The sequence below is a fragment of the Leptospira barantonii genome, assembly GCF_002811925.1.
In the GTDB taxonomy this organism is placed as follows: Bacteria; Spirochaetota; Leptospiria; order Leptospirales; family Leptospiraceae; genus Leptospira; species Leptospira barantonii.
Map to the genome: position 1 here is coordinate 755686 of NZ_NPDS01000001.1, position 57671 is coordinate 813356.

Consider the following 57671-nt stretch of genomic DNA (forward strand, 5'->3'; position numbering starts at 1 on the left):
ATAGAATCATAGAAATCGACGGAAAGAACACACACGATCTCGCTCTTTCCGATTCCATCAAATTGATGAGAGGAAAGGTCGGAACATCGGTTTCGATCAAACTCGAACGCAAAAATCAAAAGGAACCGATTCAATTGACTCTGGTTCGTGAAATGATCAAGATCCGATATGTGCGTTCTTCCTTTATGGAAAAGGAAAAACTCGGATACATCAAACTCAATCAGTTCATGGGAAAGGACAGCACACTTTCCGAATTTAAAAAGGAACTGAATTCTCTCAAAGAAAAAGGCGCCGAAGGTTTGATCGTGGATCTTAGGATGAATCCCGGCGGACTTCTGGATCTCGCCATCGCACTTTCCGACTTATTCTTAAAACCGGATTTGGACATCGTGTCCGTGCGCGGAAGAGGAGGAGAACTCGTTCGAGTTTTCAAGTCCACCGCCGCGAACGATAAGTTCACCAATCTGCCCTTGGTAGTTCTCATCAACGAAGGTTCTGCGAGCGCGTCCGAAATTTTTGCGGGTGCGATGCAGGATCACGGAAGAGGAAAAATTCTCGGGACGGTTTCGTTCGGAAAAGGTTCCGTTCAGAATATCTATTCTCTATCGCATAACACCGGTATTGCGCTTACGATTCAGAAGTATTATACTCCGAGCGGGAAGTCGATTCACGGAAAGGGAATTCAACCCGATGTGATCGTAAAATCTGTGGAGCCTACCGAAGACGATCGATTCTACATCCGCAAGATGGCGGAAAAGAAAATGCTCGAAGGCTTTCTTGCAAAGAATCCGAATTATACGGAAGCGAACTTCTCTCTTTTCGAAAAGTATCTCGCTGAAAAAGGAATCAAACTTTCCACAGACGTCGCGCGATTTTTATACAAAAGTAGAGCCCGTCCCGAAGGTCAGAGTGCGATTCCGGATTTGGAACTCGATCCTCAACTTCGGAAAGCGATCGAAATTCTCAGCCCTTCCAAAGAGGGAGAAAAGAAATCATAAATCCATGATCGGAATGGGAATCGAAACCAGTTGCGACGAGACCTCGATCGGGATCGTCCGTGACGGGAAAGAATTACTCAGTCTAAGAATCTTCAGTCAGATCGATCTTCACAAACCGTACGGTGGAATCGTCCCCGAGATCGCGTCCCGTGCGCATTTGGAAAAGATCAATCTCCTACTCGAAGAAGCGATGGAAGAAGCCAAGATCGGGTTCGAGGATCTTTCTTACGTGGCTGTGACTTCTTCACCGGGGCTTACCGGGTCCCTGATGGTCGGGGCTCAGATGGCCCGTTGCATTCACATGGTTTACGGCACGCCGATTTTACCGGTTTGTCATCTTCAATCGCACTTCGCCGTGTTACACCTGGAAGGAGTTCCCACAGAATTCCCGGTTCTCGGTTTATTGCTTTCCGGGGGAAATTCCGCCATTTACACTCTCCAAGAATTTGGTAGAATGGAACTTGTCGGAGATACAATGGACGACGCTTTGGGAGAAGCCTTCGATAAGGTCGCGGGCCTTTTGAATCTACCGTATCCGGGCGGTCCCTACATAGAAGCGAAAGCGAACGCGTATGTTCCGACGCCGGACGAAAAGCCGATTCTACCGCCCCTCTTGAGAAATCTTCCTCAGGATCAGGTTTCGTTTTCGTTCAGCGGGCTCAAAACCGCGGTGATGGTTTTGATGGAAAAACAAAAAGAAATTTCCCAGGAAAGAATCTGCTGGAACTTTCAAAATTCGGCCTTCGATCTTGTGGAAAGGAATCTCAAACGGGCAGTGGCGAAAACGGGGATTAAACGGATCTTTGCGGCGGGCGGGGTTCTGGCGAATTCCACCCTTCAGAAACGATTGCAGGCCTGGGCGGAAAAGAATTCCGTGGAACTTTTCACTCCGAAGAAAAAAATTTATTGTACCGATAACGGTGCGATGGTAGCGTCTCTGGGATACTATTTGTTTCGGAAAGGCTACAAAAGAGATATCGATTTTACGGTCAGTCCATCCAGACAGGAGATCTTTTCATGAAACTCAAACTCAGTTGGGTTCCTAACACGCTTACACTCGGAAATCTCACGATGGGATTCAGCGCTATGCTCGTCGCATCGGAAGCAGGTTCCAGAGGCGGGAGCGAATTACAAGCGTATACACTTGCAGGATTCTTTATATTGTTGGCGGCTCTTTGTGATGGACTCGACGGAATGGCCGCGAGAGCGCTCAATGCGACCTCGGAACTCGGGGCCGATCTGGACAGTCTCGCGGATTTGACCGCGTTCGGAATCGCTCCGGGATATTTGATGTATCAGATGGTTCTCTGCGAATACAAGATCGACGTTTTCGGAAAAGAAGATATGTTTCCGATCGGAATGCTCGTCGCCGCAATCTTCCCGATCTGCGCCGCGTATCGACTCGCGAGATTCAACGTCGCTCACGATCCGAAGTCGTTCACGGGATTGCCTTCTCCGGTAGCGGGCGTAACCGTGGGATTTTTTCCGATCTTTTTAAACGTGAACTCCGCTCCGCATTGGCTTACGATCACTGGATTCGTTTTGATCGCGGTTCTTATGGTTTCCAACATACGTTATTCGAAACCGCAAGCGGCGATCCGTTCCAAACTCAGTCCTACGAGATTGTTTCTTCTCGTGGCGGGAATTACGATCTTACTCGCTCTGATCGGACTCAATCGTTGGCCTTGGTTGATCTACGGATTGATCTTTTTCTACATCTTCTCCGGAATTATGACCTTTCTCATTCATTTGATCCAGGAGTTCCGGGTAAAACTGGATTGATCCAAAAGAATTTTAGAATATTCTAAAATTCTCAAAAAGGGAACTGAATCTGGAGATTGATCCAGATCCCGTCGGTTTTGTGCTCCTTTCTCCGGGAATGGCTGACCGACAAAGCGACGTAAGGCGAAAGTAAACGCAAACGAAACGAGGAAGAACGATCGGTAAAGATCAAACTCGTTTCGTCCCTCGCCGTCCTCGCCTCAAAAAGAGAATCGGTTCGATTTCCTTCTTTTTGAAATAAGAACGCTCCTTCCAAATTCCAAACCTCGTTCAAACGAAACGACCATTTTCCTTCGGTAATCGCGTCTCCGTTGATTCTCCATTCTTGCCCGGCTTCAATCGTGAAACGTTTTTGATGAAGACCGTAGTAAAGCCCGCGACCCAGGGTCTCGTTTGTGTAATTTCGAAGAGAAAAAAGAATTCCTCCGATGATCGGATCGTAAACGATCGGAGCCTTGCCCGCGACGATTTCCCAACGTTTCAAAGGAGTGGGAGAATTTTCTGAATTTAGAATATTCGAAATATCGTATGGATCCGCCGCCGCGTTCCGCGGCGGCTCCTGACGATTCCAAGCTCGAATCCATTCGATTGAAAAAACGGAATGCGAAGTGATCGCAAAACGTGCAAGTTCTGCCTTTCCCTTGAACTCATTTCGATTCGGATCGAGCGCAAACAGATCCCCGCTCTTCCCACGATAACCAGTGATTCTAAACTCGGAATCCAATCTTTCCGAAACCAGAGAAGAATAAAACGTTCCGTCGAATTCCTTCTTTTCTCCGAGGGTTTGGATTCTGGAAACGATCTTCGGGCCGGGAAGACGAAAGTTCTCGGATTGAAAGTTTAAAGAAACGTAATGTTTTTTAGATTCGGGCGAAACCGCGAGTTCGAACAACTTCCAAGGAGATAAAAGATAAAATCCAGGTCTGCGTTTCGCTTCCTGTTCGGAATAATACGTTCCTAGGGACCAATCTCCGTGTTTGAAACCGAAAAATCCCGCCTTATGGGTTGCCTGATCGATTTCAGGAAGGGCCGTATAAAAATCGTTGTCCCTCAAAAAGTAAAAGTTCTCCAAAGGACGGAAACGATTACCAAAACTCGCTCTGAAAAAACGATGATCGATTTTTGCGGATAACAAAGGCGTTCCGTTTCTGGTTTCGATAAAACCGCTTCCACAAAACCGGTTCGGGGCCACGGGAATTGTATTCGTTGTGATCGGCAAAAAATTTCCATCCGCTGAACGGATTTGTCGCGGCTTATCGCAGTTCGAAGTTTTAAAAAACCAATTCTCCTTGGCCGTGTGAGAATATCTGGATTCGTAGGTTTCCATCGTAAAACCAATTCGAGATTCGACTGCAGACAAAGACATTTCCGGAGCTGAAACCAAATACAGAACAAAAACTGCATATACGACAAACGCGCGCCAATATACAAACGCAACGAACCCGCGTGTTACGATGAACCTCATCGTACACTCTTTGAAAAACGAGAAGAATTTCGAACCCGTTTGCGATCCGGATCGGCTCCGCGTTTTCGTAGATCCGGATTCTTCTTTCTCAAAAGAAAAAGAATTTTAGATCGATTCTTTTCATCGAGGGAGTTTATAAAAACCGAATATTCTTCCCTGGAACGGGAACTTTCTTGGGAGATCTTCAAGGCGGAAGAAAGAGGAAACCCGGCCGACAACAATTCCTGAACGGAAAGAAAAACGACCGCATAACGTGCGATCGGCGAAAACGCGGAAGTATCTTTTCGGAAATTAGAACCGGATCTTTGCGAACGATAACTTTGGGAATCGTCTTGGTCGGACGATCCGTTCTTACGTTCTTCTCCAAGTCGCGCCGGTTCTTGCGCGTGCTCCGGTTCGCGCTCAACAAAACCGAACTTCCAGCTCAAAGAAGAATTTTCATTCTGAAAATTCTCCATTGGACCTGTCCGCGCTTGATCCGCAGAACCCACCAAGTCCGTTTGATTTCCGAAAAACGAAGAGAAAAAATTCTCCAGAGAACAACCGATTCCCAACGTGAACCGATCTTCGGTGCGAGCGTCGCTCCAAGTTCTCGAAACTCCCAAAAACAAACGAAGCTCGTCGTTTAACGGAGAATAAAACCACGCGGAAACATTTTTGAAGTCAGAGCCGGTCTTACCGAAGAGTTGAATCGATTGTCGTTTTGGAATTTCGAGATGGATTCCGAACACAACGAGGTCCTTTTCGCTTTTTTCCCAACCCGCAAACACGGAAGGAGAGGGAGAATTCTCCCCCGCAAAAAAAGAATACTGAAGCCCCGCATAACTTTGATGAAGAACCGAATGTTCTCGCGGTAAACCGCGATGGTTCTCGTATAAAAACGAGGTTTTCCAAAGATGATTCTTACTCGGATTCCAAATCGGAAACTCGAACCAAGCTCCGAACGAAGGTGGAAATTTCTTTCGGCTTTGTCCCAGACTTCCGAACGCGAAACCGGAGTTTCTCTGGATCAAAAAAAAGGAAGAATCTAAACTCGATTCAAAAACGGATGATTTTTCCGCGACGTTCTGTGCGGCTAACGGCGCATAGACGATGAAACATAGAAAAACGAATGGATAGAATTTTGTTTTTCCCACTCTTGGAGCGGTTTGAAAACCGATTCATGCGGAAGAAAGAATGGAAAAAATTGAAATTCTTTCGAAAAAAAAATCCAAATGCAAACGTTTTGTCCGGGGGAAAAGTTAAGATATCTTTCAGAAACGGAAGGAAACCGAGGATTTCAAAACTCAAAAAGGCTTTTCATTCTAAAATCGACGATTTTCGAAAAAAAGAAGCGTTTTGAGTTGACATTTACTACTATTTTGATTAGTATATACATATCCGTTTAGTGGATTATCCTGTGGTTTTATCTGTTTATGTCGTCTAATTTATTAAGAATGGAGAGAAGACTATGATCATTCGATCTCTGCAAGAATCAGCAAATTACCAGAGAAAACGTGGTGGTCTCGCCGGAGCAGGTCCGAACTGGAAAGAACGGACTCGTGCCGGAGAGTCGAATCTAAAATCCTTCGCGGATTATCTGGAAGAAGCGTTTGAAGGGGAAGTAGTTCAAAAAGGAACCTGGTTTGCAGATTCACTTTCTGAGCTCAGTAAAAACAACCTGAAGCGGATTTGAAATCTAGCGGAAAACTCTCTGAAAGGTTGAGTCCTTTTCCCGATCCTAGAACGCGAATCGCGTATGAAGCCGAGTCCCTGGAAGATTGGGAAATCTTGGCGGTACTTTTAGGAAAAGGGAATCGGGCTCAACCGATCGAGGAACTGAGTCGCTCGATCTTGTATCAGAGCAAAGGGCTCGGCGGTCTTCTGCAAAAACAGATTACCGATCTTCGCAAAATTTCAGGCATCGGAAATGCCAAAGCGGCTACCTTACTTGCGGCTATCGAGTTCGCAAGACGTCTCAAATGGGAGGCGTTGAAAGGAAAACGTTATTCCACTCATCAACTTCTCAATTTTCTCGCGACCAGTTTGATTCCTAAAAACCGAGAATGTTTTGTTCTCATTACTCTTTCTCCCGAAGGGGCGGTGCTCCGCGCCGAGATCGTTGCCATCGGAAGTTTGGAGGAAGTGGGGGTTCAAACCAGGGATCTTTTAAAGATCATTCTCAACGACGCGGCTTCCGCGGTCATCATCGCACACAATCATCCCGAATCCGCTTCGAAACCGAGCGAAGAAGACCTATTTATCTACGAAAATTTCGGAGGACTTCTGGATGCGATCGGCTTGGAGCTGTTAGACCAATGGATTTTTGGAATTGACGGGATCTATTCCTGTAAAGAAGGTAAGGTTCTTCAGGCCCGAACGAAGTGTTGAAAAGTTTACCGATTCTCTGGATTTTAGTGAGGCGAGATTACGCCTTACAATTCGCAGGAAGTTCTCTCGGTATCTCTTGGATGCTCGTTCAAAATCTAAGCATCATTCTCATTTATACGATCGTCTTTTTATTTCTCAATTTAAAAGGAAATCCCGAATCCACTTCGGATTTTATAGGCTACGCGTTCAGCGGGCTTTTGTTCTGGGTTCCTCTTCAGGAATACATGATCCGAGGAACTTCGATTCTCACCGAAAACCGTCAACTGATCAAAAGATCCCCTTTGGGTCCGGAGATTTTTCTTTGGATTCCGTTCGTTCAGATGTTCGTTCACTTCGCGGTCACCGCGGTTCCGGTCCTGATCGTTTTGAGCGTTTTAGGAAAATTGAATGTGGTTTTGTTTCCGCTTTCGATTTTTGTAATGTTCGGGGTCGGTTATCTTTTGTCTTTTGTGGAAGGTTATTTGGCGCGGGCGAACGTAATTCTGCGGGACATCACACCTCTGATCCGTCTGATCTCCCAATTCTTCTTTTGGTCCCTGCCGATTTTGTATTTATCCTCCGGTTTTTTACATTCGATCAACGTTTGGAATCCGTTGAATTTTCCTCTCGAGTTGTTTCGTTTCGTTTTGTTAAACGACTTCGTTCCCGTGTTTCATTGGAAAGAATTTCTTCCCTGGGCCGTTTTTTTCCCTTTGATCGGAATTTTAAGCCGATCCAAATTTCATTCCGTCATCTTGGATCATCTTTGAATCTCAAAGTAGAAAATCTAAACAAGGTTTATACCGGATTCAGCGGACCGGGGCAAAGGATTCTGAACGTTCTTACTCTCGGCTTTTTGGGAAACGACGTACGATACGACGCGCTGAAGAATATAAACTTCGAGGTTTCTCCGGGTGAAATCGTGGGTTTGATCGGGAGAAACGGAGCGGGCAAGTCCACACTCTTAAAGGTTCTTACCGGTGTTTCGTCTTACGCGTCCGGAAAAATTCTCAAAACGGGAACGTTACGATCGATCCTCGAACTCGGAGTCGGATTCAATCCCGAACTTTCGGGACAGGAGAATCTTTACTACAACGGTCTTGTCTGGGGACTCAGTCCGAAAGAAATCGCAGAGTCGATGGACGAGATTTTCGAATTCTCCGGTTTAAAAGAATTTAAGAATATTCCAATCAAACAATATTCTTCCGGGATGGTGATGCGTCTCGGATTCGCGCTCGCTACGTTTTCAAGACCGGACATTCTCATCGTGGACGAGGCGCTCGCCGTGGGCGATGCGAGTTTTCAACAAAAATGTCTACAACGTTTCCGTTCTTTTCAAGAACAAGGAACCATGACATTAATCGTAAGTCACGATCTCGAACTTTTAAAATCGGTTTGTTCCCGCGTTTTGATTTTGGAAAAAGGAAAACTGGTTTTCGACGGAGATCCGGTCGAAGGTTTTCGGGAATATATGCAGATCATCGCGGACGCGGGAACGGAACAAGAATCGGTTCTTCCGTTTCAAAACGATTCTCCTTTGGAAAACGTTTCCGTCGGTTTAAAATATAAGGGCCAGACGAATCCGAAAATTCTCCCCGTGAGCGCCGAGGTGGAAATCCAAGTCCGGGTGAAATTCAAAAAAGAAATTCCGGATCTCACCGTGGGATTTCACATAGACGACGCGCGCGGGATTCGAGCGTTCGGAACGAACACGTATCATCTCGGGAATTCCCTCAAAAATATCCGTGCGGGCGAATCGGTCTGTGCCGAGTTCCGACTTCCACTCAACTTTTCGGCGGGTAAGTATTCTCTGGGGATCGCCCTACACGAAGGCGACAATCACGTCGGAAACAGTTATCTTTGGAAGGACGGAATTCTTTCCTTCGAGCTGGAACGTCTGGATCTGCCGAAATTCGAAGGCGCGGCCTGGCTTCCGGTCCAAAGCAGTCTCAAAAAAGACATCTAACCCCCATTTATTTTTCTTTCTCGGTCGGGAAAGAACGGAATTCTGGTTCTCAATATGAAAGTTTGTGTGATTGGAAGCGGGTATGTAGGTCTTGTCGCGGGCGCTTGTTTCGCGGAATACGGAAATCAAGTGATTTGCGTCGATAAAGACGAAACGAAAATCGCAAATCTTAAAAAAGGAATCATTCCTATCTACGAACCGGGTCTTTCCGAACTCGTCCTTACCAATTGGAAGGAAAAGAGACTCGAGTTTACCACTTCTCTCAAAGAGGGTGTGGAAAAATCGGAAATCATTTTTATCGCTGTGGGAACTCCCACTTTACCGGACGGTTCTTCCGATCTTTCGGCTGTTTTCGCGGTCGCGAAAGAAATCGGTAAGTCCGTAAACGGATACAAGGTGATCGTGGACAAGTCCACGGTTCCGGTCGGAACTGCGGCCCAGGTCAAGGCGATCATTTCCAACGAAACCAAACTCGAATTCGACGTCGTTTCCAACCCCGAATTCTTGAAAGAAGGCGCGGCCATCGACGACTTTATGCGTCCCGAAAGAGTTGTCATCGGAGCGGAAACTCAAAAAGCCGGAGACTTGATCGCTCAACTCTATGCTCCGTTTGTTCTCAACGGAAATCCTATCTTAAGAATGGGAGTCGTGTCGGCGGAACTTACGAAATACGCGTGTAACGCGTTTCTCGCTACAAAGATCTCTTTTGCGAACGAGATCGCAAATCTTTGCGAAGTCGTCGGAGGAAATTACGAAGACGTCCGCAAAGGAATGGGAACCGATTCCAGAATCGGAAGACAGTTTTTATACGCGGGAATCGGTTACGGCGGTTCTTGTTTTCCGAAAGACGTTCGCGCTTTGATCAAAACATCCGAAGACGAGGGCGCTCCTTTACAGATCATCCGCAAAGTGGAAGAGGTCAACGAGGCGCAAAAGATCAGACTCTATGAGAAAATCGTAAAGTTCTATGGAGAATCGAACCTAAGCGGCAAAACATTCGCGGTCTGGGGACTTTCCTTTAAACCCGGAACGGACGATATGAGAGAGGCTCCTTCGATTCCGTTGATTCTAAAATTACATGATAAAAACGTAAAGTTGCAGGTTTACGATCCGGTTTCCAAGGAGACTTCCGGCGTTTACTTCGAAGGAAAAGTGGATTACGCTCCCGACGCTTATTCTGCATTGAAAGGCGCGGACGCTTTGCTTCTTTTAACCGAATGGAGAGAGTTTAGAGAACCCGATTTCGCAAAGATCAAGGGCCTTTTAAAAAGTTCGGTGATCTTCGACGGAAGAAATCAGTATTCTCCGGAGTTGATGAAGAAGGAAGGATTTCAATACTTCTCGATCGGTAAACCGAACGTTTAAAATCGGCGGTTTTGTCGACTCGATACGCGAACGTTTTAAATACTCGATTTATTTTCGTAGCGGGAACGGCGACGTTCCCCGCATCCCTTTGATTCCGTTTTCGAAAAATTCTCCATAAGAATAACCGAATATACTCGATTCTTCATGTTCAAAAGGGGAGAATGCGATCGAGTTTCCGAGGGACATTCCCAGGGAATACATCAACGTTGCAGTGGCGACGCCTCCGGTTCTCAGGTCTATGTTTACCGATCCGGTTGTCGCGGAGCTTTGAAAATAATACACTTTTCCTTTTCCGACCTGCGAAAGTCCGCTGGCAATCGGGTCCATAGCCGCAACGAGGATATCCGATAAACCGTCCCCGTTGACATCCTGCATGTTCGCGAACGAACCGAAACCCAAACCAGCACCCGCGCCCGTAATGGTGGAATCTGCGCTTCCACCCGTGCTTAAATTGACGCTCTGAATCCCGGAACTTCCGGAACTTTGAAACAGATAAACGTTTCCGTAATTGTTCGTTGCTTGATTCGCTGTGACCAGAAGATCCGCGAATCCGTCCCCGTTCGTATCACCCGAAGTAACAAAGTTTCCGAAAGAACAATTGTTTCCTCCGTTGCACGTGGAAGTCAAAGGACCGATGAACGTTGCGTTCGGAGTCGAAGAAAAAGGCGCGGTGGAGCCGCAGTTGGAAAGATATACGAACGCCGCTCCCTGATTTCCGTTGTAGCTCGAAGCGCCCACTCCGAGATCCGCGCAGGAATCTCCGTTGAAGTCGGCTAACGTTATGGCGCTACCGAAGCTACAGGTTCCGGAACAGGTCGGCGTCGGAGCGAGAAGATACTGAGATGTTACGGGTAACGTGGTTCCGTTGGAGATATAAACGTAGACCCTTCCTTGACTGGAGCTGTAAGACGGAGCGCCCACGGCCATGTCCGTATAACCGTCTTTGTTGATATCTCCGAAAGCGGTGAATCCGTAGTTATCCGGCGTCGCGATTGAAAAAGTGATATCTGCGATTCCACCCGTGCTCAAATCCTTGGATGAAACTCCGTTGTTTCCGGCGCTGTAAAAAGTATAACCCTTGCAGTTGTTCCAAGGTGAGGTGAGAATCGCGTCGTCGTAACCGTCTCCGTTTACATCCGCGCCGTTGACAAAAGAACCGAGACGGTCTCCGCCGTTCTGACCTTTTAGAAACGTACTATAATTTCCTCCCGAAGCCAAGTTCTGATTCGCGATTCCGGTCTGACCGGCACTGTGAAAGATAAACGCGTGTCCGATGGTGGAAAAAGAAGGAGCCGCCTGACTTCCCACGAGCATATCTGCGTAACCGTCTCCGTTAAAATCTCCGACCCCGACTCGATCTCCGAAAAAGGAACTTCCGACCAATCCGTCCGTAATGATCGTATCGGGTGAAGTCGAAGGTATACCCGTATCGGCATGTGTTAAAAATACGAGAGAATAACCTTGCACGGAATTGCCCGGAGAAACAGAAAGAATCACATCGGGATAACCGTCTCCGTTGGTGTCACGGTTGACTCCCTTCACGACTTCGATTACCTTCTCCGCAAAAACTTGTCCGAGTGCGTTGTAGATTCTTACGGAAATCTTATGTTTGCTTCCCAAGGCCCAATGAGTTCCCGTAACGGCTTGTGCGGGCAACGCGTATCTCCAAGTGGAATTGACCACGGCCACGGCGGTCGGAGGACCGTCATCGATGGAAACGGAAACGTTATCGTAACCGAAAGCAGTCTTACCGACTAAGAAGCCGGATTGAATCGCGGATTTATCCACGACATTTGAAATCGAAATCGCGTTCTGAGAATTGAAGTTTAAGATCGAAAGCCCTTGAAAAAAAACGTTCAAAGAATGATCGGGACAAAGATGATTGTGCCCCCCGCTCAAACATTCGATCGGAGGTTGATAGAACGGGTTGGACCAACAGTGCACGAAAAAACAAACGCATGAGGAAATTAGAATACGTTTTAGAAACAGGAATTTGTATTCGGATTTCGATAAAGCCTCGGGTTTCATGGTCGATCGCTCTAACGACCATCTGAGGCCGAAAAACGGAATTTAGCCAAGGAAAAATCCTAGCTGAATCAAAAAATTATTTTCAAGAGGAAAGATCGACTTCGCATTAAACGGAAGCGCAAAATGCGCGTTATACTCGATCGCTGGTTCGAGGGATCAGGTCCAATCGGAGAATGCGGATTCCGGATTCGGACCCGAGTAATTCCAATGTCCCATCTTTCTGCCGTTGCGGACTTCGGTTTTACCGTATAAATGAAGATGAAAATAAGGATTTTCTAATGCTGAATTCCAAAGATCGGAGCCGGGTTTGTAATCTTCTCCCAGGATATTCTTCATCGTAACGGAAGTCGACGGAATCGAATCGGGGGAAGGAATATTACAAAGTGTTCTCAATTGAAGTTCAAACTGAGAAAGTGTTCCGCAGTCCTGGCTGAAATGTCCCGAGTTATGAGGTCTTGGTGCGAATTCGTTACAAAGAATTTCCTCGCCTTTGATGAAGAATTCCACTCCGAAAACTCCGATGTAACCGATCGTTTCCGCGAGTTTTTTCGCAGAGTCCACAAGTCTCGTTTCCACTTCCTTTGAAAAGTTACCCGGATGAAAGGTAAGATCCAGGATATGATTCTTATGAACGTTTTCGGAAGGTCTGAAATTTAGAATCTTACCGTCCTCGAACCTCGCTAAAATTACGGAAGCCTCCGAGTGAAACGGAAAGAATTCTTCCACGATATGATTGAGTTCCTTTAGATCGGAAAGCGCCGAAGAAAGTTCTTCTTTCGTTTTACATTTAACTTGGCCCTTGCCGTCGTAACCCATCGTATTCGTTTTTAAAATACACGGGAAATTTGTTTTGGAAAGAACGGAAATTTTATCCTCTTCCGTAAAAACCGGATGAAAATTTACGGTCGGAATTCCGGCCTTTCGAAAAGAATTTTTTTCCTTCCATCGATTCTGTGCGATTCGGATACAATCGGGGGAGGGGTGAACTCTAAGCCCGTTTTCTTTCGAGAATTTTTCGATCGTAGAAAGTGCAATTTCCGGAATATTCTCAAATTCGAATGTAAGAGCGTCTATATTCTTTAAAAATTCTATGAGAGCGGTTTCGTCCTCGTAAGCGGCGACGTATTCTTTGGCTCCTGCTCCGGCCGCCGGAGAATTCTTTTCCGGAGAATAAACGGAAATATCGTAACCGAAAGGAAGCGCTTCGAGGCAGAACATTCTCGCCAATTGTCCTGCTCCCATAACTCCGAGTTTGGAACCGGGAGGAAGAGTGGTTTTCGATTTCAAAGAAGATCCTTGTTTTTGGAAAGTGCGTCTTCTCGAATTTTATCCCTGTATCGTTCCAGCTTTTCGGAAAGTTCCGCGTCTTGCAGGGAAAGAATTCGAATCGCAAGAAGACCCGCGTTCTTAGCACCCGCGGTTCCGATCGCAAGAGTTCCCACAGGAACTCCGCCGGGCATTTGAACGATGGAAAGAAGGCTGTCCATGCCGCTTAACGCTTTGCTCTGAACGGGGACGCCTAACACGGGAAGTGTGGTCATCGACGCGACCATACCCGGAAGATGCGCGGCTCCGCCGGCCCCCGCGATGATGACCGAGTAACCGGCCTTCTTCGCTGTTTTAGAAAATTCTAACATAAGCTCGGGGGATCTATGCGCGGAAACGATTTCCTTGTGAACGGAAACACCGAATTCTTTTAGAACGGTTTCGGCTTCCTTCATCGTTTCCCAGTCCGAATGACTGCCCATTATGATTGCAACTTTCGCGCTCAAGTCCTTTCTCCTGTTGAAGATGTTTCTTTCGATCCGAACGTTTGCAAGTACTAAACCTGAAGAGAATCCACGAAGCGTTCCAATTGAATTCCTCTCGAAGCCTTCGCCAAAACGACCGAACCTTCGGGAACCGAATTCAAAAACGATTGAACGAGTTGTTTCAATCCGTCTTCCGTGTTCTCGAAGTGTTCCGAAAATTTGGGAGAGGATGTTCGCTTAACAAATTCCTCGCCGATCCAACGAGAATCGGTTCCGAAAGTGAAAAGTCCTTTTAGATTTTGAAAACCGGCGCAGTGTTTTCCGAGTTTTTTATGGAATTCGGAAGAATGTTTTCCGAGTTCTTTCATATCGCCGAGAACCGCGTAAAATTCCTTACCGTCCGCGAGTTGATCCGCGACTTCCAAAGAGGAAAGCATGGATTCGTAGTTCGCGTTATACGTATCGTTGATTACGGAGAATTTTCCTCGTTGCAGATCCAGTCTTTTGTTTCCGGATTTAAAGGAAGAGATTCCGTCTCGGATCCAATCTTTAGGAGTTCCGATCGTTTCCAAACAAGCGACTGCGACGGCTAAGTTTCCGAGAAGTTTATCGCCGGGTAAGTTCCATTCGATTTCTTCGTCTTTGTATTTTAAGGAAAATCCGGACGGGTTTTTGCGGAGAATGGAAAACGTCTGCTCCGGTTTTACCAAAACAAACTTGCTTCCGTATTTGCGGGTTTTCTTTTTTAGTATTTTAGAATATTCACCTATACTTGGATAGAAGAGAATTCCTCCCTTGGAAAGACCCTCGGCGACCTCCGCTTTCGCTTTCGCGATGTTTTTTTGGCTTCCCAAAAATTCTATATGAGCCGTTCCGATCGTTGTGATGATCGCGTAGTCCGGTTTTGCGATTTCGGTAAGTCTTGAAATTTCCCCTTTGTGATTCATTCCGAGTTCGCAGACCGCGATTTTGGTTTGATCCGAAATTCGAAAGAGCGTAAACGGAAGCCCGATCTCGTTGTTGTAATTCTTTTCCGTAACGACCAACGCGTCTTCGTCAAGATTTTTGAGGCAGTTGCCGAGAAGTTCCTTCGTAGTCGTTTTTCCGCTCGAACCCGTGACGGCGATCACGATCGGGTTGAATCTGGATCTGTGAAATGCGGCGAGCTTACCAAGAGCGACTAACGTATCTTTGACGGGAATCGCTTTTTTACATTGTTCGTCGTCGAGTTCCTTGAGAATCGGATGATTCTCCTCGACTAAAAAATAAGAGGCTCCTCTGGAAAGAGCATCCTGGATGAATTCATGCCCGTCCCGATTCCCGCGAAGTGGGACGAACAAGGAACCGGCCTCCGCTTCGGTCGAAGCGGTCGTTATGTTTGTGATCGAGGTTTCTTTCTGAAACCAGGTTGTCGACTCGGAACCCAACGCTTTGCGGATCGTTTCCGGGTCGTAGGAGAAGGTTGCCTTCATGAATCCAAGTTGTAGGGAGAGAATGTTTTGAAAATTCTAAAATTTGTCCTCCCGTGTTCGTCATAGGGCGAGTAAAGCAACCGGTAAAGAGGATCGAAAGAATTCTTCCTTGCGGGAATTAGTAAAAAAATTATTTCTAACTTGTTCCGAGTCTCGCTCGAATCCAATTTTGATTGATTTATTCGAAATTGTGAGCCAGTTTATGGTATGGGAAAAAAGAGCCTTGTTCTGTCTCGATTCGGAAGTGCGCTGATTCTTCTCATACTCTTTACGATCGATTGCTCTCGGTATGGGGCCGATTGTTCAACATCCGATTGGATCTGTTCGGGCGCCGGGCTTGCTCTTGTCGGACGCAATGGTGTCGTGAATCCGACTCAGCCGGTTTCCGGCGCAAGAGTTTGGTTTCGCTCCGATCGAACGTCAACGGATGGAACTTCTCTTTTTCTACAAGATCTTGCAGGCACGGGTTATAGCGGGGCAGGTAACGCGACGTTGGTCGAAGATACGTTCAATCATTTTCCCGCGATTCACTTTGGAGGAAGTTCGACTTCTTCCTCGATGGGAACCGCGCCGTTTCCCTTGGGTGCGTTTACGCTCTACTTTGTTTTTAAAGCGGGAGGTCCTGCGGGAACTCATATCATTTACGAGTTGGGACCGGATGCTTCGGCGGGAAACGGGATTTACTTATCGGACAGCAATACGGGAACGATTCGCGCCACGCGTGCGGCTTCATCAGAAAAAGCTTATACTCCGGATTGGGCCAAGACCGGTTCGACCCTTATAAGCGTTCATTCTTTTGACGGAACCAATGCGGGTCATCTTCTCTTTTTAAACGGAACTCAAGTTTCCTTTGTTTCGAATGTGTTTGTCGGAGATCCGGGCACGACGAACGCGAGCTTATCCCTTTTTATAGGCAGTCGTGGCGGAGTCGGTTTTTTTGCAACGATGGATGTCGCAGAAGTTTTAATATATCCAACGGCTCATACCACATCCGAACAAAACACGGTTCAATGTTATTTAGGCACGCGTTACGGGGTCGGAGTTTCCGGTTGTTGAGTTGAATCTTTGTATATTAAGAATTTATAACGTTCAAGGTATGAGAATTTTTTTACTTTCGATACAATCCATTCTTTTGAATGTAATCCAAGATTGATTTTGAAATTCGATTTTGGAATTGCGAAACGGGATATTCACTTGCATCCGAACCGGAATCGATTTCCGAAAAAGAATTTCTCAGATCCGTAGAACTTACAGGAATCAAAGGATTCTTTAAAAAACGAAACTCGGTCCGCGCTAAAAGACGCGGATTGATTGGAATGATTTCCGAAAATCTTCGAAAGACAAAAACGTTCCGAACCTCGTTTAAAATTCCTTCCCAATCGTTCCATTCGTGAAAGTTCGCATAATTGTCTTCGCCGATCAGAAGAACGAATTCGCGATCGGAATATAGATTTTTCAGTTCTTTGACGGTTTGGATCGTGAAACTCGGGCCATTTCGTTTCAGTTCCAAGTCCAAAATTCGAATCGGAGCATCGAGCTCGGACGCAAATAGATTCAACATTTCGAATATATCGGGTGAGGGCGAAAGTTTTTCGCCCTTGAGGGGATTTTGTCGGTTCGGAATCAGGAACACTTCCTTACAATCCGGAACTTCCTTAAAAAAAGACTTTAGAATTCCTGAATGTCCTTCGTGCGGAGGATCGAAACTTCCGCCGAAAATTCCGGTAAGAATCGAAGATTCCTCGGACAAAGGATCAACCCCGGATCTGTCCGTTCCCGGTAACGTAAGTGGTCGTGGTCGTAAGATGAACCAAACCCATCGGACCACGCACGTGAAGTTTTCCCGTTGAAATACCGACTTCGGCGCCTAAACCGAATTCTCCCCCGTCATGAAAACGTGTGGAACAATTTACGAACAATGCCGCCGAATCCAATGAGTTCGTAAAGATTTTCGACGTGCTTAAATCTTCCGTAACGATCGCTTCGGTATGCCCCGAGGAAGTTTTTTCGATAAAGGACAAAGCCTCTTCCAAAGTGGAAACCGTTTTCACCGAAAGACGAAGATCTAAAAATTCTTCCTTATAATCTTCTTCTTTAACGGGTTTGCCTTTCGGATAAAGAGCGAGAGAAGGAGGGTCGAGTAAAAGTTCCACGCCTTCTTTAGCGAGCGCTTCGAGCAATTCCTTGCGAAACGGATAACCGTTGTGAAGAATCAAATTCTCCGTAGCGTTGCAAACTCCGGGTCTTTGTACCTTAGAATTGATTACGATCGGAATCACCTTCTCGGGATCGGCGTCTTCGTCGATATAAAGATTACAAACACCTTTGTCGTGTTTGACGACCGGGATTTTAGAATGTTCGGAGACGAACTGGATCAAACCTTCGCCGCCTCTCGGAACGACGATATCGATCGAAGCGGTCTGTTGAAAGAACGGAAGCATAAACGAACGATCCGTTTTATCGACGAAGGTGACCGCACCCGTGTCGATTCCTTCTTTCATTAGAATTTCATGAAATAGTTTTACGAGAATCGCGTTGGAATGAAACGCTTCGCTTCCGCCCCGAAGAATACAAGAGTTTCCCGATTTGAAGGAAAGTGCGCCCACGTCGATCGTAACGTTCGGACGAGATTCGTATATCACCATCACAACACCGAGAGGAACCCTTCTTGTAACGAGTTCAAGACCGTTCGGAAGAGTCAAACCTCTCGTAACCTCTCCGACCGGATCGGGAAGGGAAACGATTTCGCGTAAAGCGTCGGCCATCGCAGAGATTCGTTTGTCGTTTAACAAAAGACGATCCATCAAAGCGGAGGAAAGATTTTTTTCCTTACCGTTTTTCAGATCCGCTTCGTTCGCGGAAAGAATATCCGCTTTGCGTTTTTCCAATAGATCCGCGAGTTCCGAAAGAACCTTGTTCTTTTTTGCGGAGGAAACGGACTTAAGAGTTCGGGACGCTTTTTTGGCTCGAGAACAGAGATCTTCAACGTATTCGATTTCTTTCATGTATGATTTCCCCCGTTGCCGTTCGCGTTTCGATTTTTACGGATGATTTCTTTGACGTCCTCTTCGGAAAAAATTCGATTTCCCGACGGAGCGATCAATGTTCCGACTTCATTCTTATCCATAAAGTCTCGGATTACATGCATTTTTTTGCCGTTTAAAATTGCTGTGGGAACTCCCGCTTCCGATAACAAACCCGCGGATTTGAGTTTCGTGAACATTCCTCCGGTTCCGGGACCGCTCGGGCCGCCCGCGAGATTCAGATCCTCTTTGGAAATTCTTTCCATAAAAGGTACAACTCTTTCCTCTTTTAAAAAACCGTCCACTCCCGTGAGAATAACAAGAAGATCCGCGCCTACGATCAAACTTACGAGTGCGGAAAGCATATCGTTGTCGCCGAACTTCACTTCCTCGGTGGCGACCGAATCGTTTTCGTTCACGACGGGAAGAATTCCCCATTCCAAAAGTTGAGTGAACGTGTTCTTTAGATTTTTATAACCTTCTTTGGATTCGAGATCCAAAACGCCGAAAAGAATCTGAGCGATGCTTAGGTTCACCTTGGAAAAGAAACTATCATAGAGATTGACGAGTCTGTTCTGACCCATCGCGGCTAACGCTTGTTTTTCGGAAAGGGAATCTCCCGAGGAAATCGAAGAGGGGAGTTCGCTTAACAAAAGTCTTCCTCTTGCGATCGCGCCCGACGAAACGAGAATCACTTTTTTGCCGAGATCGTGGAGATGGCGTACGTCGCTTACCAATTGAAACAGAAAATCGTTCACTTCCGATTCGGGACCGGATAAACGCGCGGAACCGATCTTGATGACGATCATTTCCGCCGAACGGATCTTATCGGAAAGGGAAGAACGCGTTAAAACGGATGAGTTCATTCTCGATCCTCGGAATTTCGGGAAGAATCGCCTAACGTGTCTTGATGTTCGGAATGTTCGGATTCATTCTCCGTATGAGAGGCAGATTTAGATTCTTTTACCGGATTCAAAACCTTTTCGATTTCGTCTTTGAAAAAGGTTTCATCCATGTTGACTAAAAGTTCTTCTAAGTTCGTTTCCATCGCCGCGGAGATTGCAATGACCTTGCCGAGATGGGAAACCTTTTCGATCACATCCTTCGTAAAGTCGGGATCGTCCCAAATGTCGATCTTATTCAACACGATCAGATAGGGTCTGTTTAAAAGTTCGGGATTGTAAGTCGCGAGTTCGTTACGGAGCATCTTAAGATCCTCTTCGATATCCAAAGAAGAAGCGTCGAATAGATAAAGAATTCCCTTTACCCTTTCGATATGACGCAGAAACGAAAGACCGAGACCGATTCCCATACTCGCGCCTTCGATGATACCCGGAATATCCGCAATCGTAAAACGGAATATATCACCTCTTCGCTTAACAACGCCGAGGTTCGGAGAAAGAGTGGTGAACGCATAACCCGCGATCTTCGGATGCGCGTCCGTGATTTTGGAAATCAAAGTGGACTTGCCCGCGTTCGGAAGACCTACGATACCGACGTCCGCTAAAAGTTTTAAGGAAAGGCGTAAGAATTTATATTCTCCGTCTTCACCGGGTTGTGCAAAACGCGGAGTTTGATTTGTGGAAGATTTAAAATGAGTGTTTCCTTTTCCGCCGCGTCCGCCTCGAACGACTACGAATTCCTGAGTATCGCTCACGAAGTCGAAAAGAAGATCTCCAGTTTCCTCGTCGTAGATTTGAGTTCCGAGAGGAACGAATAGAATTAAGTCCTCACCTTTTTTACCGGAACAATTGTCTCCGACTCCGGGAAAACCCGCCTCGGCTTTGAACTTTCTTTTGGAAAGATATTTGTCCAAGGTATACATGGAAAGGTTGGGGCGAATGATTACGTTACCGCCGATTCCACCGTCCCCGCCGTCGGGTCCGCCGAATTCGACGTATTTCTCCCTTCGGAAATGAACCGACCCGGCCCCGCCGTGACCGGCGAAAACTTCGATGGCGACTTCGTCTACAAAGGATTCCATACTATTTGAATATTCTAAATTCTTAAATTGATCGTAAAAACAAAAAACCGCAGAGTCCGGACCCAGAAACGGGCAGGAGACTGCGGTTCATCCGGTTTGAGATTGAATATGAAGGGTTATTCCGGGTAAACGGAAACCTGCATTTTCAATTTGGAAACCATCTCGAACTTCACTTTTCCGTGAACGAGAGCAAAGAGAGTGTGATCTTTGCCGAGTCCTACGTTGTTACCAGGACGGAATTTAGTTCCTCTTTGGCGAACGAGAATGTTTCCCGCGAGAACGGATTCTCCTCCGAAACGTTTTACTCCGAGTCTCTGGGAATTTGAATCCCGGCCGTTCTTAGAGGATCCACCACCTTTCTTATGTGCCATTTTCTGGTACTCCTATCAGTTCAATTTCTTTCGGATATTGACTCTTCAGATTTTTTAATCCCGAAAGAATCAAATCAAAGCTATTTTGTATCAATGCGTCTTGCCCGAGAACCTCGAACCGAAGATATCCGTCGCGGATTTCAGCCGGTTTTGCTTTGCCAGATTGTAAGAGGTGCAGATAAAGAGTCTGAACCAAAACCGAGACGGCAGAGCAGAGAAGATTCTCGCCTTTTGTTCCCAGAGAAGCGGGGGAGTGTCCCTCACTTTCCAAGGAAGAATAAAATTCTCTTAAACGAGTTATCCGAATTCGGATCAAACTGCGGAAAGAGAAACCACTTTCACTTTTTGGAGCTGTTGTCTGTGGCCCCAAGCTTTTTGATAGTTCTTTCTTCTTTTGTAAACGTAAGCGTGAATCTTGTCACCTTTTACGTCTTCGAGAACTTTCAAAGAAACACGAGCGGTTTTCAGCTCGGGTTGTCCAATATGAACCTTATTGCTGGATTCCGCGAAAAGAAGAACTTTTGCGTCAAAGGATTCGCCCGCGTTTTTGCCGGTTTTTTCGGTCAGGAATTCCTGATCCTGGGTTACCTTAAATTGTCTGTTTCCAACTGAAATAATAGCGTACATATCGATCCGGCCTGTTTTAAAGTCGTTTTCAACCAATCTGGTCGACCTTGCTTGTCGGTCAAGGGGAAAATGGAAAAACGCTTGTACCGGAGGGGCTGTTTCGAAAGCGCGGTTTTGCGGGAACTCTTGCAAAGAAGGGGACTCGATTCGAAATCCTGGGCCACAGTGTGGGAACTCCTTCGCATTTGAAAAAATCGTTCTGAACGCCCCTATATCCGCTTCGTTCATCCCTGATTTTGGGAAGAATGTAGGAACTCCTGCAAATTTATCGTTTCCATTCTCGTGGGTAGAAAAATCGACCAAGTCAAAGGTGAAATTTTAAACCGACGACTTCTTGGGATGGACGGATCTTACAAGTTACTGGCGATCCGCGAACAATGGCTCATTCTAATTCGATCGATGGCTTGCTCTTCGATTCAACAGAGATAAAATTTTTACCATGAACTCAAAAACAAAAACGGAATCGAAATCACGAATTTAAAATATGAAATGTCAAAAGCGAAAACGAAGCGCAACGATTTCATTCACTGCAATTTTCGAATCACCAAAAATCCAAGAGCATCAATTCAGTAAACTCACATGGCAAAACCATATATTTAAAATTATATATAATTAATCATATTATAATTCCATTAGATAACTTGAATGAATTTTGCCGCAAAAGCCTGAGATTTTCTTTTTAAGAACAAGTTGCTTGTGATGCACAATGCGCAACATCTTGATTTCGATGAACAAGAGTTATATGAATTTTTTATAAAATAAGTATCAAAAAGCAAAAAGCGAGCAAAAAATCACTTCCCAAAGAGTTGCTCGATCTGTAGATACATACAATCTTTATGGAAAATACAAACCTGTAAAGATATGCATCTAATTTAATTTCAACAGGAGATACTAATGGTATCAGGAATTACACTCATCGTGCTCAGCATTCTTGCTGTGCCATCTCTGCTTTTAGCAAAAAAACCGGACGCAAAAGAGTTGCTTGCGAAGATTTCACCTTATCAAGGTTGGATCGGTCTGGTTTTCTGCTTCTGGGGAATCTACGGAATCGTTTTCCAAGGACTTCTTGGTCTTGGATGGCTTCCAACTTGGCCGATTTACTGGGTGACTGCACTTGCGGGAAACATCGTTCAAGCGGTTCTTGGTTTCATTCTCGGTTTCGGAACGATCTCTACTTATGTTCTTTCCAAAAACGAAGAAGCAAAGAAAAAAGGAGCTGAACTTTTAGCTAAGCTTGCTCCAATCCAAGGTAAATTGGGAATTTTTGGAATTGCAGTAGGGGTTTGGACCATCGTAGCGTCTTTTCTTTTCTACGGAGTATAATTCCATTTTCCGGGTGAATCTTTCACCCGGAACACACCTTCCTTCCCCGATTTAAGATTGCATTCCTATAAAAAAACGACTTCCTTTGTCGTTTAGAATGCAGGTCCTCACAGATTCCCAAAAAATTTTAGAACTCAAGGCCGGTCGATTTCCGAATCCGATCGAATTCCCGAAACATTTTCGAGACGAACGATTCGCGTTCGATTCGACAAGTTCGTATACGATCACCGATCCGTTTCAAATCCGGGGAACTTCCACCTTGGAAAATAAACCTTCCGAAATTACAGTGAAACCGGCGACGGGACGTTATTCGCGCTTTTCCCATTCGGGGAAGAATTACGAGCTAAACCCGTCTCTTTGTATAAAAGGAAATCATAATATTCAATTGGGGGATGTGAAGATCATAGAACATCCTTTGGCCGTGATGTCCGCGTTCGGTTTTTATATGGATTTCGAGTTGGAACAATCCAGTTTCCCGACCTTCGATTTTTGCGATCAAGTATATCTGGACGGAATTCAAAACAACTTTCATAAGATCGGAGAAGTTTCTCGAATCACCGTTGCAAAACCGTTTGCCGCTGTTTGGGAAAAAGGATATTGTATCTTGGAACCAGACGAGCAAGGAATGTCTTTGTTCTTGGATCATCAAGTAAGTTATCCGGGACAAACGGTGGGTAACGTAAGAATTCAAACCGAACTTACGCCGGAGTTTTTTTCATACATCGCGTCCGCGAGAACGACTGCGTTTCGACCGGGGATCGAAGCGGAGAAGTTTTATCAGATCGGACTTGGGGGCGGGCTCAAGGATTATCCGTTCACATTGGAAAACGTGATTTTGTTAAACGAAGACAAAATTTTTAACCCGAGGGAAAAGTTCGAATCGAACGGAATGAACTACGAATTCCTAGCACACGAGTTGATCGATATTCTCGCTTGGATTCGTTTTGTGGAAGAGGAGTATCAGGGAAGATTTTTCGGAAAGATGACCACGTTTCTTTTCGATCATCACAGACAGATCGATATCGCCCAATTGGTATGCGATCGAAAAAGATTCTCCGAGATCGGAATCCGAGTTCTCTGATCCCGGAGAATTAAGAGTCGAATGAGTCCTTTAAAAACCGATCATCATTCCTCCGTCGACACGAAGGGTCGCACCGGTGATCCAATCCGCTTCGTCCGAAGCAAGAAAATGAATCGCGGAAGAAATCGCTTCTTCCGGATTTCTTGAAATCTTCAGAGGAATCGTATCCAAAACCCGTTCGCGAACTTCTTTCGGAACCCCGGCCGCAAAGTCGTTGTCTATAAAACCGGAAGCCACGCAGTTTACGGTGATGTTTCTGGACGCGAGTTCTCTTGCGGAGGATTTGGTAAGGGCCATAAGACCCGCCTTTGCGGAAGAATAGTTACTCTGTCCCCCGTTTCCGTAAAACCCGGATACGGAACCGATGTTTATGATTCTACCATATTCTTTTTTCATCATATACTTGGCGGCGGCTTGTGTGCCTAAGAAAGCGCCTTTTAGATTCACGTTGAAAACATCGTCCCATTTTTCTTCGCTCATTCTCAAAAGAAGATCGTCTTTGATGATCCCCGCGTTGTTCACCCAAACGTCTATCTTTCCGGTTTCCTTAAACGCGTATTCGGCGAGTTCTTTCACCTGAATCTTGTCCTTTACGTCGCAGACTTTTCCGAGGACTTTTCCTTTGTGGAACGATTTCAATTCTTCGATCGTTCTTTCGATTTGAGCGGAATCCAAATCCGATACGACTACGGTTGCGTTCTTCAATAGGAAATTTTTCGCGCTTATCTTTCCGATTCCTCTTGCGGAGCCGGTGATCACTATCGTTTTTTCAGAAAACATAAATTCCTCCATTTATTTCGATATCGAAATAATAGCCAAAAATCAAAAATTTCTACTTTTCAAAATTAGAATGAATTCTTTCCAAAAGACGGATAAAGGTTTCTTTTTCCTCGGGAAGAAGCCCCTTATAGAGTTTTTGATTGGTGGTATTCGAAGCACGAATGACCGCCTCGCGTGTTGTCTTTCCTTTTGCGGTAAGAACGGCGTTAAAAACCCTTTCGTCATCTGGCGATTGAATTCTTTTTACGTATTTCAATTCCTCCATCTTGTCCAATAAGGCGGTGATCGTCGAATTGGTTCGGTCCAACGTGTTTGCCAGTTCGCTCATCGTCATTTCCCCCGAAACACCTAAGGCGTACAATACACCCCCGTGTGCGGGCACCAAGTCCTTGATTCCTTCCTTTTCGAATTCTTTACTTAAGAACTTTTGGATTCTGTCTCTGGTTCTGGATAAAAGATGGATCGCAAATTCTTGTTTCATTTATTTCGATATCGAAATAAATAGAATTTTTGTCAATCTAAAAATTTCTTCACGTTTCCCGTTTTTTATCGTCCGTTCAAATTCTTTTGTTATGCGACAGAACAAATTATCGGATCATAAAGTCCATATTACAAATCGGAGTTCTCGGTTGAAATCGATTCTGTTCGAATAAGATTGCCGTAATACCGTCTTGACAGCCTTCATTCTAATATTTTTGATTCCATTAAAGCCCGAAGAGTTATGACCGCTAAAAAACAGACTTCCAAAAAGAAATCATCCAATCAAATCGACAAGTGGTGGCAAAAGACCACGATTTATCAGATATATCCTCGTTCCTTTGCGGACAGCAACGAGGACGGGATCGGCGATATTCCCGGAATCATTTCCAAGTTGGATTACCTTCGGGATCTCGGGTTCGAAACGCTTTGGATTTCGCCTTTATATAAAGGTCCTCAGATGGATCACGGATATGACGTTAGTGACTATTACTCCATCGCTCCCGAATACGGTACACTCAAGGATGCAGAAAAGCTAATAAAAGAAGTCCACAAACGCGGAATGAAAATCGTTTTCGATATGGTGATGAATCATACTTCCGATGAACACGATTGGTTCAAACAATCCCGTTCCAGCCGTGAAAATCCGAAACGAGATTGGTATATCTGGAGAGACGGAAAAGGGAAGAATAAACCTCCCAATAACTGGAGTTCCTTCGTAACTCCGAAGGCTTGGAACTACGACGCGCATACGGATCAGTGGTATCTCGCGAGCTTTCTTGATTTTCAACCCGATTTGAATTACTATAATCCCGAAGTCAAAAAAGCGATGTTCGACGTTTTACGTTTTTGGCTGAAGAAGGGCGTGGACGGTTTTCGTTTGGATATCTTTCACGCGATTTATAAGGACAGATATTTCAGGGACAATCCGTTCCGTTTTAAATACATCGTTTCTGAAAACGATCACGACGGTTATTTTCAAAGTAGGGTTCATACCGTAAATCATCCGAATAACTTCGAATTTGCGAAAGAACTCAGATCCGTTCTCGAAGAATTCGACGGGGATCGATTCTCCGTCGGAGAAGTTGCGGGAGACGATCATATCATCAAACGTTACTTAGGCGAAAAAAGAGACGGCCTTAATCTTATCTTTTTGTTCGAGACTCTTCTTCTTAAATTCAAGATGACCTTCTTCAAAGGAATCATCAAGAAGATGGAAGAGGTTTATCCTTATCCTTACATTCCTACCTACGTTTTCGGAAACCACGATCAAAGACGTTACATGCGTAAGATCAACAATAACTTGGAAAAAGGAAAGCTCGTGGCCCTTTTTCAGTTCACTGCGCGCGGAGTTCCGGTCACGTATTACGGTGAAGAGATCGGAATGACGAACGAAACGATCAAACTGACCGAAGCTCAGGATCCTTTGGCGAGAATTTATCGTTGGTTAGGCGATACTCTTTCCGAATTTTTAGGTCTTGCAGACATCATCATTCGAGATCGCGCGAGATCTCCTATGCAATGGGACGATTCGCCAAACGCTGGTTTTACGACTAAAAAGGGAAAACCTTGGATCCGCGTTCACGGTAACTATAAGGAACGAAACGTTTCCGTGGAATCGGAAGATCGTGATTCGCTTTTAAACACTTATAAAAGTGCGATTCACTTGAGAAACGAAAGTCCAGCGTTGAAAGAAGGAACTCTTCAATTGATCGAAGAAGGAGTTCCCAAGGATATGCTTGTGTATTTACGGGAATCCGGAAATGAACGCAAGCTGATCGTTCTTAATTTCGGTAAAAAAACCAGGTTCTTTATCAATTCGACGGATTGTAGAAAATATTTCTATTCCACCGTTTTATTCGATCACAACGAGTTTGATCAGTTTAAGATTCCGCCTTGTTCCGGGGTTATATTAGGAAACGAGTATATTCCAAAAAAAGTGAATAAGAAATAGGCGGAATCGTTTTACGCTTTAGTTTATGGCGGATTCCGTAGACCTTCTTCGATTCGAAGAGTAGTCTACGGAATTGGATCGTCGATCCGCATTAGAATATTCGATTGTTGGAAAGTTTAATCCCTCGATTTCGGAAACACTTCCCTAAAAAAGGACAACAATTCGTCCCAAGAACGTCTGTCCGCCTTTGCATTGTAAGCCGCTCCTTTAGAATTATCGTTTCCTGCGTCCTTGATCGTAAAGGAATGAACCGCGCCTCCGTAAGAAATAAACTGCCAATCGACTCCGGCCTTTCTCATTTCGTCTTGAAACGTCTCGACTTCTTCCTTTTTAACGAATGGATCGTCGGCCCCGTGAAGCGCTAAAACTTTTCCTTTGATGTTTTTTGCGTCTTCGACGTTGGGCGTTGCCAAACCTCCGTGAAAACTAACGGTTCCTTGAACGGGAGCTCCGCTTCGTGCAAGTTCCAAGGCAACGGTTCCCCCGAAACAATAGCCGATCGCCGCAATCAAATTCGTATCGACTTCGGGTTGCGACTTTAAGGTTTCAAGCGCGGCTAAAATGCGGGCGCGCATCAGTTTACGATCTTGTTTATAAGAATTCGCTAATTTAGCGGCTTCCTCCATCGCCTTCGGTCTTACACCTTTTCCGTATATGTCCACGGCTAAAGCCACGTAACCCAATCCCGCGAGTTTGTCCGCGCGCATTTTCGAGTTTTCGCTGAGTCCCATCCAATCGTGAACGACTAATACGCCGGGAACTTTCTTTTTGGAATCAAGAGCCGGATAAGCGATATAACCCTCTAAAGTGGTTTCCCCTTCCTGATACACGATCGTCTTGGACGCGGGTTTTGCCCAAATGGAAGAGACTGCAATAAGATTGAATAACGCAAAAAAAAGGAACATTCGTTTCATGAAGAATACCTCGCTCCCGGAATATAACGTTTCCTTAAAAAAACAAGTATTTACCTAAGTTCCGTTTAAACTTGTAAAATTTAAGACGAAATCTGAATCGTTCTACTGATAAAATCTTGAAAATTTATATGATTTTATCAGGATACGTTGTTTCTATCGTCCCGGATCCCGACTTCAAACAAAGGTAATATATGAAAAAGAAAACCTCGTTCTATTTTACATTCGGAACCCTTTTATTTTTTAGCCTTTTCATATCTTGTTCCAATTCCGTTTCTTCCAAGATCGCTCCTCGCGCAGAAAAAGGGGTTTTGGATTTAAGGGAATGGGATTTTAATTCGGACGGAATCGTGAAGTTGGATGGTGAATGGTCTTTTGTCTGGAAACAACTGAGTCTTTCGAAACCGGATCCGAACGCGACGGAAGCGAAATCATACAACGTTTTTGTTCCCGGCAATTGGAATTCTTATTCTGAAATTCCGGATATGGATTCCGCGAACGCCTATGGTTACGGGACGTTTACTCTGAAAGTATTGTTGAACGAAAATCAAAATCCGCTCGCGATTCGGTTTCAGGACGTAGGCACCGCAGGAGCGGTTTGGGTGGACGGAGTTAAATTAATCCGAAGCGGCGTTGTGGGCACGGATGAAAACACTTCAAGACCGCAGTATCTTCCACGTTATGCGGAATTTCCGACATCCGGAAATGAAATTCTAATTCAAGTCGAAGTATCCAATTTCCATCATTTTAAGGGAGGAATCTGGGAGACGATTCGTCTTGGAAGTAAAAAAAGCATATCCGATTACAGAGAGGACCGATGGACGACCGAGATGTTCCTATTCGGAAGTATTGCCGTTATGGCTCTGTATCATTTCGGTTTGTTTTCTTTGAGAAGAAAGGACAAGTCAAGTTTATACTTCGGACTTTTCTGTTTTGTGATAGTGGTTCGTTTGTTGATGACCGGGGAACGATTTATCCTTCAAAAGTTTCCGGAGATTCAGTGGGAGTTTGGAAGTAAGGTGGAATATCTTTCTTTTTATCTGGCCTGGCCGATCTTTCAGAAATACATGGATACGATCTTTCCGGAAGATATGCCAAAGTTCGTTTGGAAGATCAGCGTAGCGGTGGTTGGCGTTTTTTCACTCGTGATTCTTTTCTTTCCGACGAAGATATTCGCGCTCACTCTCATTCCGTATCAACTTTTTCTTCTGGTTTATACTCTGCTCTTTTTCTTTTGGCTCGGAAGATTCATCTATCGCAAAAGAGACGGGGCGATCATCGCAAGTTTGGGAGCGCTCGCATTGATCGCGACCGCTATCAACGATATTCTTCAAAGTCAAACCGTAGTCAGCACGGGATATTATCTCCCGCTCGGATTGTTTACGTTTATCTTCGCGCAGTCGTATATGCTTTCTTTGAAATTTTCGGCGGCTTTCGTCGCAATCGAAAATCTTTCGGCGGACTTAAAGGCCACGAACCAATCCTACAGCCGTTTTGTTCCTTTGGAATTCTTGAAGTTTTTAGGAAAACAGAATATTACGGAAATTGAATTAGGAGATCAGACTCAAAAAGAAATGACGATTCTTTTTTCGGATATCCGTTCTTTTACCGAACTTTCCGAAAAGATGACCCCTAAGGATAACTTCGATTTTTTGAATTCGTATATGGGAAAGATGGGACCCATAATCCGCAAACACGGAGGTTTTGTGGATAAATATCTCGGGGACGGAATTATGGCGTTGTTTCCGGATTCTCCCGATGACGCGCTTGAAGCCGCTCTCGAAATGAAACTGGAATTGGATCGACACAATCAAAGTCGATTGGAAAGAAATTATGAACCGATTCGAATCGGGATCGGTATTCATACCGGAGTTTTAATGTTGGGTACGATCGGAGAAGTGGAAAGAATGGACGGAACCGTTATTTCGGACGCGGTCAATCTCGCTTCACGAATCGAAGGGCTTACCAAAAAATACGGCGTCGACATTCTTCTTTCGGACGACAGCTTCCGCAAAATCAGAAATCGAATCAAACATTCCTTCAAAGAGTTGGGTAAGGTCGCCGTTAAGGGGAAGGAGAACTTGGTCGGCGTGTATCAGGTGGAATAAGAACCTGCGATTTTTTCGATTGCGATCAATAGATCCGTTTTTAGTTCTTTCGGTTCGATAAGAATCGCGGAATCGCCCAAACCGAGAACGTGATGCAGGGCCCATTCTTTCGTTTCGAGATCGACTTTCATTTCGATCCATTCGGTATCTATTTTAGAATATTCTAATATTCTTCCGTATGAGATCATTTTAAAAAAATCGAAACGTTCCGCTTTGATTCTGAGGAGGACCTGATAAGAAGGGAGTTTTGAGAAAAAGTTTTTCGTACTTTCTTGCCAGTATTTTTCCAGATCGAATTTTTTCGGTCTTTCAAACGAATCTCCGAGTTTCGCATCGATGATTCTGGAGATTCGGAAGGTTCTGAATTCTTTTCCGTACTTAGCGGCCAGATACCAGGTTTTTCCTTTTGCGACAAGACCCAAGGGAAGAATGATTCTTTTTTTGGATTCTTCATCGGATCGATAACGAAGAATGATTTTCTTTTCCTGCCACACCGCTTCCTGTATCAAAGGCAAGAACGGAAACTCCTCTTCGGAACAACCCCAACCGGCTCCGTCTATATGAATTCTTTGTCGAACCATCTCCGCTTCTTCTTGATAAGCCGGAGGAAGTGACGCCATAAATTTCATAAAGGCCGAGTCGAAATCTTTTTTCTTACCGAGATCGGAAGCGATTCGTGTCGAACTCGTAAGGATCATCGAAAAAATTTCTTCCTTTTTCATTCCAGTGAGATTGGTTCTGTAACCTTCCGAAAGTTCCCAGCCGCCTTTGGAACCTCGTTCCGCATATACGGGAACACCGGAAGCGCTTAAGGCTTCCATATCTCGATGAATCGTTCTTTCGGAAACCTCTAGTTTTTTGGCAAGGTCCCGAGAGGAGATTCTCCCTTTGGCCTGAAGTTGTAAAAGAATGGAGAGTAACCGATCCGCGCGCATGTTTCAATCATATTCCAAATACATGACAGTAATTGACATATATAATTTCTTAAACTGTAACTGAAATCAATTTTTTTCGATGGTAAAAAACATTCTTTTGGATATATGACAGAGTTTGTCATGCTAACCGATGTAAGATGGGAGTATGAAAAACAGAAATTTGGAAGGTAAGGTAGCGTTGGTAGCGGGCGCAACCAGAGGAGCCGGAAGGGGAATTGCGATCGAGTTGGGTGAAGCGGGTGCGACCGTTTACGTTACGGGAAGGAGTGTCCGTGGAAATTCTTCGGAGATGAATCGTAAAGAGACGATCGAAGAAACCGCGGAACTGATCCAATCTTCGGGCGGGAAGGCGATCTGGGTTCAAGTCGATCATACAAAGCCGGAAGAGGTAAAGTCCCTTCTTTCCAAAATTAAAAGAGAACAGGGAAAACTTGATATTCTAATCAACGATATTTGGGGCGGAGATCCTTACATCGATTGGTCTCAGAAATTTTGGGAACATTCTTTGGAGAACGGACTCAAGGTGCAAAGAACCTGTTTGGATTCTCATTTGATTACGAATTATTTTGCGGCGCCCTTGATGATCGAAACCGGTTCGGGTCTTGTGATAGAGATTACGGACGGGATCGACGGCAGATATAGAGGGAATTTATATTATTCTTTGATCAAGTCCTCCATTATAAATCTTGCAAGTTATTTATCGGAGGAATTGAAACCCCACGGAATATCGGTGCTCGCGGTAACTCCCGGATTTTTGAGATCCGAGGCGATGCTCGATCATTTCGGAGTTGAGGAAAAAAATTGGAGGGACGGGGCCTTAAAAGAACCCCATTTTATCGCATCGGAAACTCCCGCTTATGTAGGACGAGCGGTTGCGGCCTTAGCGATGGATCCGAACGTTTTTTCAAAAACGGGAACCGCTACGAGTTCTTGGAGACTTTCGGACGAATACGATTTTATGGATTTGGACGGAAATAGACCCCATTGGGGAAGATACTTTAAGGAAAAATTCGGAGAAGATATATGAAAACGAAACTGTTAAGCGAATTCGATTCGAATCAAACTCAAGTGTCGACGGGAACGTTGAGTATGATTTCCAGAATTTTATACCCTGCCTCCTTGTTGAATGTTCAGGAGCCGGAGACCGATATCGACTTTCAAAAAGCGGCGAATGAAGAATCGGAATCCGATCCGGATTGATGCCGAGGGAATGAATCCGCGCGCGATACGCAAAAGAACGCATATTTTTTAAATACATTAGGAGTTTATGATGAAGCAACATTTGGTTCGAATTTTCGGTTACGGTTTTTTAGTTTGGTTGATTCCGTTTCTTGTGGCGATTCCGTTCTATACGCGGGACGGGAAGTTGTTGACGGATATTTTTCTGTTTAAATCCGTGATGTTGATTACGGGAAGTCTTACGGGTTGTCTTTTGTTCGTTTCACTTGCGCTCAAGATTTCGGGTAAAAAGTTCGGGATTCTTCTGAGCGCTGGATTCATCTGGCTTATAATCAATTGGGGATTAGACTTTTTGATCTTACTTCCTATGTCTAAGATGAGTCCCGCGGATTATTTCATCCAAATCGGATTGGGATATATCGCGATGGTATTCGTATCTTTTGCGATCGGTTGGGTTGCGGATAGATCAGCTAATTCTAATTAGGTGAAATGAGATTCTGAACTAAAGTTGAATTCGGATCAGGACGAATGAAGAATTCTTTGGATGTAAAGAATTTAACTTTAGTTGTTCCGACAAAGCATCGACGGCAAAAAGAATTTGAAATTCGATAAATCTATGACCGGCGCAGAAAGGTATAAAATCCTATCTTTTTCGTAATTCTCCCCTGTGGAATGGATTGCTGAGGACCAAAGCGCTCGGAAATAGGATTTGAAGCCGAATATACGGTTCATTGGAAGGGAACTTGTAGTTCCCTTTTTTTACGTCGTGAACTTCGTTTAAAACTCTTCCTTGTTTTCCGATAAACTCGACTCGAATCGCTTTTTCCCCAAATTCAAAAAAAATTTCATCTCTCTGAGTGAGGCCGATTTCGATCAGTTCCGGATCTTCCAGAATACGATCGTGTTTTCTTACGCATACGTAGTTTCCGGATTTTAAGGATTTTAGAATATCATTGGATTCTAATGTGTTTACGTTTAAAAGAACGTAACGCATGAGTGATTGTCCTTCGGGTCTATACAAGAGTGCGACCATATCCCGCAGTGTGAATCGATCTTTTTTTCGGACGTTTTCGTATTCGTCTCGGGGAAGGTAATGCAAATCGTCGGACGCCATACAATGTGGGAATTTGTCTTCGCTTAATATTTCATCCCACGTGGATATCTCGTCGCCGAACGGGCTGAAGACCTCAATGGAATCGTAATCTTTGAGGCCTAATAGCATACTTTGAGAGAAACTGTGATTTAGTTTGGGATGGTTGATCGTAACGAAGGCTCCTTGTTCGTGAAAACGATCGATCGCCCATTGTATGTTCGAAACGTCTGCATACAACGGAAACGGATCGAACTCGGGTTGTTTTCCGCCGAGAACCAAGATATGTCTTTTTCTAAGATTGGTTCCCCATTCGAACGCTGGGATTGTGGATAGATTCTTATCTTTGGGACGGGTTATTCTTCCATAATCGCTAAAGGAAAGAATTCGGTATCCGTTTTTTGAATATACTTTTTCGATTTCTTCGACGCTGTTTCGTCCGGGTGTATACCAGACCTCGTTCGTATGATTGTGGAAGGAGGATTTGACCCATTTTAGGTTTGTTCTGTGTCGATAGGGGTTTTCTATTTCCTTGTTGTTTGTATTTCGGTTTTCGTGGCTGGCCTCGGATCGAAAGGCAAAACTCGTATAAAGATTAAAAAGTATAAGAACGCTCAGGATAAAAATGCACAAGAATAGGAAGCGTGTTTTCGCTTTTTTCATTGTCGCATTAAAAAATATACTTTGTGCGAACGAGAAGTCTAAAACGAATTCGGTTTGTTTACTTTTGATTACAACGGATTCGTAAAATGTAATATGGAAATTCCGAAAATTCCATTGATTGAAATCGTATGAATTCTTCCGATAGTTCCGAAACATATTTCGATTGAAATCGAATTTGAAAAACTATTTGGAAAGTTCATGGCTTCAGAAAAAAATATTACGGTTTTATTACCCGCTTATAACGAAGAATTGACGATCGCCGATACGATTCTTTCCTTTTTTAAGGAATTGCCAAAGGCAGAGTTCATCGTCATAGACAATAACTCCAAGGATCGTACGAACGAGATCGCGAAAGCCACTCTGAAAAAGCATAAGATCAGGGGCAAAGTGGTTTCCGAGTTCAAACAAGGAAAGGCAAACGCGATTCGAAAGGGTTTCGCCTCTTCTTACGCCGAATGTTACGTGATGGTCGATGCGGACATGACTTATCCCGCCGAAGAAGTTCATAGATTGATCGAAGCGAGAGAGGAAGGCGGCTACGATATGGTCGTAGGCGATCGTCTCAGCGGGGGAGGTTATAAAAAAGAAAACAAAAGAACGTTTCATTCCTTTGGAAATAACTTGGTGATTCGTCTGATCAATTTTCTTTTTGCGGTTAAGCTCAGAGACGCCATGAGCGGTTACAGGATTTTTTCGAATCGTTTCGTTCGTCATTATCCGATTCTTTCCAAAGGGTTCGAGTTGGAGATAGAGATGACCTTGCACGTTTTGGATAAACGTCTTTCGTATTTGGAAGTTCCGGTTCGTTATTTGGATCGTCCTAAGGGAAGTTCTTCTAAGTTGAATACGATCCGAGACGGTTATTCGGTTGTTAAGAATATTCTCTGGATTTTTAAAGATTATAAGCCGATGCACTTTTTCGGTTTTATATCGGGAGCCGCGTTCCTTGCGTCCTTATGTGTGGGCTTTCCGGCTATTTTGGATTATATCCGATACCGCTATGTCTATCACGTTCCTTTGGCGATTCTTGCGACCGGGTTGATGATCGGTTCCATGATTAATTTTTCGATCGGGCTCATTCTTCATACCGTTTCCAAAATTCAACGATTCAATTTCGAGCTCGAGATCATAAAATGGAAAGGATGAGCTTGAGCTAACTTTTGACTTTTATTAGAGTTTCTTTTTTTCCGTTCGGATTAAAAATAGATCCCCTTCGTTTGCGATCGGAGTAAAGATCAACTTCGGATAAAGAAAATTCAATTCCACTAAACTGTTCCGATTGGCCACTAAGAATAGTTTTTGATTCTCCGGTTCGGTCAGTAGTTTTTCTTCGTCTTTAAACTTATAACTTCCGATGATATGGATTTTATTTTCACGATAGAACATCGGATAGAACGAAAGATATTTATAAAATACTAATTTTCCTTTTTCCGCTTCGGCGATGTCCGAGAATTTTAAGATTCTTCCCTGCAGAACGTCCATTACCTTCGGCGCCAAGGTAAAGGATAGGGTTCCGATCCAAGTTAACATTCCGATCCAAAGAACGCTAAAGAAGCCCAAATTATTCTCCTTCTTAGGAACGAAACTCACAAGAAGATAGATCGACATCAATACGGAACCTAAGATCAAAAGTCCCGGTAAATAATCGAGAATGGAAATTCGAAAATCGATTCCGTCCCCGATGTTCATTCTAAAATCGGAAGAATGAATCGCAAGTTGAGCTATCCAAGGAAATAATAGAAAGGCGAATGCGATTATCCCTCCGTAACCGGCCACCCATCCTAAAAGTCGACTTCGCTTATCATTTTGAATCGCGTAAGCCGCAAAGAAAGAGAGCGGAAAGTAAATCGAAGAGGAGTAATGCGGAAGTTTTGTCTGAACGATCGAGAAAATTATCAAAACAATACCGGCCCATACGAAAAGAATCTTAGAGAACGTTTTCGTGTTCTCGTTTTCGAATGCGGAGGTTTTTGGTTTTAAGGCGTATCCGAATAACAAAGGCGTCCAAGGAAAAAAACCGATCAAAACGACGAGGCCGTGATAAAACCAAGGTCCGGTATGCGATTCCAGAGATTTGGTTAAAAGTTTTTTCTGGAACTCGACGAAACCCGCGATAAAACCTTCTCCGTGGATCAGATAATCGGTTAGGTAATAGGAAGACACAACTCCCGAAGTCAGAGCGATACATAATAAAAGATGCATGAACGAAAATCGAAATCGTTTTTCGAAGATTCGAACGGCCGCAAAGGAAAACGCAGGGATCGCTATTCCGAGAGGTCCTTTGGTAAGCGTTCCGATTCCCATGCTGAACGACGCGAGAATCAACCACTTCAAAGCGCCGAAACGATTCTTTGCTTTTTGTTCCACATCGTATAAGAACAAACAAAGGACGGAACATAAAAGAAACGTATTGAATAGATGATCGATGTAAGCGGTTCTGGAAAGCAATAAGGGCAATAAGGAAGAGGAATAGATAAGCGCCCAGAGTAGACCGAACTTTTCCGAGACAACACGTTTACCGAAAAAGTAAAGAACGCCGAAAGAAAACAATCCGGATAAAACCGAAGGAAGTCTTGTCGCAAATTCTCCGATTCCGAAAATCGAGTAGAATAAACTCGCGAGCCAAAAGTAAAACGGGGGTTTTTCGGTGAACAACTGACCGTTTACTACAATTCGAAGATAATCTCCCGAAGTGAACATGTTCTTGGAAGCGGCTCCGTAGATATTTTCATCCCAGTCTATCAAGGGGAACGACCCGAGACCGACGCACAATAATACGAAATATGCTAAGAGGAAAAGCCAAAAGGGTCTGTTTTCGATTTTCATAAAAGTAATTTCAAAATTTTGAATATTCTTTTACGATTCTATGAACAAAATATTACAATCGAAGAACAATTGTATAAGAAGAAAAACTTTTAGAAATGGTCAGGTTTTATCCGAACTTTTTGATACTGCGAGATTGTATGTAAAAACGGTTCTTGGATGAATCGGTTTTCCCGATGTGATCAAATCTTCCATCGTATTTTTTGCCTTACAGAGAACGCCGAGATAAATATTTTTTCGCGCTTGTTCTCTCCAGTCCGCATAAAGCGGATTTTTTTCCGCATATTCCGATCCTAAAAAGTCGGCCGCGTATAAGATAAGATCCAAAGGTCCGGGTGTTTCCGCTCCGAGTGTATGATTTCGAACCGCGGACAATACGTTTTCGTGTTCGAGTTTATATTCGGATCTGAGATAGATCGCGGCGGAATACGCGTGCCAAGCCGCCGAAGGAAGTTTTTCCAGATCGTGTTGACCCGATTCTTTGAATAACATTAAGTGAAATTCCGACGTCTTTTGTTTTGTGATGTCGTGAACGATTCCCGCGAGATACGCGAGTTCCGCTTCGTCTTTGGAATGGATGAGCGCGAGTTCTTTGGCGATTTCGGCGACTCGAAGAGAATGTTCCCAACGAGTGATCGTAATTTCATTGGGAACGATCTTTTTGAATTCTCGGGTTTTTGTTTCCAGCTCTTTCGGAGTCATAGTTTTCCTAATACATCTAACTTTCGCAAAGGATCGACGATGTCCAGAAAGTTTCGATCGGATTCAATTCTTCCCATTCTGAAGAAAGTTTTGTATTCTTTGGGAAACATTCTCTCGAATATCCTTATAAAAAATTCCGTAATCAAGAACGTGATAATTTTGTCCGACCCATCTTGAGAATCCCGGCGCCTGGGGTTCCGAAATTCGAAGTACACCGGATACACACTGCGCACTGCATAGTTTCGGACGGATCGTTTTGAACTTTCCGTTAACTCCGCCTAAATGTTGTTCTGCGCTTGCAATCAGTTCGTCGTCTTTCCAACTGATCGGATTGACGCATACGACCGGTCCTAGGGGGTCATGTACCATTTTTGGAATTTCGGCCTTTTCACCGAAGGTTCTCCAGCTAATCACACAACCGGTTTGTGTCGATGATTTACAAACAGGAATCGTTTTGTAGAAGTTTACGGGAACCGCGCCTCCGATCAAATAAGCGGCGATCATCTTTCCGGAAAGGGGAGAATCGTCGATTCTATCCTTCAATAAGCGAATCGCGTGGTGCGTTCCCTGGCTATGGGACGCTATGATGAAAGGTCTTCCTCCGTTCCATTGTTTCATGTAGTAGTCGAAGGATTTAAGTATATCTTGATATGCTAAATCTAAAGAAAGTTTTCCGTTCGATTTATCCAGAAAAGAATAAAGAGTTGCCTGTCTGTAACGAGGAGCGTAAATCTTCGCGCAACAGTTGAATGCGCTCGCTTGTTGTTTGATGGTACCGTCATCGGTTCGGTTGTTTACTTTTTCGTTTAAAAGCTCCGCGTTCCATTCTCTCCCGTAAAACGTGGTGGGATGGACGAAGAATACGTCGACCAAGGCCTTGTCTTGTTCGTCTTTTAGATTCGATTCCAAAGGGACTTGATCCGCGTCGTCTTTCTTTTGAGGAAGAGCGGCCCAGGAATTCTGATCGGCGTAATTCGGTTCTTGAGGAGGTTTGAATTCTTCGAAATTTCCGGAAGGACGGATCAGCCAAAGACAGGAAACATAAAACGGTAAACATAAGATCGGAATGAGACGAATTGTTAAACGCATGATCGTAAGTCCTTTTAATTCAATTCGATAAAATGAGAATTCTGGATTCTTTCTTTAGTATCCTTGCCCGATTCAAAATGTCAATGCGGTTTGTTATGGATAAGCTTTTTCGTTTCGATGGTTGACAGAGACTCTTTCGATTTTAAGATCGGCCTTATGAAAATCACAGAAGACGTTTTTAAAAACGCGCTTTCGCACTTTCCCTCCGGTGTAACGGTCATCACGTATTCTCATCTCGGAAAAAATAGCGGCCTTACCGTGAGTAGTTTTAGTTCTCTTTCTCTCAATCCTCCCTTGGTCCTTTTTTGTCTTCAAAAGAACATAACGAGTCACGATCCGATTCGGAGTTCCGGAAAATTCGTAGTGAACATTTTGGCGCAGGGTCAGGATTCCATTTCGAATCAATTCGCTTCGGGTAAAACCGATAAACACGTTCTGATCGATGAACTCGGTTCTAAAACGGGAGAACTTGGCGTTCCGATTCTTCCGGGTACACTTTCGCATATCGAATGTGAAGTGGACCAGTTTGTGGACGGGGGAGATCATTCGATCGTAATCGGACGCGTGGTTTCGGCGGGCGCGGAAGATAGTTTAAGGCCGTTGTTGTATTATAGAAGAGGTTATTACTCGATCTAAAAGATTCAAAAAGTTTTTGATTCGTTAAAACGACATGGATCTTCGCTCTTCACGTTGAAGAATAGGAATATAAGAATAGTTCAATGTTCTTTTTCGCTTTTTAGGATCGCGGATTTTTTCGAAGGAATCCGCGAGCGTTGCGATTTTTTTGGCGCGATGCGATTGGACTCACGTATGTAAACGTAGAGCTTATTGCCGACAAGGGAAACTCGTCGGAAGATTATGGGGTCCATACATCAGAATGCGTGCCGCGTTAGGAATATTCCTTTTTGTCGTTATTGTTTGTTGCGGTCGGATCTCTTCGGCTCGGGATCAAATTTCAAATTTTTTACAACCGATTTTAAATTCTTCTTCCGCATCTCCCGTCCGATCGGATTTAAAAGAAATCTGCGATTTGTCGCCCCTTGAAATCGGAGACGGCGAATGGATGACAAACTCCGAGCGAACGGAGGTCCGACCTATGCTTCTGGATTTTCTCTGGAAACATTGCTGGGATCGGTTCCATTCTCCATAAGAACTGAAAATGTAGGAACTCCTTCGATTCTTACGGGCGAGTTCGCCTCAAAACGCGGGAACTCTTCTTATTCGTTTCGAGAATTGCCAGGTCGGAACTACAATCACCCGAATTTTACGGGAATATTTGATTTTCAGAGCGCGACTTGGAAAAAATACTGACAATCGATGGAAAAAGAAGCCGTCTCCCTACAAGACGCCCTGGAACACGGGCTTACCTCAGAAGAATTTCAGAAGATCCAGGAAATCCTGGGCAGAATCCCGAACTCGACCGAACTCGGAATTTTTTCCGCGATGTGGTCGGAACATTGTTCTTATAAAAACTCGATTCTAAAATTAAAAACTCTTCCGACATCTTCGGATAAACTGCTTGCAAAAGCGGGCGAAGAGAACGCGGGCGCGATGGATATCGGCGACGGTCTCGCGGTCGTTTTTAAAATCGAAAGTCACAACCACCCGACAGCGGTGGAACCGTATCAAGGAGCGGCCACGGGTGTCGGTGGAATTATGAGAGATATCTTTACGATGGGCGCGCGTCCGATCGTATCTCTCAATTCTCTTCGATTCGGAAATCCCGACGAACCAAGAAATAAATATCTTCTTTCCAGAGCGGTGAAAGGAATCGGCGACTACGGAAATTCTCTCGGGATCGCGGTTTCGGGCGGAGAACTTTTTATCGACGAGTGTTTTTCCAAGAATCCATTGGTGAACGCGATGACAGTCGGAATCGTTCGTCACGATCAAATGGCGAGCGCGACCACCGGCGGACAAATCGGAAACGCGGTTTATATCGTCGGAGCAACGACCGGAAGAGACGGAATTCACGGAGCTTCTTTCGCGTCGAAAGATCTTTCCAAAGAATCGGAATCGAAACGTTCCGCGGTTCAAGTCGGCGATCCGTTTATGGAAAAGCTGTTGATGGAAGCGAGTCTCGAAGCGATTCAAAAAGGACTTTTGATCGGAATTCAGGACATGGGCGCGGCGGGAATTTCCTGCGCGACTTCCGAGATGAGCGCAAAAGGTCAGACCGGGATGAGAATCGATCTTGACCTCGTTCCTTTTCGTGAAACCGGAATGAACGCTTATGAAGCGATGCTTTCCGAATCTCAGGAAAGAATGCTCGTAGTTCCTAAAAAAGGAAAAGAAAACGAACTCGTATCTATATTCGAAAAATGGAATTTAAACGCCGTCAAAATCGGAGAAGTGACTTCGGACGGAATGATCGAAATTCACATGGATGGAAAGCTGAAGGCGAAAATCCCCGCCGAATCACTCGTGTTAGGCGGCGGAGCTCCCCGTTACGAAAGGGAAACCAAACGTCCTGCCTACTTGGATGCGGTAAAAACTTGGAAACAGGATTCCATCTCCGATGTGACCGCGGGCGCAAACACAAAAGACGTGTTGCTCAAGATCATTTCCTCATGGAATGTTTGTTCGAGAAGACCGATCACGGAACAATACGACAGCGAAGTCGGTTTAGTAAAACTCATCGGACCCGGACTCGACGGCGGATTGTCCTCGATTCCCGATACGAATAAGGCTCTTGCAACCGCAACCGATTGTAACTCGAGATATACGTATCTCGATCCTTACAAGGGCGCGGAGTTCGCGGTATGTGAAGCGGCTCGAAACGTTTACGTAACGGGAGCCGCGCCGTACGGAGTGACGAACAATCTTAATTTCGCAAATCCTTATATTCCGGAAAACTACTATATGTTTTCCGAATGTATTCGCGGGATGGGAGACGCTTGCCGTTTTCTCGAACTTCCCGTTACGGGCGGAAACGTGTCCTTCTACAACGAATCCCCCGAAGGACCGATTTTCCCGACTCCTACGATCGGCATGGTGGGAATTCTTCAAGATAAAACAAAACTTCTTTCCAATTTTCCGAAGTCCGCTGGGATCGAACTCGCGGTTCTTGGAAACTTTCGTCCTTCACTTGGGGGAAGCGAATACTTGAAGAAGATTCACGGTCAGGTCAACGGAAGTATTCCCGAGCTCGACATCAAAGAGGAATTAGAACTTTGTAAACTGATTCTTTCCTTAAACGAAAAAGGAATCTTAAAATCCGCAAGAGATCTTTCTCTCGGAGGAATTTCGATCGCTCTTTCCAAAACCGTTCTTTTCAGCGGACTCGGAATCGAAGCGGATCTTGCTTCCCTCAAACAGGATCGTCTCGATCTTACCTTGTTCGGAGAATCCTCCACTGCGGTTCTTGTCGGAATCGACTCGGCTTCGAAAGAAGAGGTTCGCAAACAAGCGGAAGCGAAAGGACTGAAGTATTATCCGATCGGAAAAACGACTTCTTCCGGTTCCTTGGAAATCAAGGATATCGCTTTGAAAGTTTCCTTCGCCGAATTGAACGAACCCTATGAAAAAGGTTTAGAGCAAGTTTTTGCTTTATAAAGAGGAATCGAAGAATGAATTCAACCTTGTCAAAAAAACTCGTGATCGTCCTTGTCCTTCTTTTGTCAGCGATCTTCTGGATCGATTGTAAAAAGAACGCGGAAGAAATTTTGGAAGAAGCAAAGGCTAAACCGGAATCGGTTCAGGTTCTGGACTTGGGAATGCAGAAGTTGACTGCGGTTCCCGAAAGTGTTTGCGGTTTTCCGAGTCTTACCAAGCTGGATCTACGTTTGAACAGTCTTACTTCGCTTCCCGAGTTTATCGGAGAATGTAAGAATCTGGAACAACTCAATCTTTTCGGAAACGATCTGACTTCGATTCCATCATCCTTTTCTAAATTAAAAAATTTGAAAGTGTTACTCGCGGGTAGCAACGATCTGACCGTTCTTCCTTCCGAACTTCTGTTTTTGCCGTTGATAAAGACGTTGTATCTGGATCAGAATAAACTCGTTCTAAACGAAACGGACGTGGAAATTCTCGCGTCCCTTTCCGGTTTGGAGGAATTGGATCTGAATTTGAACTCCGGGATTAAGGCCCTTCCGTCCAATTACGAAAAACTGAAGAGTTTGACTCGTTTAAAAAGATTGAATATTAAAAAAACGTCATTGAAAGGCGAGGACGCGGACAAACTGCAGGCGCTCCTCCCGAACACAAAAATCGACTATTGATACGACTATGAGCGAAACCCAAAAAGAAAATCCGTATTCTTCCACAGTCCTTTTACCAAAAACGGACTTCCCGATGAAAGCCGATCTCGCCAAAAGGGAACCGGCCCAGATCCAAGCTTGGAAATCGGGCCAGATCTTTCGAAAGATGAAAGAACATAGAAAGGGAAAAAAAGAATTCGTTCTTCACGACGGTCCTCCGTATGCGAACGGAAATTTTCACTTGGGTCATTCTCTCAATAAGATTCTCAAGGATACGATCGTTAAATCGAAGTCTCTCGCGGGATATTACGCGGATATGATTCCCGGTTGGGATTGTCACGGACTTCCGATCGAGGTTCAGGTTTTAAAGAATCTCGGAAAAAAAGCGCGCGAAACCGGACCCGAAGAACTCAGACAACTTTGTAGAAACTACGCTGAAGAATTCGTGGGAAAACAAAGCGAGGATCTAAGTCGTTTTCTTTGTTTTTGGGAAGACGGAAGAATTTACAAAACCATGTCCCCCGATTTCGAAGCGAGAATCGTGGAAGTATTCGGCGAACTTTTTCAAAAAGGTTATGTTTACCGCGGTAAAAAACCCGTATATTGGTCGATCGACCTCGCAACCGCGCACGCGGAAGCAGAGATCGAATACTATCCTCACGTTTCTCCTTCGATTTACGTAAAGTTTCCGGTGATCGGCGCGCCGAATCGTTTTTGTCTGATTTGGACGACCACTCCTTGGACTCTTCCCGCGAATCTTGCGATCTGCTTTAACAAGAAAATCGAATATTCGATTTTTAAAGCGGAAGCCGGAGAAGAACTCATTCTCGCGGACGGACTCGCGGAAAGCGTGACTAACGCAACCGGAGTGTCGCTTAACAAATTAAAGCCGATCTCTTCGGACGAATTGGCGGCTCTGAAATTTCAACACCCTTTTATAGATCGTGTTTCCATTCCTTTGTTCGGCGATCACGTGACTTTGGACGCGGGAACCGGTTGTGTTCATACGGCTCCCGGTCACGGTCAGGACGACTATAAAGTCGGTCTTGCGGCCGGACTCGAACCGTTTTCTCCGGTCGACGACTACGGAAGATATACGGACGAATTCCCTCTCATGCAGGGTAAAAAAGTTTTCGATGCGAATCCTGAAATCGTTCAGCTTTTGAAAGACAAGGGAATGCTTTTGCATTACAGCGAGTTCGAACATTCTTACCCGCACAGTTGGAGAAGTAAAAAACCTTTGATCTTCCGCGCGACTCCGCAGTGGTTCTTTAAAATGGACTTCAACGAACTTCGCGAAAAATCACTTTCCGCAATCGACGGAATTCAATGGGTTCCTTCTTGGGGAATCACTCGGATTCGTTCCATGGTCGAGACAAGACCCGATTGGTGTTTGTCTCGTCAGAGAAACTGGGGAGTTCCGATTCCCGCGTTCACTTGCGAGTCTTGCGGAGAAACTCATCTCGATAACGCATCGATTCAATTCTTTACAAAGATGGTTCGCGAAAAAGGAATCGAAATCTGGTATTCCGAAAAAGCCGCGGACCTTCTTCCTCCGGGAACGAAGTGCGGAAAATGCGGAAGCGATTCCTTTAAAAAAGGAAACGATATTCTGGACGTTTGGTTCGACTCCGGAGTTTCCAGCTTTGCGGTGTTAGACGAACGTAAGAACGAACCGCCGGCGGATCTTTATCTCGAAGGTTCGGATCAGCACAGAGGTTGGTTCCAATCTTCCTTATGGCCTTCGATGGCTCTGAGAGGAATCCCACCTTACAAAACGGTTCTCACACACGGTTATGTTTTGGACGAAAAAGGACATCCTATGTCCAAGTCGCTCGGAAACGGAATCGATCCTACTACCGACGTCATTCACGTTTACGGAGCGGATATTCTTCGTTTGTGGGTGAGTTCTCTGGACTTCAGAGACGATATCAAAGTAGGAAAGGACGCTCATAAGATCGTTTCCGAACAGTATCGTAAGATCCGAAACACGTTCCGTTATCTTCTCGGAAACCTGGACGGTCATACTTCCGAAAAAAATCTTCCCTTCGAAGAACTCGAAGAGGTGGATCGATTTTATCTTTCGAAACTTTCCCAGTTCGTGGAAGACGCGGTTGCGAGTTATGAAACGTATCAGTTTCATCAGATTTATCAGAAGTTGATCTTATTCTGCACGGTCACTCTTTCCCAAGATTATTTCGATATGATTCGGGATAGAATGTACTGCGACTCGAGAGATTCCAAAACGAGAAGATCTTCGGCGACGGCGTTACAACATATTCTGGAAACGTTATGTATTCTTACCGCTCCGATTTTGAGTTTTACGGCCGAAGAGGTATGGGCGTCTAACGGTAAAAAAGAATCCGTGTTTCTCCAGACCTTTCCCGATCTGAAATCGTGGAAGAATTCCGCACTTGAAGAAAAATTCGAATCCGCGTTGCAGGCGAGAGAAGCGGTTCAAAAGGCTTTGGAAATCGCAAGACAGGACGGTAAACTCGGCAAATCCCTCGAAGCCGGTTTGGAAATCGTTTCCAAAAACGGAAACAATCTCGGCAAACTTCTTCCTAAGGAAACCTTGGAATTACTTTTTGTCGTATCGCAGGTTCACGAGAAAAATCCTGGAATGGAAATTCTTTCCTCTCATGAAAACGAAAAATTCTCCGTTAAGGTTCTTAAACCTTCTCAGGGAGAATGTCCTCGTTGTTGGAGACATACCGAAGACATTTCCAAGGACGGAGATCTTTGCGGCCGTTGTAAGTCGGTGGTAGGTTAGATAGAATTGAAAACGATCGATTTTTCGATCGTTAACGTTTCACCGATCTTAAAATAAAAAAGGGAGAATGTCCGCTCCGCGTCTTGCGCGTGAGTTTGGAAAATTCTCCCTTTTTTGTTAAGCTAAGTCGTTTAAATCGTTTAACAACGATCAGCCGCCGGGGCGATCGTTTTCATCGGTGAGTTTGCGGATTTCGTTTCTTTTTCTCGGTTTAAACTTATACTGGTCGAGTCGTTCCGAGTTGTAGACCACCCATTTCCGATTCGGAATATTCCGAACCAATTGAAATTGAACCGCTCCGTTATCGCTAATCTCCGTTCCGTCCGATACGTGAGTGAGATTGATCGCCTTGATGTCCGTCCAAAGAGCGAAGTCGAGCCCGACCGCCTTGTCCACGATTTCCTTTTTGATTTTTCCGAAGACTACGTTGATTTTATCCTTTTCGCCCCAGATCAACGTTGTCGTCAATTCCTCGGTCGAGATAACGGATTGAATGTCGTCGTATTTCGAAATCATGACGAGAAGTTTGTTCTCGGGTAGCGATTTGATGACGTAGGGAAGATCTCTCGCTATGATTTCCAATTCTCCGTCCGAAAAGACGTGATCGGTAAAAAAACCGAGAGAGGATTTTTTCACGTATTTCAGATTCCCTAAGATATCCTTCCATTGTTCCGAAGTAAGCTGATTCGGATGAGTGAATGGGCCGGGAGCCACGAGTTCGTCGAACTGATCCACCTTGGATGGATTGATCTTAAAATAAGCGACTTCTTCGGAGTTGTAGAGTAGGTTTTGGTTTTTTGTCCAGAAGAAGAGGCTTCTTTCTTGGACCCAAGAACACTGAACGAAAAGAAGAATGAAAAACGGCGAGAAAAATTTGAATGTAGGTTTCATTTGGAATTTTGATCCACAAACTCCTGAAAAATCGGATACTTGTTTAGAAACTCTTCATTCGTATAAAGGTTCACAATTTTGTCCAGTCCCGATAGTCGAAACACCGAGTTTAGGGATTTATTGAGGCCGAAAATGTTAACAGTTCCGTTTTTTTCGCGGATTTGATTTCTTACTTTGATGATGATGCCGATTCCCGAGGAGTCAATGAATTTGACCTTTCCGAGAAAAAAACTGATGATTTCCGGATTTCCGGTTTTAACGGATTCTTCGAATTCGTAATAAAAATCCCGCGAATTATCCATAAGAATATCTTCAAGAACGCTAAGAACGATGTGGTTCTCTCGTATCTCGCTTCGGATTATCATCAGATCGAAAAAACACCTGGAAGAAAGGTCTGTCAAGAAGTAAAATGAATCAGTATCTTTCTTGATTTATTTCTCAGAACTGCAAATTTGAACTGAGACGCGGGATTGCAAGGGTTGCATTATGGCTGAGTTCGATAAGACAAAACGCTCCATCGGAGTGAATAACCTGGATGATAAAGCCAGGAAAGAAATGTTTGATAAATTCCAGTCCGCTGGCGGCAAGGTCGTCAACGACAAGGATAAAAAGAAAGAAGAAGCCGCGTCCAAAAATCAACCCAACATTCGTCAAGGTCAAAGAAGCCAGGCCGGCGGAAGAGATTCTTCGTCTCGCGGAGGAAGCGGATCTTCCGCATCCCGTTCGGGTTCCGGTGTCGGAAAAGGTGGTGGGGCCGTCGGAGGACCGAAGGGACCGAGCCCGAGAGACAGAAAGGCGCTCGAAGACGAGATGGGAAACTTCATCAATCGTCTTTCCGTTCGAATCAAATGCTGGTTGGGAAGGGTCACCGGATTTTCCTCATCCGAATTGTTACCCGGTTTTATGTCGGAGTTCAATCTTTCCGGAAAAAAATCCCTATTGGAATTGAACTTCGTAGGAAACGATATTCTCGGGAACCCTGCTTACGCGGGTAAAATCGCGAAGGAACTCGACGCTCAGAATCCGCTCTACATAGAACTTCTGGGAAGAATGCACAAGATTTACGACAACGGCGAAGTCAATCAGGTGCTAGAACCGCATAACGCGGCTCCCGATCTGCCCGTTTCCATTTCGAGAGTAAAAGATCCGTTATATTCGATTTTTAGAAAATTATACTATGTTTATCCGTTTCAAGGAAGTTACGTAAAGGCGATCACTCTCGGTTACGCCGCTCTTGAAAAACTCGAAGGAAAACCTTCCAGCATTTACAACACGAAGAAAAAACGCGCTCTTCAGGAATTCGATTATCTATTCGGAACTCTTTTCGAAAAACTCTATCTTGTAGTTCTCAGAAACGAAAACAAAAATATCCCTCTTTTGAGCAATACGATGGAAGGTGTCCTCGGAATTTTTCCGGAGGAAAAACCCGGTCATAGACAACAAGGGGAAGAATTGGACGAGATCTCCGGCGGCGCGGCTCCCGAAGAGGAAGCTCCCGTCGAAGAGAAAAAAGAGGAAACCAATCCCGAAGATTCCCTCAGCAAAGAGCTCAAATACGGTTTGAAGTTGATGAGAATGCTTCCTCTCGATCAGCTTCGTAAAAAACACGATCCTAAGGGAGAATATGAAATTCTGCCTTCCGGCGATAAGGCATTTTTAACCTGGCTTTTCTTTAAGGAATTCGACGCCGAATATTCTTTCGTGATGACCACGAAGAAGATAGAGATCAAACCTACGATTGTAAACGGTTCGAAAGTGGATTATCGCGAGAAGATGATCGACCACTACGAAACGACAAGAGCTTCGATCGAACAGTTTAGAATCTACGATCAATATTATAAAGAACTAAAGAACCATCTCAAAAATCCCGGAGCCAACTACATAGAGGCTTCCAAAAAAACGACTTCTCTCGAAACGAAACGAAGCCAACAATCCAGAAACGTTCGGGTTACGGTAAAAGAATTCGTGGAGAAAACCGCGGAGATTCTCGAGAAACTGATAGCCGACATGAAATCCAAAAAGGAAATCGTGACCAACATGGACGAACTGATGAGTTTCGATCTGATGGAATCGAGAAGAAGACTGAATAAAAAACCGATCAAACAGTGTATTATGGAAGCTTACTGTTTTGCGATCGCGTTTACGGGTCGTTTGGAAAGCGGGGATCTTTTTGGCGGCGTCACGGAACTTTCACCGGAAGAAATGGAAAAGGAATTCGGAATCAAAACGGAACAACCTTCCGGAGGAGAATCCGATCTGGGAATTCCGGGTGGTGGCGCCGGGGCGGCCGACGGTTCCGCCGAAAATCTGGATGCGGATTCCTTAGGTGTGGATCCTTCCATCCTGGGCGATTGATCGGGCGGTTCTCCATTGGCATCGGCAAAGGTCACACTCTTTCAGAAACAGATCAATCAACCCGTTTCCTCGGATCAAAAATCGAAACTCTCCAAAGAGAAATCGGATTTTCTTCTTTTACCGGAATACTTCCCGTTATACGATTCGTCTTCCACACCCGAAAAACTCGCGGATAAATCCAAATTTTTATCGGACGAGTTGTTGCAAATTTCTGAATATTATAAAGGCGTAATTATCGGCGGTTCGATTTTCAGAAAGGACGATTCCGGCAAACTGAGAATCAGCGTTCCGATCGTTCAAAACGTGGTCGTCGTGGATTGGTACGATAAAAGGGAACTTTCTCCCGAGGAAAATGCCGCTGTTCCCGGAGACGCCGAGACGATCTTTATTATGGGCGGTTTCCGTTTCGGAATCGTCGCGGGTAACGAAATCAAAAATCAAACGCGTCTGGAAGAATTGAAGTCCCAGAATGTGAACCTTCTTTTTCACATCGATTCCGTCTTGGAATCCGATTCTTCGCACGCACAAGACCTGGAACGTTATGCGAAACTGTCCTCGCAGTTCGATATTTTTATCGCTAGGGTGGGCGGAGTCGGTTCGGCTTTGGGTCGTAAGGGAATCGGCAGAAGTCTTTTGTCGACTTCCTCGGGCGTAAACTGGAAGGTCGCGGAGTCCGAAAAGGACAAAGAAGTGATTAAAACCGTCACGATCAACGGCGTAAACGGTTTGTTCTAAGGTCCGCGAAGATCCGCATTCGATATGAAACTCAACTTTGCGTTAAACGAACAAGACGTTATCAATTTTAATCTATATCATTTTAGAAATTCCAAGTTCACACAGAAGAGACTTTTTTTTCTAAGGTTGTTGATCCCGGTTTGGGCGGTTCTTGTGTTTCTTTTTCTCAATCGGGAGAATTTGAATCTTACGTCGATTCTTTGGAATTCTCCCTTGTTCGTGTTCGGAATTCTTTGGTATTTTTATTCGGACAAACTCTATTACTGGAGATTGAAGAATAACGTAAAAAATCTTCTGAAAGAAGGACACAATCACGGAATGGTCGGAGTTCAAAACGTGGAACTGGCCGACGACGTTCTTATCGTGGAAAACGAATCCGGAACGTTTCGACATGTGTTAAAGGCGATTCATCGTTTGGAAGAAGGAGACGGATATCTTTTCTTATACGTGACGTCGCTCAGCGCGTTTATCGTTCCTCTGAACGTTTTTCAGAATTCGGAAAAGGAAACGTTCGTAAATCGGATTCGAAACGCGAACCCGAACCTACATTAAACAAATTTAAAGCGATTGGTATCGTATCCGATTTTTAGAGTCGAATCGGACGAATCACAACGTTCTTTAAAGAAGATTGTGATCTTTCATAGAACTGTAAAGTGTTTGAATCGTAACCTTTAAGATCGCGGCCATCGGCACTGCGATCAACATTCCCACCAAACCCAAAGCCGCTCCGCCTACGGTCACCGCGCCCACGACTACGATCGGATGTAAGGAAACGGAACCCGAAATCACGATCGGCTGGATAAAAAAGTTATCAATGATCTGAGCGATCAAAACCACGATCAAGATCGAAGTCATCAGTTCCGTTGCTCCGGTTCCTCCGATGACGAGCGCGAAGAACAAAGGGGGAATCGCTCCCATGATCGGACCGAGATACGGAACCGAGTTCGCAACTCCGAGAAAAAGGCCGAAGATATAAAAGTAGGGAAGACCTATGAAGTAAAATCCTACGCCGGAAACGACGCAGATGATCGCGCTTTGAATCATCAAACTTTTGAGATAGTTCGTGAGTTGTTCGTTGATCTTATAGGTGACCATCAAGGCCATTTCGAAATAACGATTCGGAATCAGAGCGATCAGATTCTTATACATTCCATTTCCGTTTAACAAAAATAAAAATGCGAAGAGAGGAGTGATGATCATATAACCGATCAAAGTGGGAACGTAGGAAACGAAACCTTTGACTTGTTCGTGCATCAACTCGGCGATTTTTTTGATCAGTTCGTCGGGCCGAAGGGTTTCGTTCCAGCTCGAAGGGAATTCGTTGAACTGAAGATTTACGGTTACGGTTAAATATTTGAACTTGGCTTCGTCCAGATCCTGTTTCCAATTTTTTAAAAGAGGATTCAGAGTCGAAACGATCGGAGGTGCGACCGAGTTTATGAAAAGATAAATCGGAATGCTGATGACCAACATAAGAACCGCTATGGAAAGAATGCGGGGAATTCCCAGACTTTCCAGGTTGTTGATCGTTCCGTTAAACGCATAGAAGATCAACAACGCCATCACCATCGGAACGGCGAGAAGTTGAAGACCCCAAAGCGAAACGATGATCGTAAAGGCGACGATTAGAAAAAAACTGGTTCGTATAAAATACTCGGAAAGTTCCTTTCTCGCGGGATCACGCATTCTTTTGTTTTCCTCGGAAGTAAGCCTTTTCCAAAAGACCGTTGGTCCTATGAAGTCTTTCCACGATCACGGTCGATAAGCTCATGAGAATTTCGATTCCGATTCTCGGTTTTGTTTCTATGATTTCTTTTAAGTCGGGTTGAAAGAATCCGAGCAGAGTTGTTTGTTCGAGAGCGATCGCGCTCGCGGTTCTTCTTTCTTCCGTGAAGAGGGAAAGTTCTCCGAAGAACGCGTGGCCGTCGAGATGAGCGAGATCGAGTTCGATTCCGTCTCTTACGGAGCGAATCACCACCGAACCTTGGTATACGAGATAAAATCCGGCTCCGACTTCTCCCTGACGAAAGATGGTTTCACCTTCCTGATATTCTCGAACGTGCACCATCCTTGCGATTTCAATGAGGGTTCTTTTTTTCATTCTCCCGAAAACGGACGTCTCTCTGAGAAAGTGAATGATTTCCTTATTGTTCGCTTCCTTGCGATTGAATAGTTTTCTCCAGATGGGCAGATCGAGGGCTTTCAAGAAATTATTTCTCCTCTTCGAGTTTCATCGTAAAGATAAGAATGGTAAGTCCGATCGTTACGCAGGAATCGGCCACGTTAAACGCGGGCCATCTTGAAAATAAAAGAAAGTCCGGCCAGTCGAAATCGAGAAAGTCGACGACGCCGATGTATTCTCCCATGTTGGGTTGAAATCCGAAACGAAATCCAGTGCCCGGAATTTTTACGAAGAATTTATCCAGAAAATTTCCGAAGGCTCCGGCCATCACAAGGTTCCATCCCCAAGGATTTCCGAGGTCGAAATTTTTCCATCTGTAACCGATGAGAAACACGATCGCAATTCCGGTCGCAACGAGGGAAGGGATCGCGTTGTCTTGAAACGCTCCGAATACGAAACCCGTGTTGAATGTCAGGGTCATTCTGAAAAAACTTCCGAGAACTTCCAGATAACGGTGCGGTTGAAAGTATAGAATGACGAGAAACTTGGTCACGAGATCCAATACGATTCCGATAAAAATGACGGCTAGATAAACGGGACGATAGACGTCTAAAAATCGTTTTTCAAAATATTTCACGGAGAGGTTCCTTTCTTTTTAAGTTTGTTTTTCCAAAATGAATAAAGTAGTACAAGTCCGAAAAATCCCGAGGCTCCGAAAAATCCCCAGCTTTGGATTTCCATTCCTTTTTCGAGATAATAATTTCCGAAATGAATTCCTGCAATCAAGAATCCGCTGTAAAGGATCTGATGCCCGAGGACATACATCTTTCGGGTATGACGTTCGACTTCCCGAAGTTGGATTCCCTGTCGTCCGCGGTTGATGTTCTGGAGTACTTTATAAAATTCTCCCGGAATGGAAAGGGTATTTCCCAAAAGATTCTTATCTTCGTTTAACAAAAGAGACTCCAGTCCGCCTTCTTTGCCGGTGGCGACAGTCCGGAACGGTTTTTCACCGTAATCTAAAACGGTTCTATAAGGATCCAAAATCGCGGTGATCCCTACCAATAAACCAAGGACACGTTCCAGGAAAATGAAATTTTCCGGGATCTGAATCATTCTAAAAATTTCCTTCAAACTCGAGTTGATCTCTTTGAGAAAGAGTCGGTCTTCCCGTGTGTGAATCTGATCCAAAGAAAGATTTCGGAAGTAGTCCGTGTCCGCGACAAAACGCCCGAGTTTTTCCAAAGAATAACGAACGACCTCTTCGAGTTTGTCCCGATCGGCGGAAGCGGACAAGGCTCCTATGTCTTCGAGACCGCCCACAACCCCGTAGTAATCCTTTGCGATCGCCGAAAGGAAGATTTTTTTTAATGCGAATACGCCGCTCGCGCCGATTTCTCCCACGGCTCCGAAGTCGATGAAACAGAGTTTTTCATCGGGCGTATAGATGAGATTTCCTGGATGCGGGTCCGCGTGATAAAAACGATATTGAAAGATCATCAGAACGTAAGCGCGGACGAGAAGTTCCACGGGTCTTGATTTCGCCTGACCTTTGATCACCGGCGTCGCCTTCGTGATCTTAACGCCTTCGATGAACTCCGTTACAAGAACGCTCTTACCCGAAAACTGACGGATCACTTTCGGAAACACATAGTCGGGTTCTTCCGCGAAAAGTTGTCTCATTCGATCGTAGGAATCGGCTTCGAGTTTGAGATCGGTTTCTCTTGTTACGAGATGAGTGATCTCGTCGTGAACCTTCTTGTATTCGAAACGAAAAAGATATCGATTGATTCTTTTTAAGAAGGAGCGTATGTTTTTCAGATCGTTTGCGATTAAGTTTTCGATTCCCGGATACAAAACCTTAACGGCGACCTTTTGTCCTCCGATGGAAGCGACATGAACCTGAGCCGTGGAAGCGCTCGCTTCGGGAACGTTTTTGATATCCGGAAAAACTTTTGTGATTTCTTTGCCGAACTCCAAACGAAACCGTTCTTCCACTTCGGAGAATGGATGGGGTGGAACCCGATCCTGAAGATCCTGAAGAGATTCTGTGAACGAATCCGGAAAGATATGGGAAAGATTTCCGAGATACTGACCGAGTTTGATGTAAACCCCGCCCATGGATAAGAAGAAATTGCGGCTGTCTTCTCCCAAAACACGAAAGAATTTTTCTTGAACGGAGGGGTTTCTATAGGAAGGAAAAAGAATTCTTCCTAGTTTAAAAAACCAGAATATAGCCCAGATCTTTTTCCAAACGAAGGAACTCGCGTTCCAAAATCTCCAAGCGCTACTATGACGCTTATACGACTGGGTTTCCTGAGGTTCGGTTGTTCCGGTTGTGGAAGACACGAGCATAGATAAAAATTCTAAACCTCTAGGATTCTTTTTTCGGCTCCTCTCCGGATCGTATCCAGCAAGGTGAGAATTTGAAGATTCTCCTTCATATCGCCCGTGATCCCGGACGGTTTTCCGGTAAAATGTCGAAAGAGAGAATCGTATAAATTGAGAAACGGATTCGAGCCTGCGGAAGATTTTTCGGAAATTGAAACCGGAGTCAAACTTTTAAATCCCTTATACTTGCGGGAAGGTTTGGATTTCCAATAACGAACCTCGTCGTTTCCGACGAGAAATCGGGCGTCCGTTGTCTGTATGTCCAGCTCGAATTGGAAGTAATTCCGCATTCCTCCTGCTTCCAAAAAAACGGTTTCGCCCTTCGGATAGGTCATGAGCGCCAAGGCCTGTTCTTCCACGGGAGAATGGCGATACGACCGCAAAACGGAAACCACACGGTCGGGCATTCCCAAATACCAAACGAGTAAATCCACTGCGTGAGTTCCGTCATGAAAGAGCGGTCCGGTCTTGTCCAAGATCGCTCGACCCGGATCGCGGGCCGACGTGAGAACGGAAGCTCGGATCGTTTTTACGGGACCGTAGGTTTGTTCCAAGATCCATTTACGAACTTGGATATAAAGGGGATGATATCTTCTTTCGTGATTCACGCGCAGATCGGTTCCGGTTTCTTCACAGAGTTTTGCGAGTTTGCGCGCGAGTTGCAGAGAATGACAAACCGGTTTTTCCACGAGAAGTCTGCGAAATCCGAAGTCGATCGCCTTCTTCGCGAGTTCGTAGTGTGTTTCCGACGGGGTCGCGATGACTACGAGGCAGTTCCGAATGTCGTAGTCGATCGATTCGTTCGCGATTTGTCCCGGTTTTAGTTTGTTTGTGTATGAGTTCCTACTTTTTGTGTGGGAACTCATACTGACCGATGATTGTTTGTCGGAACTTTTTGGGATTGATGAAAAGCCCTTGTTTGTCGCGGTCAAGGTCGGAACTCCGCTCGTTTCGAAAACATCGGAATTCGTTCCGTGATTTTTTGTAGATCGGAATGCCTTCGACCATTCTTGAAAGTCCGAAAAACATGCTTCTTTTGGAATATTCCAATCTTTGCAAAAACGATTTCGTCGTTCCTCCGACGGATCAATCGCTCCGATTAGGGAGAATCTTTTTTTGCCCTGTGCGGAAAAGATCGCGCCTGCGTGCGTGCAAGGATGATTTCGAAGCGAATCCTTTTCAAGTGAGGACGCGATGCGTCCGAGACCGATGAGTAAGACTGGAATTTTGGACATGGATGGATGAGGGAGAATTTATTGCAGATTCCATTGAAATCAAGACTTATTTTCAGTTGGATGAATGTTCATGATTGTGTGAAGAGAAGAATGGAATTACGGTTCGATTTTAAGCAATCCATGGATGATTGTATTTCAGAAAAGCGACTGCTTGAATGTCCATTTATAAAAAGTTTAAACTCTCAATGATTGTGTAGATTTTAACGTACAATTCAAAACGAAATCTTTGCATAAGAATCGTATTTATTATAAAGATAAACTTAGAGTAAAATTATAAAATTTTGAATCCTCTTGACGTTCTTCCGTGCTTGTTCGGATGATGCGAATTCTATGATCCATAAATATCACGTTGTTAAACGAACTCTCTTTCTTTTGATCTCTTTCGTATTTTTTAATTTCTGTAATTCGAATTCGAACACAAACGGTTTGTTTGGGCTTTTGTTTTCGAATAACGTGAAAAATGTATCGATTTCTATCGAAAATCCTCGACTAAGTTTGCAAAGTAACTTACCTTCTACCGCTCCTCGACCCGTATATCAATACGAATATACTGACATGTATGGAAGCCAAGTGTTCTATTATTCTTTTAGCTCCAATACCCCCGCGGCTTGGACCGCGAATGGAGTCGTATTTTATGCTTTTGAAAATCCAAGAACTGGAACCGTTCCTGTATATCAATACTATGCGGTGGATGCCGGCGGCCGATATCGATTTATGTATTCGACCAATTTATACTGCGCTGTTGGAACCAGTTGTGGATGGTATAACAGCGGACCCGCTTTTTATGCATTTCCGAATGCGAGATCTTATACGAGACCTGTTTTCACTTATGTCGTAGATTCTCCTCAACAAAGATTTTTTTATACGGCAAAGCAGATTGTCCCAGTTGGCGGAAATTGGCTTGGTTGGACGAATGCAGGAATAGGCTTTCACGTTCCTCAGATCGGCAGTCAACTACGCACTTCTTCTTTGGAATTGGAGGGTTACAGTTCAACGACTTCCGTTGCGCCCGGAGATACGATTCAATTTTATCTGAACGATCCTATGGCCCAAGGAATTCCTTATAATTTTAAAGCCATATTTTATCGAGTTGAAGCAACGGGTAATCAATCTAAGGGTTTTATTGACGGCGTGCAGATTGATTCTCAAAACGTTGATGGTTGTAAAACAGCAACGGTATCAGTAAATGGGATTGATGGGTGCTCTTGGACTACTACTGTTTCTAAGACGATTCCCGCCGACGGAAGTTGGCCACCGGGCTTATATTTTTTAGACTTAAACCGCCCAATTCTATATGATGAAAAGGAATCACCGAATCACATTTACTTTGTGGTAAGACCGAGCACTCTTGCGTCGACTAGTAATGTGCTTGTGATTCTTCCTTTCTCTACTTGGCAGGCATACAATACATGGGGAGGCACAAGTACCTATGAGGAAATTAATGTGGCTAATCCAGAAACTAATATTGCGTTTTCAGGATATGCTCCATTCAATCGGCCCACTGCAAGTAACATTGGAAGGCATACGGCTTTTATTTCATCGGTGTTAAACAAGAAGGATAGTAACGGTAATAATTATACACTTGAATATGCAAGTGATGTCGATTTACACTCAAATCCTAATTTATTAAATTCATATCAACTTGTGATTATGATGGGCCAGAACGAATACATCTCAAAACCGATGAGGGTCAATTTAGATAACTATGTGATGAATGGTGGGAACTTAGCTGTCTTTGGAGGGAATACGTCTTGGTATCAAATACGATTGGAGAACGATTTGAATGGTAACCCATATAGAAAATTAGTTTGTTTTAAAGAGCGGGATGGCGATTTGACTACCGACCCTTCTTTAAAAACTATTAAATGGAATTTACTTGGTTATCCTGAAAATCAAACCTTTGGTTTGAGTTATCTTTATGGGACTATTTACGGTCCGGAGAAAAATTACTCAGACAATCTTCCTCCTGAGGATCCACATAAGGGTTGGCGACCGGGGACCCCTTTGCAGTTCGAAGTAAAACAATCAAATCACTGGGTTTACGATTCGACCGGAATGCAAGATTTTCAAAGTTTCGGTCTGTTTTATAATGCAGACGGAACCGTTAAAGATGGACTTACCGGGACCAGTTCTGCAGAAGGTGATTCTCTTCACTTTAGATGTGTGAATGACGCGTGTCCTTATGCATATCCGGGAGCAACAGTCGGTAAGAAGTTTTACCCAACTGGAGATGACGGAGCTCCGATCAATTTTCAAATCTTAGCTTATTTGGATGCGATCCCCAATCAGTTAAAGAACTATCAGCATTCGGATAATAACGCGATGGCTGGAAAACATTTCGGTGCTATGATAGGGCTATTTGAAAATAATGGAACTGTGTTCAATGGTGGTCTTTACGATTGGCATCTTGGTTTGGTACATGAAAAAAATGAAAATATATCAAACGTCGTCAGCAAAATCGTATGGAACGTAATCAACAAACTCAGCCAACCAAAAACACTGCTTCAAAAAGCAACGATTGCGATTTATCAATATTCGGATTTGGCTCTTAACGTTCAGAGTTTGTATTACAGTCGTTTACCGTTCCTGCCTAAGAACTTAGTTCGCTATGGACAAGTCGTTTACAAATATGACGGACACGCTTTTTATGCATTCGATCGGGCATTATCGG

The 57671-nt window shown here is 44.5% G+C and carries 54 protein-coding genes (2 of these 54 only partly in view); 26 read left to right on the forward strand and 28 right to left on the reverse strand.

The features are described from left to right. The 3 genes in view from CH367_RS03665 to pssA are tightly spaced (at most 4 nt apart) and all read left to right on the forward strand, a layout consistent with a single transcriptional unit that may run on beyond the window. On the forward strand, nt 1-998 hold the 3' portion of the coding sequence (locus CH367_RS03665) for a S41 family peptidase (RefSeq protein ID WP_100761105.1). Its footprint begins 391 nt before the window's first position; only the last 998 of its 1389 coding nucleotides appear in the window; the start codon falls outside the window, past its left edge; its stop codon occupies nt 996-998. 4 nt (nt 999-1002) lie between these two features. Next, nucleotides 1003-2019: a tRNA (adenosine(37)-N6)-threonylcarbamoyltransferase complex transferase subunit TsaD gene (tsaD, locus tag CH367_RS03670; RefSeq protein ID WP_100761106.1), complete on the forward strand. Its 1017-nt coding sequence runs from the start codon at nt 1003-1005 to the stop codon at nt 2017-2019. Further along, nucleotides 2016-2780, forward strand: coding sequence for a CDP-diacylglycerol--serine O-phosphatidyltransferase (gene pssA, locus CH367_RS03675; protein WP_010573982.1), 765 nt, complete (start codon nt 2016-2018; stop codon nt 2778-2780). Before tsaD ends, pssA begins: the two co-directional genes overlap by 4 nt. 31 nt (nt 2781-2811) lie before the next feature. Here pssA and CH367_RS03680 read toward each other — a convergent pair whose 3' ends face one another. After that, nucleotides 2812-4245: a hypothetical protein gene (locus CH367_RS03680; RefSeq protein WP_425268783.1), complete on the reverse strand. Its 1434-nt coding sequence runs from the start codon at nt 4243-4245 to the stop codon at nt 2812-2814. Continuing rightward, nucleotides 4242-5381 carry a hypothetical protein gene (locus CH367_RS03685; RefSeq protein ID WP_244284455.1) on the reverse strand — a complete coding sequence of 380 codons (1140 nt, stop codon included), beginning with the start codon at nt 5379-5381 and terminating at the stop codon, nt 4242-4244. Before CH367_RS03685 ends, CH367_RS03680 begins: the two co-directional genes overlap by 4 nt. A gap of 314 nt (nt 5382-5695) precedes the next feature. On the opposite strand from CH367_RS03685, the gene CH367_RS03695 reads away from it, so the two are divergent. From CH367_RS03695 to CH367_RS03715, 5 genes are read left to right on the forward strand one after another with little or no spacing between them, the layout of a single operon-like run. Further along, nucleotides 5696-5920: an LIC12298 family protein gene (locus CH367_RS03695; RefSeq protein WP_010573985.1), complete on the forward strand. Its 225-nt coding sequence runs from the start codon at nt 5696-5698 to the stop codon at nt 5918-5920. Continuing rightward, nucleotides 5917-6615, forward strand: a complete 699-nt coding sequence (locus CH367_RS03700) for a JAB domain-containing protein (protein WP_100761108.1) — start codon at nt 5917-5919, stop codon at nt 6613-6615. The genes CH367_RS03695 and CH367_RS03700 overlap by 4 nt, the downstream gene beginning before the upstream one ends. After that, the gene (locus CH367_RS03705) at nt 6609-7364 is read left to right on the forward strand and encodes an ABC transporter permease (protein ID WP_100761109.1); all 756 of its coding nucleotides are present in this window, start codon (nt 6609-6611) and stop codon (nt 7362-7364) included. The genes CH367_RS03700 and CH367_RS03705 overlap by 7 nt, the downstream gene beginning before the upstream one ends. Further along, complete coding sequence (locus CH367_RS03710; RefSeq protein WP_100761110.1) at nt 7361-8560, forward strand: ABC transporter ATP-binding protein; 1200 nt, start codon at nt 7361-7363, stop codon at nt 8558-8560. The genes CH367_RS03705 and CH367_RS03710 overlap by 4 nt, the downstream gene beginning before the upstream one ends. 54 nt (nt 8561-8614) lie before the next feature. After that, nucleotides 8615-9925, forward strand: a complete 1311-nt coding sequence (locus tag CH367_RS03715; RefSeq protein ID WP_100761111.1) for a UDP-glucose dehydrogenase family protein — start codon at nt 8615-8617, stop codon at nt 9923-9925. A 48-nt stretch (nt 9926-9973) separates the two neighbouring features. Here the strand turns inward: CH367_RS03715 and CH367_RS03720 are convergent, their stop codons facing one another. The 4 genes from CH367_RS03720 to CH367_RS03735 all read right to left on the reverse strand — a co-directional run bounded on the left by CH367_RS03720 (nt 9974) and on the right by CH367_RS03735 (nt 15176). Beyond that, entirely contained in the window at nt 9974-11824 is a 1851-nt protein-coding gene (locus CH367_RS03720) for an FG-GAP-like repeat-containing protein (protein WP_244284456.1), read from the reverse strand. A 285-nt stretch (nt 11825-12109) separates the two neighbouring features. Further along, nucleotides 12110-13195, reverse strand: coding sequence for a 5-(carboxyamino)imidazole ribonucleotide synthase (locus CH367_RS03725; RefSeq protein WP_100761349.1), 1086 nt, complete (start codon nt 13193-13195; stop codon nt 12110-12112). Between the two features lie 41 nt (nt 13196-13236). Further along, nucleotides 13237-13725, reverse strand: coding sequence for a 5-(carboxyamino)imidazole ribonucleotide mutase (gene purE / locus CH367_RS03730; protein WP_100761113.1), 489 nt, complete (start codon nt 13723-13725; stop codon nt 13237-13239). A gap of 50 nt (nt 13726-13775) precedes the next feature. Further along, nucleotides 13776-15176, reverse strand: coding sequence for a UDP-N-acetylmuramoyl-tripeptide--D-alanyl-D-alanine ligase (locus CH367_RS03735; RefSeq protein ID WP_100761114.1), 1401 nt, complete (start codon nt 15174-15176; stop codon nt 13776-13778). Nucleotides 15177-15383: 207 nt separating this feature from the next. Between CH367_RS03735 and CH367_RS03740 the strand changes: the two genes are divergently transcribed. Further along, entirely contained in the window at nt 15384-16232 is an 849-nt protein-coding gene (locus CH367_RS03740) for a LamG domain-containing protein (protein WP_100761115.1), read from the forward strand. Nucleotides 16233-16284: 52 nt separating this feature from the next. Here CH367_RS03740 and nadD read toward each other — a convergent pair whose 3' ends face one another. The 7 genes from nadD to rplU all read right to left on the reverse strand — a co-directional run bounded on the left by nadD (nt 16285) and on the right by rplU (nt 21181). Continuing rightward, complete coding sequence (gene nadD, locus CH367_RS03745; protein ID WP_100761116.1) at nt 16285-16926, reverse strand: nicotinate (nicotinamide) nucleotide adenylyltransferase; 642 nt, start codon at nt 16924-16926, stop codon at nt 16285-16287. A 4-nt stretch (nt 16927-16930) separates the two neighbouring features. Then, a complete protein-coding gene (locus CH367_RS03750; RefSeq protein ID WP_100761117.1) occupies nt 16931-18181 on the reverse strand; it encodes a glutamate-5-semialdehyde dehydrogenase in 1251 nt (416 codons plus the stop codon). Then, a complete protein-coding gene (gene proB / locus CH367_RS03755) occupies nt 18178-19065 on the reverse strand; it encodes a glutamate 5-kinase (protein ID WP_100761118.1) in 888 nt (295 codons plus the stop codon). The genes CH367_RS03750 and proB overlap by 4 nt, the downstream gene beginning before the upstream one ends. Then, nucleotides 19062-20183, reverse strand: coding sequence for a GTPase ObgE (obgE, locus tag CH367_RS03760; protein WP_100761119.1), 1122 nt, complete (start codon nt 20181-20183; stop codon nt 19062-19064). Before obgE ends, proB begins: the two co-directional genes overlap by 4 nt. Nucleotides 20184-20299: 116 nt before the next feature. Further along, complete coding sequence (gene rpmA, locus CH367_RS03765; RefSeq protein WP_002629808.1) at nt 20300-20554, reverse strand: 50S ribosomal protein L27; 255 nt, start codon at nt 20552-20554, stop codon at nt 20300-20302. Then, nucleotides 20544-20870 carry a ribosomal-processing cysteine protease Prp gene (locus tag CH367_RS03770; protein WP_100761120.1) on the reverse strand — a complete coding sequence of 109 codons (327 nt, stop codon included), beginning with the start codon at nt 20868-20870 and terminating at the stop codon, nt 20544-20546. The genes rpmA and CH367_RS03770 overlap by 11 nt, the downstream gene beginning before the upstream one ends. Continuing rightward, nucleotides 20867-21181, reverse strand: coding sequence for a 50S ribosomal protein L21 (gene rplU / locus CH367_RS03775; protein ID WP_100761350.1), 315 nt, complete (start codon nt 21179-21181; stop codon nt 20867-20869). The genes CH367_RS03770 and rplU overlap by 4 nt, the downstream gene beginning before the upstream one ends. A gap of 894 nt (nt 21182-22075) precedes the next feature. Here rplU and CH367_RS03780 point away from each other — a divergent pair. Then, a complete protein-coding gene (locus CH367_RS03780) occupies nt 22076-22504 on the forward strand; it encodes a hypothetical protein (protein WP_010573998.1) in 429 nt (142 codons plus the stop codon). Between the two features lie 97 nt (nt 22505-22601). Next, complete coding sequence (locus CH367_RS03785; protein ID WP_100761121.1) at nt 22602-23585, forward strand: UDP-3-O-acyl-N-acetylglucosamine deacetylase; 984 nt, start codon at nt 22602-22604, stop codon at nt 23583-23585. A 30-nt stretch (nt 23586-23615) separates the two neighbouring features. Here the strand turns inward: CH367_RS03785 and fabG are convergent, their stop codons facing one another. Continuing rightward, nucleotides 23616-24365 (reverse strand): 3-oxoacyl-ACP reductase FabG, encoded by a 750-nt coding sequence (fabG, locus tag CH367_RS03790; RefSeq protein WP_100761351.1) that lies wholly within the window; start codon nt 24363-24365, stop codon nt 23616-23618. Nucleotides 24366-24417: 52 nt separating this feature from the next. Beyond that, the gene (locus tag CH367_RS03795; RefSeq protein ID WP_100761122.1) at nt 24418-24846 is read right to left on the reverse strand and encodes a MarR family winged helix-turn-helix transcriptional regulator; all 429 of its coding nucleotides are present in this window, start codon (nt 24844-24846) and stop codon (nt 24418-24420) included. Nucleotides 24847-25086: 240 nt separating this feature from the next. Here CH367_RS03795 and CH367_RS03800 point away from each other — a divergent pair, with 240 nt between their 5' ends. After that, nucleotides 25087-26796 (forward strand): alpha-glucosidase, encoded by a 1710-nt coding sequence (locus tag CH367_RS03800; RefSeq protein ID WP_100761123.1) that lies wholly within the window; start codon nt 25087-25089, stop codon nt 26794-26796. Nucleotides 26797-26912: 116 nt separating this feature from the next. Here the strand turns inward: CH367_RS03800 and CH367_RS03805 are convergent, their stop codons facing one another. Continuing rightward, on the reverse strand, nt 26913-27710 hold the full coding sequence (locus CH367_RS03805) for a dienelactone hydrolase family protein (protein ID WP_100761124.1): 798 nt from the start codon (nt 27708-27710) through the stop codon (nt 26913-26915). 191 nt (nt 27711-27901) lie between these two features. Between CH367_RS03805 and CH367_RS03810 the strand changes: the two genes are divergently transcribed. Next, complete coding sequence (locus CH367_RS03810) at nt 27902-29815, forward strand: adenylate/guanylate cyclase domain-containing protein (protein ID WP_100761125.1); 1914 nt, start codon at nt 27902-27904, stop codon at nt 29813-29815. Here the strand turns inward: CH367_RS03810 and CH367_RS03815 are convergent. Then, on the reverse strand, nt 29803-30750 hold the full coding sequence (locus CH367_RS03815; RefSeq protein WP_100761126.1) for a helix-turn-helix transcriptional regulator: 948 nt from the start codon (nt 30748-30750) through the stop codon (nt 29803-29805). The two genes, CH367_RS03810 and CH367_RS03815, sit on opposite strands and share 13 nt — an antisense overlap. Nucleotides 30751-30895: 145 nt before the next feature. Between CH367_RS03815 and CH367_RS03820 the strand changes: the two genes are divergently transcribed. The 3 genes from CH367_RS03820 to CH367_RS03825 all read left to right on the forward strand — a co-directional run bounded on the left by CH367_RS03820 (nt 30896) and on the right by CH367_RS03825 (nt 32413). Next, nucleotides 30896-31777: an SDR family oxidoreductase gene (locus CH367_RS03820; protein WP_100761127.1), complete on the forward strand. Its 882-nt coding sequence runs from the start codon at nt 30896-30898 to the stop codon at nt 31775-31777. Then, nucleotides 31774-31950, forward strand: a complete 177-nt coding sequence (locus CH367_RS20780; RefSeq protein ID WP_165783203.1) for a hypothetical protein — start codon at nt 31774-31776, stop codon at nt 31948-31950. The genes CH367_RS03820 and CH367_RS20780 overlap by 4 nt, the downstream gene beginning before the upstream one ends. Before the next feature lie 70 nt (nt 31951-32020). After that, on the forward strand, nt 32021-32413 hold the full coding sequence (locus tag CH367_RS03825) for a hypothetical protein (protein ID WP_100761128.1): 393 nt from the start codon (nt 32021-32023) through the stop codon (nt 32411-32413). Nucleotides 32414-32572: 159 nt separating this feature from the next. Here the strand turns inward: CH367_RS03825 and CH367_RS03830 are convergent, their stop codons facing one another. Further along, the gene (locus CH367_RS03830; protein ID WP_125226089.1) at nt 32573-33652 is read right to left on the reverse strand and encodes a CehA/McbA family metallohydrolase domain-containing protein; all 1080 of its coding nucleotides are present in this window, start codon (nt 33650-33652) and stop codon (nt 32573-32575) included. Between the two features lie 228 nt (nt 33653-33880). Between CH367_RS03830 and CH367_RS03835 the strand changes: the two genes are divergently transcribed. Further along, entirely contained in the window at nt 33881-34828 is a 948-nt protein-coding gene (locus CH367_RS03835; RefSeq protein ID WP_100761130.1) for a glycosyltransferase family 2 protein, read from the forward strand. Between the two features lie 24 nt (nt 34829-34852). Here CH367_RS03835 and CH367_RS03840 read toward each other — a convergent pair whose 3' ends face one another. From CH367_RS03840 to CH367_RS03850, 3 genes are all read right to left on the reverse strand, one after another. Then, the gene (locus CH367_RS03840; RefSeq protein WP_244284457.1) at nt 34853-36427 is read right to left on the reverse strand and encodes an ArnT family glycosyltransferase; all 1575 of its coding nucleotides are present in this window, start codon (nt 36425-36427) and stop codon (nt 34853-34855) included. 180 nt (nt 36428-36607) lie between these two features. Further along, nucleotides 36608-37207 (reverse strand): bis(5'-nucleosyl)-tetraphosphatase (symmetrical) YqeK, encoded by a 600-nt coding sequence (yqeK, locus tag CH367_RS03845; RefSeq protein WP_100761132.1) that lies wholly within the window; start codon nt 37205-37207, stop codon nt 36608-36610. 63 nt (nt 37208-37270) lie between these two features. After that, nucleotides 37271-38296: a DUF3089 domain-containing protein gene (locus CH367_RS03850; RefSeq protein ID WP_100761133.1), complete on the reverse strand. Its 1026-nt coding sequence runs from the start codon at nt 38294-38296 to the stop codon at nt 37271-37273. A gap of 156 nt (nt 38297-38452) precedes the next feature. Between CH367_RS03850 and CH367_RS03855 the strand changes: the two genes are divergently transcribed. From CH367_RS03855 to ileS, 5 genes are all read left to right on the forward strand, one after another. After that, nucleotides 38453-38932 (forward strand): flavin reductase family protein, encoded by a 480-nt coding sequence (locus CH367_RS03855; RefSeq protein ID WP_100761352.1) that lies wholly within the window; start codon nt 38453-38455, stop codon nt 38930-38932. A 423-nt stretch (nt 38933-39355) separates the two neighbouring features. Further along, nucleotides 39356-39607 carry a hypothetical protein gene (locus CH367_RS20695; protein WP_125226090.1) on the forward strand — a complete coding sequence of 84 codons (252 nt, stop codon included), beginning with the start codon at nt 39356-39358 and terminating at the stop codon, nt 39605-39607. Between the two features lie 6 nt (nt 39608-39613). Beyond that, nucleotides 39614-41851, forward strand: a complete 2238-nt coding sequence (purL, locus tag CH367_RS03865) for a phosphoribosylformylglycinamidine synthase subunit PurL (protein WP_100761135.1) — start codon at nt 39614-39616, stop codon at nt 41849-41851. 14 nt (nt 41852-41865) lie between these two features. After that, complete coding sequence (locus CH367_RS03870) at nt 41866-42519, forward strand: leucine-rich repeat domain-containing protein (protein WP_100761136.1); 654 nt, start codon at nt 41866-41868, stop codon at nt 42517-42519. Nucleotides 42520-42526: 7 nt separating this feature from the next. Further along, nucleotides 42527-45271: an isoleucine--tRNA ligase gene (ileS, locus tag CH367_RS03875; protein WP_100761137.1), complete on the forward strand. Its 2745-nt coding sequence runs from the start codon at nt 42527-42529 to the stop codon at nt 45269-45271. A 150-nt stretch (nt 45272-45421) separates the two neighbouring features. Here the strand turns inward: ileS and CH367_RS03880 are convergent, their stop codons facing one another. Next, entirely contained in the window at nt 45422-46162 is a 741-nt protein-coding gene (locus CH367_RS03880) for an LA_1326/LA_4305 family lipoprotein (protein WP_100761138.1), read from the reverse strand. Beyond that, nucleotides 46159-46527, reverse strand: coding sequence for an STAS domain-containing protein (locus CH367_RS03885; protein WP_084492223.1), 369 nt, complete (start codon nt 46525-46527; stop codon nt 46159-46161). The genes CH367_RS03880 and CH367_RS03885 overlap by 4 nt, the downstream gene beginning before the upstream one ends. Nucleotides 46528-46648: 121 nt before the next feature. Here CH367_RS03885 and CH367_RS03890 point away from each other — a divergent pair, with 121 nt between their 5' ends. From CH367_RS03890 to CH367_RS03900, 3 genes are read left to right on the forward strand one after another with little or no spacing between them, the layout of a single operon-like run. Continuing rightward, on the forward strand, nt 46649-48517 hold the full coding sequence (locus CH367_RS03890) for a hypothetical protein (protein ID WP_100761139.1): 1869 nt from the start codon (nt 46649-46651) through the stop codon (nt 48515-48517). Nucleotides 48518-48532: 15 nt separating this feature from the next. Beyond that, a complete protein-coding gene (locus CH367_RS03895) occupies nt 48533-49252 on the forward strand; it encodes a carbon-nitrogen hydrolase family protein (protein ID WP_100761140.1) in 720 nt (239 codons plus the stop codon). A gap of 24 nt (nt 49253-49276) precedes the next feature. Next, nucleotides 49277-49804: a YcxB family protein gene (locus tag CH367_RS03900; protein ID WP_100761141.1), complete on the forward strand. Its 528-nt coding sequence runs from the start codon at nt 49277-49279 to the stop codon at nt 49802-49804. A gap of 66 nt (nt 49805-49870) precedes the next feature. Here CH367_RS03900 and CH367_RS03905 read toward each other — a convergent pair whose 3' ends face one another. From CH367_RS03905 to CH367_RS03925, 5 genes are read right to left on the reverse strand one after another with little or no spacing between them, the layout of a single operon-like run. Next, nucleotides 49871-50938: an AI-2E family transporter gene (locus CH367_RS03905; protein ID WP_100761142.1), complete on the reverse strand. Its 1068-nt coding sequence runs from the start codon at nt 50936-50938 to the stop codon at nt 49871-49873. Then, the gene (locus CH367_RS03910) at nt 50931-51458 is read right to left on the reverse strand and encodes a cyclic nucleotide-binding domain-containing protein (protein WP_100761143.1); all 528 of its coding nucleotides are present in this window, start codon (nt 51456-51458) and stop codon (nt 50931-50933) included. The genes CH367_RS03905 and CH367_RS03910 overlap by 8 nt, the downstream gene beginning before the upstream one ends. 4 nt (nt 51459-51462) lie before the next feature. Then, a complete protein-coding gene (locus tag CH367_RS03915) occupies nt 51463-52011 on the reverse strand; it encodes a lipoprotein signal peptidase (protein ID WP_100761144.1) in 549 nt (182 codons plus the stop codon). Then, nucleotides 52008-53729 carry an ABC1 kinase family protein gene (locus CH367_RS03920; RefSeq protein WP_100761145.1) on the reverse strand — a complete coding sequence of 574 codons (1722 nt, stop codon included), beginning with the start codon at nt 53727-53729 and terminating at the stop codon, nt 52008-52010. Before CH367_RS03920 ends, CH367_RS03915 begins: the two co-directional genes overlap by 4 nt. 11 nt (nt 53730-53740) lie before the next feature. Then, a complete protein-coding gene (locus CH367_RS03925) occupies nt 53741-55000 on the reverse strand; it encodes a Gfo/Idh/MocA family oxidoreductase (protein ID WP_100761146.1) in 1260 nt (419 codons plus the stop codon). 453 nt (nt 55001-55453) lie between these two features. On the opposite strand from CH367_RS03925, the gene CH367_RS03930 reads away from it, so the two are divergent. After that, on the forward strand, nt 55454-57671 hold the 5' portion of the coding sequence (locus CH367_RS03930) for a N,N-dimethylformamidase beta subunit family domain-containing protein (RefSeq protein ID WP_165783204.1). 293 nt of this gene lie beyond the right edge of the window; only the first 2218 of its 2511 coding nucleotides appear in the window; its start codon is at nt 55454-55456; its stop codon lies off the right edge, out of view.

Bases quoted from the DNA above. Each gene is read 5' to 3' on its own strand.
- tsaD (WP_100761106.1), top strand. From the start codon at position 1,003: ATGATCGGAATGGGAATCGAAACCAGTTGCGACGAGACCTCGATCGGG.
- pssA (WP_010573982.1), top strand. From the start codon at position 2,016: ATGAAACTCAAACTCAGTTGGGTTCCTAACACGCTTACACTCGGAAAT.
- CH367_RS03680 (WP_425268783.1), bottom strand. From the start codon at position 4,245: ATGAGGTTCATCGTAACACGCGGGTTCGTTGCGTTTGTATATTGGCGC.
- CH367_RS03695 (WP_010573985.1), top strand. From the start codon at position 5,696: ATGATCATTCGATCTCTGCAAGAATCAGCAAATTACCAGAGAAAACGT.
- CH367_RS03715 (WP_100761111.1), top strand. From the start codon at position 8,615: ATGAAAGTTTGTGTGATTGGAAGCGGGTATGTAGGTCTTGTCGCGGGC.
- CH367_RS03725 (WP_100761349.1), bottom strand. From the start codon at position 13,195: ATGGGAGCAGGACAATTGGCGAGAATGTTCTGCCTCGAAGCGCTTCCT.
- CH367_RS03735 (WP_100761114.1), bottom strand. From the start codon at position 15,176: ATGAAGGCAACCTTCTCCTACGACCCGGAAACGATCCGCAAAGCGTTG.
- CH367_RS03740 (WP_100761115.1), top strand. From the start codon at position 15,384: ATGGGAAAAAAGAGCCTTGTTCTGTCTCGATTCGGAAGTGCGCTGATT.
- CH367_RS03750 (WP_100761117.1), bottom strand. From the start codon at position 18,181: ATGAAAGAAATCGAATACGTTGAAGATCTCTGTTCTCGAGCCAAAAAA.
- proB (WP_100761118.1), bottom strand. From the start codon at position 19,065: ATGAACTCATCCGTTTTAACGCGTTCTTCCCTTTCCGATAAGATCCGT.
- obgE (WP_100761119.1), bottom strand. From the start codon at position 20,183: ATGGAATCCTTTGTAGACGAAGTCGCCATCGAAGTTTTCGCCGGTCAC.
- rpmA (WP_002629808.1), bottom strand. From the start codon at position 20,554: ATGGCACATAAGAAAGGTGGTGGATCCTCTAAGAACGGCCGGGATTCA.
- rplU (WP_100761350.1), bottom strand. From the start codon at position 21,181: ATGTACGCTATTATTTCAGTTGGAAACAGACAATTTAAGGTAACCCAG.
- CH367_RS03780 (WP_010573998.1), top strand. From the start codon at position 22,076: ATGGTATCAGGAATTACACTCATCGTGCTCAGCATTCTTGCTGTGCCA.
- CH367_RS03785 (WP_100761121.1), top strand. From the start codon at position 22,602: ATGCAGGTCCTCACAGATTCCCAAAAAATTTTAGAACTCAAGGCCGGT.
- fabG (WP_100761351.1), bottom strand. From the start codon at position 24,365: ATGTTTTCTGAAAAAACGATAGTGATCACCGGCTCCGCAAGAGGAATC.
- CH367_RS03795 (WP_100761122.1), bottom strand. From the start codon at position 24,846: ATGAAACAAGAATTTGCGATCCATCTTTTATCCAGAACCAGAGACAGA.
- CH367_RS03800 (WP_100761123.1), top strand. From the start codon at position 25,087: ATGACCGCTAAAAAACAGACTTCCAAAAAGAAATCATCCAATCAAATC.
- CH367_RS03805 (WP_100761124.1), bottom strand. From the start codon at position 27,710: ATGAAACGAATGTTCCTTTTTTTTGCGTTATTCAATCTTATTGCAGTC.
- CH367_RS03810 (WP_100761125.1), top strand. From the start codon at position 27,902: ATGAAAAAGAAAACCTCGTTCTATTTTACATTCGGAACCCTTTTATTT.
- CH367_RS03815 (WP_100761126.1), bottom strand. From the start codon at position 30,750: ATGCGCGCGGATCGGTTACTCTCCATTCTTTTACAACTTCAGGCCAAA.
- CH367_RS03820 (WP_100761127.1), top strand. From the start codon at position 30,896: ATGAAAAACAGAAATTTGGAAGGTAAGGTAGCGTTGGTAGCGGGCGCA.
- CH367_RS20780 (WP_165783203.1), top strand. From the start codon at position 31,774: ATGAAAACGAAACTGTTAAGCGAATTCGATTCGAATCAAACTCAAGTG.
- CH367_RS03825 (WP_100761128.1), top strand. From the start codon at position 32,021: ATGAAGCAACATTTGGTTCGAATTTTCGGTTACGGTTTTTTAGTTTGG.
- CH367_RS03835 (WP_100761130.1), top strand. From the start codon at position 33,881: ATGGCTTCAGAAAAAAATATTACGGTTTTATTACCCGCTTATAACGAA.
- yqeK (WP_100761132.1), bottom strand. From the start codon at position 37,207: ATGACTCCGAAAGAGCTGGAAACAAAAACCCGAGAATTCAAAAAGATC.
- CH367_RS03850 (WP_100761133.1), bottom strand. From the start codon at position 38,296: ATGCGTTTAACAATTCGTCTCATTCCGATCTTATGTTTACCGTTTTAT.
- CH367_RS03855 (WP_100761352.1), top strand. From the start codon at position 38,453: ATGAAAATCACAGAAGACGTTTTTAAAAACGCGCTTTCGCACTTTCCC.
- CH367_RS20695 (WP_125226090.1), top strand. From the start codon at position 39,356: ATGGATGACAAACTCCGAGCGAACGGAGGTCCGACCTATGCTTCTGGA.
- purL (WP_100761135.1), top strand. From the start codon at position 39,614: ATGGAAAAAGAAGCCGTCTCCCTACAAGACGCCCTGGAACACGGGCTT.
- CH367_RS03870 (WP_100761136.1), top strand. From the start codon at position 41,866: ATGAATTCAACCTTGTCAAAAAAACTCGTGATCGTCCTTGTCCTTCTT.
- ileS (WP_100761137.1), top strand. From the start codon at position 42,527: ATGAGCGAAACCCAAAAAGAAAATCCGTATTCTTCCACAGTCCTTTTA.
- CH367_RS03880 (WP_100761138.1), bottom strand. From the start codon at position 46,162: ATGAAACCTACATTCAAATTTTTCTCGCCGTTTTTCATTCTTCTTTTC.
- CH367_RS03885 (WP_084492223.1), bottom strand. From the start codon at position 46,527: ATGATAATCCGAAGCGAGATACGAGAGAACCACATCGTTCTTAGCGTT.
- CH367_RS03890 (WP_100761139.1), top strand. From the start codon at position 46,649: ATGGCTGAGTTCGATAAGACAAAACGCTCCATCGGAGTGAATAACCTG.
- CH367_RS03900 (WP_100761141.1), top strand. From the start codon at position 49,277: ATGAAACTCAACTTTGCGTTAAACGAACAAGACGTTATCAATTTTAAT.
- CH367_RS03905 (WP_100761142.1), bottom strand. From the start codon at position 50,938: ATGCGTGATCCCGCGAGAAAGGAACTTTCCGAGTATTTTATACGAACC.
- CH367_RS03920 (WP_100761145.1), bottom strand. From the start codon at position 53,729: ATGCTCGTGTCTTCCACAACCGGAACAACCGAACCTCAGGAAACCCAG.
- CH367_RS03925 (WP_100761146.1), bottom strand. From the start codon at position 55,000: ATGTCCAAAATTCCAGTCTTACTCATCGGTCTCGGACGCATCGCGTCC.